This window comes from Cupriavidus sp. 10L43_2 (assembly GCF_056395265.1).
The window spans coordinates 1-42,210 of the sequence record NZ_JBFTJE010000030.1; the positions used below are offsets into that span (position 1 = coordinate 1).

General features: G+C 64.5%; 38 protein-coding genes and 1 tRNA gene. 15 read left to right on the plus strand and 24 right to left on the minus strand.

Translation table 11 applies throughout. The annotated features are described in order from the left end of the window. The 10 genes from AC1DEL_RS26925 to rpoC all read left to right on the plus strand — a co-directional run. Window positions 1-195: EF-Tu C-terminal domain-related protein (locus AC1DEL_RS26925; protein ID WP_477159227.1), on the plus strand; the 195-nt coding region annotated here is incomplete at its 5' end. 86 nt (window positions 196-281) lie between these two features. After that, window positions 282-357, plus strand: a tRNA-Trp gene (locus AC1DEL_RS26930). Window positions 358-416: 59 nt separating this feature from the next. Then, a complete protein-coding gene (gene secE / locus AC1DEL_RS26935) occupies window positions 417-797 on the plus strand; it encodes a preprotein translocase subunit SecE (protein WP_092301702.1) in 381 nt (126 codons plus the stop codon). Window positions 798-807: 10 nt separating this feature from the next. After that, the gene (gene nusG / locus AC1DEL_RS26940) at window positions 808-1,389 is read left to right on the plus strand and encodes a transcription termination/antitermination protein NusG (protein ID WP_017511590.1); all 582 of its coding nucleotides are present in this window, start codon (window positions 808-810) and stop codon (window positions 1,387-1,389) included. Between the two features lie 165 nt (window positions 1,390-1,554). Next, complete coding sequence (gene rplK, locus AC1DEL_RS26945; RefSeq protein WP_144200261.1) at window positions 1,555-1,986, plus strand: 50S ribosomal protein L11; 432 nt, start codon at window positions 1,555-1,557, stop codon at window positions 1,984-1,986. Continuing rightward, window positions 1,987-2,682 carry a 50S ribosomal protein L1 gene (gene rplA, locus AC1DEL_RS26950; protein WP_092301708.1) on the plus strand — a complete coding sequence of 232 codons (696 nt, stop codon included), beginning with the start codon at window positions 1,987-1,989 and terminating at the stop codon, window positions 2,680-2,682. It begins immediately after the preceding gene. A gap of 407 nt (window positions 2,683-3,089) precedes the next feature. Continuing rightward, on the plus strand, window positions 3,090-3,614 hold the full coding sequence (gene rplJ / locus AC1DEL_RS26955) for a 50S ribosomal protein L10 (RefSeq protein WP_092301711.1): 525 nt from the start codon (window positions 3,090-3,092) through the stop codon (window positions 3,612-3,614). Between the two features lie 69 nt (window positions 3,615-3,683). Further along, window positions 3,684-4,058 (plus strand): 50S ribosomal protein L7/L12, encoded by a 375-nt coding sequence (gene rplL / locus AC1DEL_RS26960; RefSeq protein WP_092301713.1) that lies wholly within the window; start codon window positions 3,684-3,686, stop codon window positions 4,056-4,058. A 434-nt stretch (window positions 4,059-4,492) separates the two neighbouring features. After that, the gene (gene rpoB / locus AC1DEL_RS26965; protein ID WP_477159228.1) at window positions 4,493-8,599 is read left to right on the plus strand and encodes a DNA-directed RNA polymerase subunit beta; all 4,107 of its coding nucleotides are present in this window, start codon (window positions 4,493-4,495) and stop codon (window positions 8,597-8,599) included. A 127-nt stretch (window positions 8,600-8,726) separates the two neighbouring features. After that, window positions 8,727-12,968 (plus strand): DNA-directed RNA polymerase subunit beta', encoded by a 4,242-nt coding sequence (gene rpoC / locus AC1DEL_RS26970; RefSeq protein WP_441593716.1) that lies wholly within the window; start codon window positions 8,727-8,729, stop codon window positions 12,966-12,968. Window positions 12,969-13,054: 86 nt separating this feature from the next. Here rpoC and fabD read toward each other — a convergent pair whose 3' ends face one another. The 24 genes from fabD to AC1DEL_RS27090 all read right to left on the minus strand — a co-directional run bounded on the left by fabD (window position 13,055) and on the right by AC1DEL_RS27090 (window position 36,383). Next, the gene (gene fabD / locus AC1DEL_RS26975; RefSeq protein WP_477126447.1) at window positions 13,055-13,993 is read right to left on the minus strand and encodes an ACP S-malonyltransferase; all 939 of its coding nucleotides are present in this window, start codon (window positions 13,991-13,993) and stop codon (window positions 13,055-13,057) included. Between the two features lie 13 nt (window positions 13,994-14,006). Then, window positions 14,007-14,453 (minus strand): hypothetical protein, encoded by a 447-nt coding sequence (locus AC1DEL_RS26980; RefSeq protein WP_477159229.1) that lies wholly within the window; start codon window positions 14,451-14,453, stop codon window positions 14,007-14,009. Window positions 14,454-14,487: 34 nt separating this feature from the next. Further along, window positions 14,488-15,594, minus strand: a complete 1,107-nt coding sequence (locus AC1DEL_RS26985) for a hypothetical protein (RefSeq protein WP_477126448.1) — start codon at window positions 15,592-15,594, stop codon at window positions 14,488-14,490. 64 nt (window positions 15,595-15,658) lie between these two features. After that, complete coding sequence (locus AC1DEL_RS26990) at window positions 15,659-16,456, minus strand: outer membrane lipoprotein-sorting protein (RefSeq protein WP_092301725.1); 798 nt, start codon at window positions 16,454-16,456, stop codon at window positions 15,659-15,661. A gap of 1 nt (window position 16,457) precedes the next feature. Further along, entirely contained in the window at window positions 16,458-18,743 is a 2,286-nt protein-coding gene (locus AC1DEL_RS26995) for an efflux RND transporter permease subunit (protein ID WP_477159230.1), read from the minus strand. Between the two features lie 79 nt (window positions 18,744-18,822). Continuing rightward, on the minus strand, window positions 18,823-21,435 hold the full coding sequence (locus AC1DEL_RS27000) for an aminotransferase class III-fold pyridoxal phosphate-dependent enzyme (protein ID WP_477126449.1): 2,613 nt from the start codon (window positions 21,433-21,435) through the stop codon (window positions 18,823-18,825). A gap of 14 nt (window positions 21,436-21,449) precedes the next feature. Continuing rightward, window positions 21,450-22,493 (minus strand): beta-ketoacyl-[acyl-carrier-protein] synthase family protein, encoded by a 1,044-nt coding sequence (locus AC1DEL_RS27005; protein ID WP_092301734.1) that lies wholly within the window; start codon window positions 22,491-22,493, stop codon window positions 21,450-21,452. Window positions 22,494-22,532: 39 nt separating this feature from the next. After that, entirely contained in the window at window positions 22,533-23,366 is an 834-nt protein-coding gene (locus tag AC1DEL_RS27010) for an ApeI family dehydratase (RefSeq protein ID WP_441593723.1), read from the minus strand. A gap of 2 nt (window positions 23,367-23,368) precedes the next feature. Then, window positions 23,369-23,785: a hypothetical protein gene (locus AC1DEL_RS27015; RefSeq protein ID WP_092301740.1), complete on the minus strand. Its 417-nt coding sequence runs from the start codon at window positions 23,783-23,785 to the stop codon at window positions 23,369-23,371. After that, complete coding sequence (locus tag AC1DEL_RS27020; protein ID WP_092301743.1) at window positions 23,782-24,201, minus strand: hypothetical protein; 420 nt, start codon at window positions 24,199-24,201, stop codon at window positions 23,782-23,784. The genes AC1DEL_RS27015 and AC1DEL_RS27020 overlap by 4 nt, the downstream gene beginning before the upstream one ends. Window position 24,202: 1 nt before the next feature. Then, the gene (locus AC1DEL_RS27025) at window positions 24,203-24,550 is read right to left on the minus strand and encodes a DsrE family protein (RefSeq protein ID WP_092301746.1); all 348 of its coding nucleotides are present in this window, start codon (window positions 24,548-24,550) and stop codon (window positions 24,203-24,205) included. An 11-nt stretch (window positions 24,551-24,561) separates the two neighbouring features. After that, on the minus strand, window positions 24,562-25,257 hold the full coding sequence (locus AC1DEL_RS27030; protein WP_441593724.1) for a 2-hydroxychromene-2-carboxylate isomerase: 696 nt from the start codon (window positions 25,255-25,257) through the stop codon (window positions 24,562-24,564). A gap of 10 nt (window positions 25,258-25,267) precedes the next feature. Continuing rightward, entirely contained in the window at window positions 25,268-26,263 is a 996-nt protein-coding gene (locus tag AC1DEL_RS27035; protein WP_092301751.1) for a hotdog family protein, read from the minus strand. Beyond that, entirely contained in the window at window positions 26,260-27,120 is an 861-nt protein-coding gene (locus AC1DEL_RS27040) for an alpha/beta fold hydrolase (protein WP_092301754.1), read from the minus strand. Before AC1DEL_RS27040 ends, AC1DEL_RS27035 begins: the two co-directional genes overlap by 4 nt. After that, the gene (locus AC1DEL_RS27045; protein WP_454757381.1) at window positions 27,117-28,136 is read right to left on the minus strand and encodes a beta-ketoacyl synthase N-terminal-like domain-containing protein; all 1,020 of its coding nucleotides are present in this window, start codon (window positions 28,134-28,136) and stop codon (window positions 27,117-27,119) included. Before AC1DEL_RS27045 ends, AC1DEL_RS27040 begins: the two co-directional genes overlap by 4 nt. Continuing rightward, window positions 28,133-29,272: a beta-ketoacyl-[acyl-carrier-protein] synthase family protein gene (locus AC1DEL_RS27050; RefSeq protein WP_477159231.1), complete on the minus strand. Its 1,140-nt coding sequence runs from the start codon at window positions 29,270-29,272 to the stop codon at window positions 28,133-28,135. The genes AC1DEL_RS27045 and AC1DEL_RS27050 overlap by 4 nt, the downstream gene beginning before the upstream one ends. Then, window positions 29,269-30,396, minus strand: coding sequence for a beta-ketoacyl synthase N-terminal-like domain-containing protein (locus AC1DEL_RS27055; protein ID WP_477159232.1), 1,128 nt, complete (start codon window positions 30,394-30,396; stop codon window positions 29,269-29,271). Before AC1DEL_RS27055 ends, AC1DEL_RS27050 begins: the two co-directional genes overlap by 4 nt. 10 nt (window positions 30,397-30,406) lie before the next feature. Beyond that, complete coding sequence (locus AC1DEL_RS27060; protein ID WP_454757379.1) at window positions 30,407-31,612, minus strand: beta-ketoacyl-[acyl-carrier-protein] synthase family protein; 1,206 nt, start codon at window positions 31,610-31,612, stop codon at window positions 30,407-30,409. 22 nt (window positions 31,613-31,634) lie between these two features. Beyond that, entirely contained in the window at window positions 31,635-31,886 is a 252-nt protein-coding gene (locus AC1DEL_RS27065; protein ID WP_477108334.1) for an acyl carrier protein, read from the minus strand. Between the two features lie 32 nt (window positions 31,887-31,918). Beyond that, a complete protein-coding gene (locus AC1DEL_RS27070; RefSeq protein WP_477126451.1) occupies window positions 31,919-32,809 on the minus strand; it encodes a beta-ketoacyl synthase N-terminal-like domain-containing protein in 891 nt (296 codons plus the stop codon). Then, the gene (locus tag AC1DEL_RS27075; RefSeq protein ID WP_477126452.1) at window positions 32,806-34,002 is read right to left on the minus strand and encodes a beta-ketoacyl synthase N-terminal-like domain-containing protein; all 1,197 of its coding nucleotides are present in this window, start codon (window positions 34,000-34,002) and stop codon (window positions 32,806-32,808) included. Before AC1DEL_RS27075 ends, AC1DEL_RS27070 begins: the two co-directional genes overlap by 4 nt. Then, the gene (locus AC1DEL_RS27080; protein ID WP_143093949.1) at window positions 33,999-34,913 is read right to left on the minus strand and encodes an ApeI family dehydratase; all 915 of its coding nucleotides are present in this window, start codon (window positions 34,911-34,913) and stop codon (window positions 33,999-34,001) included. Before AC1DEL_RS27080 ends, AC1DEL_RS27075 begins: the two co-directional genes overlap by 4 nt. A gap of 17 nt (window positions 34,914-34,930) precedes the next feature. Next, entirely contained in the window at window positions 34,931-35,686 is a 756-nt protein-coding gene (fabG, locus tag AC1DEL_RS27085; protein WP_218158060.1) for a 3-oxoacyl-[acyl-carrier-protein] reductase, read from the minus strand. 103 nt (window positions 35,687-35,789) lie between these two features. Continuing rightward, the gene (locus AC1DEL_RS27090; protein ID WP_092301781.1) at window positions 35,790-36,383 is read right to left on the minus strand and encodes a helix-turn-helix transcriptional regulator; all 594 of its coding nucleotides are present in this window, start codon (window positions 36,381-36,383) and stop codon (window positions 35,790-35,792) included. 120 nt (window positions 36,384-36,503) lie between these two features. Here AC1DEL_RS27090 and recQ point away from each other — a divergent pair, with 120 nt between their 5' ends. The 5 genes from recQ to AC1DEL_RS27115 form a co-directional block, all read left to right on the plus strand. Next, window positions 36,504-38,357 (plus strand): DNA helicase RecQ, encoded by a 1,854-nt coding sequence (gene recQ / locus AC1DEL_RS27095; RefSeq protein ID WP_092301784.1) that lies wholly within the window; start codon window positions 36,504-36,506, stop codon window positions 38,355-38,357. A gap of 333 nt (window positions 38,358-38,690) precedes the next feature. Beyond that, entirely contained in the window at window positions 38,691-39,068 is a 378-nt protein-coding gene (rpsL, locus tag AC1DEL_RS27100; protein WP_010810460.1) for a 30S ribosomal protein S12, read from the plus strand. A gap of 223 nt (window positions 39,069-39,291) precedes the next feature. Next, window positions 39,292-39,762 (plus strand): 30S ribosomal protein S7, encoded by a 471-nt coding sequence (gene rpsG / locus AC1DEL_RS27105; protein ID WP_092301786.1) that lies wholly within the window; start codon window positions 39,292-39,294, stop codon window positions 39,760-39,762. A 118-nt stretch (window positions 39,763-39,880) separates the two neighbouring features. Then, window positions 39,881-41,989 carry an elongation factor G gene (gene fusA / locus AC1DEL_RS27110; protein WP_092301789.1) on the plus strand — a complete coding sequence of 703 codons (2,109 nt, stop codon included), beginning with the start codon at window positions 39,881-39,883 and terminating at the stop codon, window positions 41,987-41,989. A gap of 77 nt (window positions 41,990-42,066) precedes the next feature. After that, a partial coding sequence (locus AC1DEL_RS27115) for a GTP-binding protein (RefSeq protein ID WP_477110923.1) occupies window positions 42,067-42,210 on the plus strand: 144 nt, incomplete at its 3' end.

Genomic DNA, 42,210 nt, shown 5'->3' on the forward strand with positions numbered 1-42,210 from the left:
TACTACTTCCGTACGACCGACGTGACCGGCTCGATCGAGCTGCCGGCGGACAAGGAAATGGTCATGCCGGGCGACAACGTGTCGATCACGGTCAAGCTGATCGCCCCGATCGCCATGGAAGAAGGTCTGCGCTTCGCTATCCGTGAAGGCGGCCGTACCGTCGGCGCCGGCGTCGTGGCAAAGATCCTCGACTAAGCAGTAATACTGGCGAACACGGCACCAACCGGCCGTGGTCGTCTGCCAGAGGGGTTGGCGGAATCGTCGACCCCGAAGTTGTTTTTAGGGGTATAGCTCAACTGGCAGAGCGTCGGTCTCCAAAACCGAAGGTTGGGGGTTCGATTCCCTCTGCCCCTGCCAAATCAATCAGCCGCGTCGCGAGAATGAATCGTGACGCGGCTTAGTCTCGTTTGCGAAACATGGCCAATCCCAATGTCGAAACCGTAGGCGCCTCGAGCGGCAAATGGCTGCTCGTCGTCGCGGGGCTCCTGGTGGTTGCGGGAGTGATCGGCTTCTACGTACTCGCGCAGCAGCCGTCGTACGTGCGTGGCGCGGCGCTGTTCGCCGGTCTCGCACTGGGCGTCGTCGTGGCGCTCGTGTCCGCCCCCGGCAAGGATTTCGTGGGGTTCGCCAAGGAATCGTATCGGGAAGTCAAAAAGGTCGTCTGGCCGACGCGCAAGGAAGCCGGTCAGATGACCGGGCTCGTGTTTGCCTTTGTAGTGATCATGGCGTTGTTCCTGTGGTCGGCCGACAAGCTCATCGAGTGGGTGATTTTCTCCCTCGTGCTGGGCTGGAAATAAGAGGTAACACATGACGGATAACGCTCAGCAGGAAACCACGGCAGCCGAATCGCCTTCGTCGAAGAAGCGCTGGTATGTGGTGCACGCCTACTCCGGCATGGAAAAGAGCGTGCAGCGCGCGCTGCAGGAGCGCATCGAGCGCGCCGAGATGCAGGACAAGTTCGGCCGCATTCTGGTGCCCTCCGAAGAAGTCGTGGAAATCAAGGGTGGTCACAAGTCCGTGACCGAACGCCGTTTCTTCCCGGGCTACGTGCTCGTGGAAATGGAAATGACCGACGAGACGTGGCATCTGGTGAAGAACACCAGCAAGGTCACCGGCTTCGTCGGGGGCGCGCGTAACCGCCCGAGCCCGATTTCGCAGCGCGAAGTCGACAAGATCATGACCCAGATGCAGGAAGGGGTCGAGAAGCCGCGTCCCAAGACGCTGTTCGAAGTGGGCGAAATGGTGCGCGTCAAGGACGGCCCGTTCACCGACTTCAACGGCAACGTCGAGGAAGTGAACTACGAGAAGTCGCGCCTGCGCGTCTCGGTCACGATCTTCGGTCGCGCAACGCCGGTCGAGCTCGAGTTCGGTCAGGTCGAGAAGGTTTAAGGATTTGACCGCCGCGGCGCGCGAGTGCCGGGGCGGACAGAGAGGGCAGGCTGAGAGGTCCGCCCAAAGAGGAGCGTGAGGCTGTGCCGACAGGCATGGCGATAGCGCGTTACGACTCAACAGGATCCGTTTTCCCGAGGAATCCGGATCTGGATTGGAGTAGAAATGGCCAAGAAGATCATTGGCTTTATCAAGCTGCAAATTCCGGCTGGTAAGGCAAATCCCTCCCCGCCCGTTGGTCCCGCACTGGGTCAGCGTGGTCTGAACATCATGGAGTTCTGCAAGGCGTTCAACGCCCAGACCCAGGGCATGGAACCTGGTCTGCCGGTGCCGGTGGTGATTACCGCCTTCGCCGACAAGAGCTTCACCTTCGTGATGAAGTCGCCGCCCGCGACCGTGCTGATCAAGAAGGCAGCTGGCATCACCAAGGGTTCGCCGAAGCCCCATACCGACAAGGTTGGCAAGATCACCCGCGCCCAGGCTGAAGACATCGCCAAGGCCAAGAACGCTGACCTGACCGCTGCCGATCTGGACGCCGCCGTGCGTACCATCGCCGGTTCGGCTCGTTCGATGGGCATCACCGTGGAGGGTCTGTAAATGGCTAAGGTTTCCAAGCGCGTCGCCGCCAACAAGGCGAAGATCGAGCGTACCAAGTTCTACCCGATCGACGAGGCCCTGGGCCTGGTGAAGAGCTGCGCTTCGGCGAAGTTCGACGAGTCGATCGACGTGGCCGTGCAACTGGGCATCGACGCCAAGAAGTCGGACCAAGTGGTGCGTGGTTCCGTGGTGCTGCCCGCCGGTACCGGCAAGTCGGTGCGCGTGGCCGTGTTCGCCCAGGGCGAAAAGGCCGAGGCCGCCAAGGCTGCTGGCGCTGACATCGTCGGCATGGAAGACCTGGCCGAGCAAGTGAAGGCCGGTAACCTGAATTTCGACGTCGTGATCGCTTCGCCGGACACGATGCGTATCGTCGGTACGCTGGGCCAGATCCTCGGCCCGCGTGGCCTGATGCCGAACCCGAAGGTTGGCACCGTGACGCCGGACGTGGCCCAGGCTGTGAAGAACGCCAAGGCTGGTCAGGTGCAATTCCGTGTCGACAAGGCCGGTATCATCCACGCCACCATCGGTCGCCGTTCGTTCGAAGACACCGCGCTGAAGAGCAACCTGTCCGCACTGCTGGACGCGCTGGTCAAGGCCAAGCCGGCCACCAGCAAGGGTGTGTACCTGCGCAAGATCGCCGTGTCGTCCACGATGGGCGTTGGCGTTCGCGTCGAACAGACTTCGCTGTCGGCCTAAGCCCGACGGCACTCACCTGACCGGTTCCCGATAACGCCGGCCAGGGCAGGAATGAAGGATCCCGGCATCGCCGGGGTCGGTTTCGGCGCCGAAGGGCGACGAAGCAAGGCTTTGGGCAGTGGTGCCCGCCAACCGCGCAGCGGCAACGCAGCGCGACGGCAGGTACCGCTGGTTATCAAAGACCGCTGGTGTTCATGCCGCAGCAATCAGGCAGCGTGGACTTAATCGGTCGGCACATGCGGGCATCGCCCGATGGCAGCCGTCCCGCCAGCGCAGATGGCGCACCCGAAGGGATTGATGAATCCGGGCATGTCCCGGGTGATTCGGGCCAATCGGACGCCGTTCGTTTGGACTGATGCGATTGCAGAGGAGATTTCCCGAGCACCGCATCGTTTTGGAGCTTAACCGTGCCACTCAATATTGAAGATAAGAAGGCCGTCGTTGCTGAGGTTTCGGCGCAAGTCGCCAAGGCCCAGACCATCGTCGTGGCCGAATATCGCGGCATTGCGGTTGGCGATCTGACCAAGCTGCGTGCCAACGCTCGTCAGCAAGGCGTGTACCTGCGCGTTCTGAAGAACACGCTGGCTCGCCGCGCCGTCGAAGGTACGCCGTTTGCAGGCCTCGCAGAGCAAATGACCGGTCCGCTGATCTACGGGATTTCCGAAGATGCAGTGGCCTCGGCCAAGGTTCTGAACGACTTTGCCAAGACCAACGACAAGCTGGTCCTGCGCGCTGGGTCGTATGACGGCAAGGTGCTCGATGCTGTGGCCGTCAAGGCACTGGCTTCGATCCCGGGCCGYGAAGAACTGATTGCTCAGCTGCTTGGCGTCATGCAGGCACCGGTTTCGGGCTTCGCCCGTCTGCTGGCCGCCCTGGCTGCCAAGAAGAGCGAAGGCGCTCCCGCGGAAGAAGCGGAAGCCCCTGCTGCTTAAGCTGTCGCAGGCCTCGCAAAGACAGATCGCATTACCGATACCGAATCACATCTAGTAGGAGTATTCCAAATGGCAATCACTAAAGACGACATCCTCGAAGCCGTAGGCTCGATGTCCGTGATGGAACTGAACGACCTGGTCAAGGCGTTCGAAGAGAAGTTCGGCGTGTCCGCCGCTGCTATGGCCGTGGCTGCTGCCCCGGGCGCTGGCGGTGCTGCTGCTGCTGAAGAGCAGACCGAATTCAACGTGATCCTGGCCGAAGTTGGCGCCAACAAGGTCGGCGTGATTAAGGCTGTTCGCGAAATCACCGGCCTGGGCCTGAAGGAAGCCAAGGATCTGGTTGACGGCGCTCCGAAGGCTGTCAAGGAAGGCGTGGACAAGGCTGCTGCTGCCGACGCCAAGAAGAAGCTGGAAGACGCAGGCGCAAAGGTCGACGTCAAGTAAGTGGTACCGCGCGTGCCCTCGTGGCACGCGGATGGGGCTGGCAAAGGGAAATCCCGGCGCCAGCCTTTTTGCGCTTCTGTGGGTGTGTTTGATTGGGCACCCGGCGGATCGAAGTACCGGCCAGGGCGCAAATAAAGTGATGGATAGACTGCTTGGCGAGCGAAATCATTCGCTGCCTTAGCAGAAGCCAAACATCAGTGGCACACTAAGTGGTTGCTGATGTTTGTCTTCTGAACCGACTGCAGAAGACAAGTTTGGTCGGGTGTCCCCCGGGCGAGTACAGGCATTGCGCCGTGCAATGACCACACCGCCCGCAGCGTGCGGACACCGTCAGCCAGAGGTTGGTAGCGGCCAACCGCCAAATCCCCTCCCAGTCGCTGAACACCTCAGGTGCCGGCCAGGTCCAGCCTGCCCTGCGATGATTCGGAGATCCCATGGCGTACAGCTTCACCGAAAAGAAGCGCATTCGCAAATCCTTTGCGAAGCGCGCGACGGTTCATCAGGTTCCATTCCTGCTTGCCACCCAGATTGAATCCTACACCCAGTTCTTGCAAGCGGAAACGCCGACCGCGCGTCGCAAAACAGAGGGTCTGCAGGCCGCTTTCAGCGCGATTTTCCCAATCTCCTCCCATAACGGGCTTGCCCGTATGGAGTTTGTCTCGTATCACCTGTCCAACCCGCCGTTCGACGTCAAGGAGTGCCAGCAGCGTGGCCTGACGTTCCACTCGGCGCTGCGTGCCAAGGTTCGCCTGATCATCAACGATCGCGAGAACCCGGGCAAGGTCAAGGAAGTGAAGGAGCAGGAAGTCTACATGGGCGAAATTCCGCTCATGACGTCGACCGGTTCTTTCGTGATTAACGGCACCGAGCGTGTCATCGTTAGCCAGCTGCACCGTTCGCCGGGCGTGTTCTTCGAGCACGACAAGGGCAAGACGCACAGCTCGGGCAAGCTGCTGTTCTCGGCACGGATTATTCCGTACCGTGGCTCGTGGCTGGACTTCGAATTCGATCCGAAGGACATCCTGTACTTCCGTGTGGACCGCCGCCGCAAGATGCCGGTGACGATCCTGCTGAAGTCGATCGGCCTGACGCCGGAGCAAATCCTGGCGCACTTCTTCGTGTTCGACAACTTCACGCTGCAGTCGGAAGGCGCGCAGCTGGAATTCGTGCCCGAGCGCCTGCGTGGCGAAGTGGCGCGTTTCGACATCGCGGACAAGAACGGTCGCGTGGTCGTGGAGAAGGACAAGCGGATCAACGCCAAGCACATCCGTGACCTGGACTCCGCCGGTACCAAGCTGATCAGCGTGCCGGAAGACTATCTGCTCGGCCGCGTGCTGGCCAAGAACATCATCGACCCGGACACGGGCGAGGTGATCGCCAACGCCAACGACGAGCTGACAGAGACGCTGCTGGAAAACCTGCGCGAAGCCGGTGTCAAGCAGATTCAGACGCTGTACACGAACGACCTGGACCAGGGCCCGTACATGTCGCAGACGCTGCGCGTGGACGAGACCGCCGACCAGACCGCCGCGCGTATCGCGATCTACCGCATGATGCGCCCGGGCGAGCCGCCCACCGAGGAAGCCGTGGAAGCGCTGTTCCAGCGCCTGTTCTACAGCGAAGAGTCGTACGATCTGTCGCGCGTTGGCCGCATGAAGGTCAACAGCCGTCTGTCGCGCCCGAGCGGCGAGGGCAGCATGGTGCTGCAGGACGAAGACATCCTCGAGACGATCAAGATCCTGGTGAACCTGCGTAACGGCAAGGGCGAGGTCGATGACATCGATCACCTGGGTAATCGTCGCGTGCGTTGCGTGGGCGAACTGGCGGAAAACCAATTCCGCGCCGGTCTGTCGCGCGTGGAGCGTGCCGTCAAGGAACGTCTGGGCCAGGCCGAGACCGAGAACCTGATGCCGCACGACCTGATCAACTCGAAGCCGATTTCGTCGGCGATTCGCGAGTTCTTCGGTTCGTCGCAGCTGTCGCAGTTCATGGACCAGACCAACCCGCTCTCGGAAATCACCCACAAGCGCCGTGTTTCCGCACTGGGCCCGGGTGGTCTGACGCGCGAGCGCGCCGGCTTTGAAGTCCGTGACGTGCACCCGACCCACTATGGCCGCGTGTGCCCGATCGAAACGCCGGAAGGCCCGAACATCGGCCTGATCAACTCGCTGGCACTGTACGCCCGCCTGAACGAATACGGCTTCCTGGAAACGCCGTACCGCAAGGTGGTGGACAGCAAGCTGACCGACCAGGTGGACTACCTGTCGGCCATCGAGGAAGGCAAGTACGTGGTGGCCCAGGCCAACGCGACCGTGGATGCCGATGGCACCCTGATCGATGAACTGGTCTCGTCCCGCGAAGGCTCCGAACGCGAAACCCGCATGGTGACTCCGGACCGCGTGCAGTACATCGACGTGGCGCCGTCGCAGATCGTGTCGGCCGCTGCCTCGCTGGTGCCGTTCCTGGAACACGATGACGCGAACCGTGCACTGATGGGCGCCAACATGCAGCGTCAGGCCGTGCCTTGCCTGCGTCCGGACAAGCCGCTCGTGGGTACCGGCATCGAACGTACCGTGGCCGTTGACTCGGGTACCGCCGTGCAGGCCATGCGTGGCGGCGTGGTGGACTACGTCGATGCCATGCGTATCGTGATCCGTGTGAACGACGACGAAGCCGTTGCTGGCGAAGTCGGCGTGGACATCTACAACCTGATCAAGTACACGCGTTCCAACCAGAACACCAACATCAACCAGCGTCCGATGGTGAAGGTTGGCGATATCGTCGCGCGTAACGACGTGATCGCCGACGGCGCCTCGACCGACCTGGGCGAACTGGCACTGGGCCAGAACATGCTGGTGGCGTTCATGCCGTGGAACGGCTACAACTTCGAAGATTCGATCCTGATCTCCGAACGCGTGGTGGCCGAAGACCGCTACACCTCGATCCACATCGAGGAACTGTCGGTCGTCGCCCGTGACACGAAGCTGGGACCGGAAGAAATCACGCGCGACATCTCGAACCTCGCCGAAGCGCAACTCGCGCGTCTGGACGAGTCCGGCATCACCTACATCGGTGCCGAAGTCGAGGCTGGCGACGTGCTGGTGGGCAAGGTCACGCCGAAGGGCGAGACCCAGCTGACCCCGGAAGAGAAGCTGCTGCGCGCCATCTTCGGCGAGAAGGCATCGGACGTGAAGGACACCTCGCTGCGCGTGCCGTCGGGCATGAGCGGCATCGTGATCGACGTCCAGGTCTTCACCCGCGAAGGCGTGACGCGCGACAAGCGTGCCCAGTCGATCATCGACGACGAACTGAAGCGCTACCGCCTGGACCTGAACGACCAGCTGCGTATCGTGGAAGGCGATGCATTCCAGCGTCTGGAACGCCTGCTGCTCGACAAGCCCGTCAACGGCGGTCCGAAGAAGCTGGCGAAGGGTGCCAAGCTGACCCGCGAGTACCTGGCCGATCTGGACAAGTACCACTGGTTCGACATCCGTCCGGCCGACGAAGAAGTGGCGGCCCAGCTCGAGGCAGTGAAGGAAGCCATCGAGCAGAAGCGTCACGAATTCGACCTGGCCTTCGAAGAGAAGCGCAAGAAGCTCACGCAGGGCGACGAACTGCCGCCGGGCGTGATCAAGATGGTCAAGGTGTACCTGGCCGTGAAGCGTCGCCTGCAGCCTGGCGACAAGATGGCAGGTCGTCACGGTAACAAGGGTGTGGTGTCGAAGATCGTGCCGATCGAAGACATGCCGTACATGGCGGACGGTACCCCGGCCGACATCGTGCTGAACCCGCTGGGCGTGCCGTCGCGGATGAACGTGGGCCAGATTCTGGAAACCCACCTGGGCTGGGCCGCGCGCGGTCTGGGCCAGCGCATCGGTGACATGCTCAAGGCGCAGACCAAGGCACAGGAGCTGCGCAAGCTGCTGGCCCAGGTCTACAACGAGAGCGGCAAGCCGGAAGACCTGGACAGCCTGACCGACGCCGAAGTGCTGGAACTGGCTTCGAACCTGAAGAAGGGCGTGCCGTTCGCAACGCCGGTGTTCGACGGTGCGCATGAGGATGAAATCCGCCGCATGCTGGACCTGGCCTACCCGGACGAGATCGCCAAGGAGAAGGGCCTGACCCCGTCGAAGCAGCAGGTCACGCTGTACGACGGCCGCACCGGCGAAGCGTTCGAGCGTCCGGTCACGCTGGGTGTGATGCACATGCTGAAGCTGCACCACTTGGTCGATGACAAGATGCACGCGCGCTCGACGGGTCCGTACTCGCTCGTGACGCAGCAGCCGCTGGGCGGTAAGCCCCAGTTCGGTGGCCAGCGTTTCGGTGAGATGGAAGTGTGGGCACTGGAAGCCTACGGCGCGTCGTACGTGCTGCAGGAAATGCTGACGGTCAAGTCCGATGACGTGAACGGCCGTACCAAGGTGTACGAAAACATCGTCAAGGGCGAGCACTCGATCGACGCCGGCATGCCGGAATCGTTCAACGTGCTGGTGAAGGAAATCCGCTCGTTGGGTATCGACATCGATCTCGATCGTTACTGATCGGCGCGATGACGGCGTCCCGCTGCGGCGGGCGCCGGCCCGGTAGACCCGGCAGAGAAGATTTCCCACAGGATGAATGCCGTGGCCCCGAACAGACTTCGGTGCCGCGGCGAAACAAGGAGTTGCAATGAAAGCATTGCTCGATCTCTTTAAGCAGGTTCAGCAGGAAGAGCAGTTCGACGCGATCAAGATCGGCCTCGCCTCGCCCGAGAAGATCCGTTCGTGGTCGTACGGTGAAGTGAAGAAGCCGGAAACGATCAACTACCGGACGTTCAAGCCGGAACGCGATGGCCTGTTCTGCGCCAAGATCTTTGGCCCGATCAAGGACTACGAGTGCCTGTGCGGCAAGTACAAGCGCCTGAAGCACCGTGGCGTGATCTGCGAGAAGTGCGGCGTCGAAGTCACGCTGGCCAAGGTGCGTCGCGAGCGCATGGGCCACATCGAACTGGCTGCGCCGACTGCGCACATCTGGTTCCTGAAGTCGCTGCCGTCGCGTCTGGGCATGGTCCTGGACATGACGCTGCGCGACATCGAACGCGTGCTGTATTTCGAGGCATTCGTGGTGCTGGAACCGGGCATGACCCCGCTCAAGAAGAGCCAGATCATGTCCGAGGACGACTACATCGCGAAGTGCGATGAGTACGGCGAGGGCGAGTTCGTCGCCATGATGGGCGCCGAAGGCATCCGTGAACTGCTGCGCGGCATCGACATCGAGAAGCAGATCGAACAGATCCGCGCCGAGCTGCAGGCCACCGGTTCCGAAGCCAAGATCAAGAAGTTCGCCAAGCGCCTGAAGGTGCTCGAGGCGTTCCAGCGTTCGGGCATCAAGCCCGAGTGGATGATCCTGGAAGTGCTGCCGGTGCTGCCGCCGGAACTGCGTCCGCTGGTACCGCTGGATGGCGGCCGTTTCGCCACCTCGGACCTGAACGACCTGTATCGTCGCGTCATCAACCGGAACAACCGCCTGAAGCGCCTGCTGGAACTGAAGGCGCCCGAGATCATCGTGCGCAACGAAAAGCGCATGCTGCAGGAAGCGGTGGATTCGCTGCTGGACAACGGCCGTCGCGGCAAGGCGATGACCGGCGCCAACAAGCGTCCGCTGAAGTCCCTGGCCGAGATGATCAAGGGTAAGGGCGGTCGTTTCCGTCAGAACCTGCTGGGCAAGCGCGTCGACTACTCGGGCCGTTCGGTCATCGTGGTGGGCCCGACGCTGAAGCTGCACCAGTGCGGCCTGCCCAAGCTGATGGCGCTCGAGCTGTTCAAGCCGTTCATCTTCCACAAGCTGGAAACGATGGGCATCGCCACCACGATCAAGGCGGCGAAGAAGGAAGTGGAAAGCCAGACGCCGGTGGTGTGGGACATCCTCGAAGAGGTGATCCGCGAGCACCCGGTGATGCTGAACCGTGCGCCGACGCTGCACCGCCTGGGGATCCAGGCGTTCGAGCCGGTGCTGATCGAAGGCAAGGCCATCCAGCTGCACCCGCTGGTCTGCGCGGCATTCAACGCCGACTTCGACGGTGACCAGATGGCTGTTCACGTGCCGCTGTCGCTGGAAGCACAGATGGAAGCCCGCACGCTGATGCTGGCCTCCAACAACGTGCTGTTCCCGGCCAACGGCGATCCGTCGATCGTCCCGTCGCAAGACGTGGTGCTGGGTCTGTACTACACGACCCGCGACAAGATCAACGGCAAGGGTGAAGGCATGACGTTCGCTGACATCAGCGAAGTTATCCGCGCCTACGAGAACAAGGAAGTCGAACTCGCTTCGCGCGTGAACGTGCGGATCACCGAGTACGTGCTCGTCGACAAGGACGCCGTGGGCGATGCCCGCTTCGCGCCCAAGATCACGCTGCAGGCCACCACGGTCGGCCGCGCGATCCTGTCCGAGATCCTGCCGAAGGGCCTGCCGTTCTCAGTGCTGAACAAGCCGCTGAAGAAGAAGGAAATCTCGCGCCTGATCAACACCGCATTCCGCAAGTGCGGTCTGCGCGAGACCGTGATCTTCGCCGACAAGCTGCTGCAGTCGGGCTTCCGCCTGGCGACGCGCGCCGGTATCTCGATTGCCATCGACGACATGCTGGTGCCGCCGCAGAAGGAGAAGATCATCTCCGACGCCGCTGCCAAGGTGAAGGAATACGACAAGCAGTACATGTCGGGTCTGGTGACGGACCAGGAGCGTTACAACAACGTCGTGGACATCTGGGGCGCCGCCGGCGACCAGGTGGGCAAGGCGATGATGGAGCAGCTCCAGCACGAAGACGTGGTCGACCGCGAAGGCAATACGGTCAAGCAGGAATCGTTCAACTCCATCTACATGATGGCCGACTCGGGCGCGCGGGGTTCCGCAGCGCAGATCCGCCAGCTGGCCGGTATGCGTGGCCTGATGGCCAAGCCGGATGGCTCGATCATTGAAACGCCGATTACGGCGAACTTCCGTGAAGGCCTGAACGTTCTGCAGTACTTCATCTCGACCCACGGCGCGCGTAAGGGCCTGGCCGATACGGCACTGAAGACCGCGAACTCGGGTTACCTGACCCGTCGTCTGGTCGACGTGACGCAGGATCTGGTCGTGGTCGAAGACGATTGCGGCACCACCAACGGCGTGGCCATGAAGGCCCTGGTCGAAGGCGGTGAAGTGATCGAAGCGCTGCGCGACCGTATCCTCGGCCGTGTGACCGTGTCTGACGTGGTGAACCCGGAAACGCAGGAAACGGCGATCGAGACCGGCACGCTGCTGGACGAAGACCTCGTCGACCTGATCGACAACCTCGGCGTGGACGAAGTCAAGGTCCGCACCCCGCTGGCGTGCGACACGCGTTACGGCCTGTGCGGCAAGTGCTACGGCCGCGACCTGGGCCGCGGCGTGCTGGTGAACTCCGGCGAAGCGGTGGGCGTGATTGCCGCGCAGTCGATCGGTGAGCCGGGTACGCAGCTGACCATGCGGACGTTCCACATCGGTGGTGCGGCATCGCGTGCGGCAGTGGCCTCGAGCGTGGAAGCCAAGGCGACCGGTACGGTCCGCTTCACGGCGACCATGCGCTACGTGACGAACGCCAAGGGCGAACTGATCGTGATCTCGCGTTCGGGCGAGACGCTGATCACGGACGACCACGGCCGCGAGCGCGAGCGCCACAAGATCCCGTACGGCGCCACGCTGCTGGTGCAGGACGGCCAGGCCATCAAGGCTGGTACGCAGCTGGCCACGTGGGATGCGCTGACGCGCCCGATCGTGTCGGAATACACCGGCATGACGAAGTTCGAGAACGTCGAAGAGGGCGTGACCGTCGCCAAGCAGATGGACGAAGTCACCGGCCTGTCGACCCTCGTGGTGATCGATGCCAAGCGCCGTACGGCTGCCACCAAGGGCCTGCGCCCGCAGGTGAAGCTGCTCGACGCGAACGGCCAGGAAGTCAAGATTCCGGGCACGGACCACTCCGTGACCATCGGCTTCCAGGTTGGCGCGCTGATTACCGTGAAGGACGGCCAGCAGGTGCATGTGGGTGAAGTGCTCGCACGTATCCCGACCGAATCGCAGAAGACTCGCGACATTACCGGTGGTCTGCCGCGTGTGGCTGAACTGTTCGAAGCGCGTTCGCCGAAGGACGCCGCCGTGCTGGCGGAAGTCACCGGTACGACATCGTTCGGTAAGGACACCAAGGGCAAGCAGCGCCTGGTTATCACGGACCTGGACGGCAACGCCCATGAGTTCCTGATCGCCAAGGAAAAGCAGGTGCTGGTGCACGATGGCCAGGTGGTGAACAAGGGCGAAATGATCGTGGAAGGTCCGGCGGACCCGCACGACATCCTGCGCCTGAAGGGCATCGAGGAACTGGCGCACTACATCGTGGACGAAGTGCAGGACGTGTACCGTCTGCAGGGCGTGAAGATCAACGACAAGCACATCGAAGTGATTGTTCGTCAGATGCTGCGCCGCGTGCAGATCCAGGACGTGGGCGACACCCGGTTCATCCCGGGCGAGCAGGTGGAGCGTTCGGAACTGCTGGACGAAAACGACCGCATGATTGCGGACGGCAAGCGTCCGGCCACGCACGAGAACCTGCTGCTGGGTATCACGAAGGCGTCGCTGTCCACGGACAGCTTCATCTCGGCGGCATCGTTCCAGGAAACGACGCGCGTGCTGACCGAGGCCGCGATCATGGGCAAGACCGACGACCTGCGTGGTCTGAAGGAAAACGTGATCGTGGGTCGTCTGATCCCCGCCGGTACCGGCCTGGCCTACCACCGTGCCCGCAAGGCACGCGAGGCGGCCGAGCGCGAACGCGCCCAGGCGATCTCGGACGAAGAGCAATCGCTCTTCATCGAGCCGCCCGTGGTGCAGGCGACCGAAGGCGACGGCGACGCGGTCTGATCGCGATCGTTGCTGCACTGGAAGTGAAAAACCCGGCTTTCGAGCCGGGTTTTTTTTCGTCTGCGCGATCCGCAGCCATTGACTGCTCACGACAGGGCCAGCACGGCGGCCTCCATGCCTTGGGGCAGATGCAGGGGTAGTACGGACAACGCGGGAGCGACGCGCCGGCACAGATTCGTCAATGCCTCCCCGGGTCCTGATTCCACGATGTGCGTGACGCCGTCGGCCTCGAGGTGCCGAACCATTGCCGTCCAGCGCACCGGGGCAGTCAGTTGCGCCACCAGCGCCGGCTTGATCGACGCCTCCGTGGCGACTTCAAGGCTATTGCCGTGCAGCACGCGCAACGAAGGGGCCGTGACGCGGATGTCGTCGAGGCACCGGGCGAGCGCCTCCGCCGCTGGCTGCATCAGCGAGCTATGGAACGGGCCACTGACTGGCAGCACGAACACCATCTTTGCGCCGGCCTCCCGGGCGGCCATCTTGAGACGCTCGATGGCCGGCATATGGCCGGCCACCACCACTTGCCCGGGCGCATTGAAATTCACCGGCTCAAGTACGCCGCCACCTCCGGCGAAGGCGGAACAGAGTCGTTCCACTGTCAGGTCATCGAGACCGATGACCGCTGCCATGCCCCCAACCCCGGGCGCCACCGCCGCCATCATCGCCAGCGCCCGTTGGCGCGCGATGTGCAGGGCATCCGGCAGCGCCAGGGCACCGGCGGCAACCAGCGCTGAAATTTCCCCAACACTGTGTCCGATCGCCCATGGCACGGCTACTGGAGACTGGGCCTGCCAGGTGCGATAGATCGCGATCGACGCCGCCACCACCAATGGCTGCGTGTTGACCGTGCGGGCGAGTTCCGCTGGATCGGCATGCTGGCTAAGGTGCCAGAGGTCCAGATCAAGCACATCCGAGGCTTCGTCGATCGTCTCGACGAACACACGCTCACCCCGCCACGCGGAAAGCATGCCGACGGATTGCGACCCCTGACCAGGAAACACGCAGGCGGGAACGATGCGAATCATTGCCGACGCCCCTTTAGCGCRCCGTCTCGACAGCATCGGTCGCTGCGAGCCAGCACCAGGCGGCCGCGCAGTGAAGGAGCCCGATAGCCAGAGATGCGAACGAGGATTGGATGTCGAACGTGGACAGGGGTTGCCGGAGCACCCATCCCACTACGATGAGGCCGCCCCGCAGCGTATAGATTGCTGCAATGCCGATCACCGCAATGCGCATCTGGGGGAGCGTCGGCAGCAACCCGGCCGCCGCCGCATAGTAGGCAGCAAAGACGAAGAACACCCCCGTGATGCCCGCTGTCAGCAATCCCGGCACCCAGGAGCCGCGCTCCGCCATGCCTGCGAGGGCCTCGCCGGCGCCGAAGGCACGGTACGCCTGCGGCCCTTTGGCGATGATGTAGATATGCAGGAAGGCGACAAGCGCGCTGCAAGCTGCGGCGGAAGTGGCGAGAATTGGCGTGATCATCATGACCTCGGATAGGGTTGGGATCAAAAGCGTAGGGCTAAAAGTTGTGGGTCAGATTGACCTGCAACATGCTGTCGCGACACAGCGCCTCAAAAACGCTGTCGCCGTTGCAACTCGCCTTACGGGCTACCAGACGCAGCCGCGCGGATTTGCCGAACCGACGGCTGAACTCGAGTTTGTGCATCAGGATGCGGGTCGCACGGTCGTGCAGCACGCCGTATTGCAGTTCCGCATCACCGGACTCGTTGAGGCGAATACGCACGCCGGCGAAGGGGCCGTGTGTGAACGGCGTGAACGGCGCGCTGGCGTCGCGGTGGTCGCGCAGGTATTCGAACAGCAGTGAAAGGTCGCCGTCGGGCCTGGCGAATGTGTATTCCGCACCGACGATGTAGGCACCGAACGGCGCACCCTGCCCCCAACGAAAGATCGCCTCGCCCTTCCACAGCATGCTGCCAGCGGGCAACACACCGGTCACCCCCAACTGTCGGATGCGCTGGTAAGCCGTCGTCAAGTCGGGGGCGATGGTGGGCTCGCGTGACAAGCCATCGAAGTAGTAGGCACCGACGTCGGCATCCGCGATGGTCCCCGACCAGCGTACGGCGATATCGTTGGTCCGCTGCCAGGGCGCCAGGCCGTGGGAGGGGGCCTCCGGTGCCAGCGGCCCCATGCGTTGCCGGCTTCGAAGGCCCAGTTGGGGGCGGGGCCGGAACCACGGCATCCAGTACACGGCGAGACGTCCGTACGCCTCGCTGAAGCGGGTGTAAGACAGCATCGGCTGGCCGAGCTTGGCCTCCAGATCGATGTCCGCGCGGGTATCGATCTGGTTGATGATGTTGACCGGATGGCGTGACTCCATCACGCTCCAGTCCAATGTCTCCATCCCGGCTTGCCAGAGGTTGTCGCCGCGCTCGGCACGGACGGTGGCTTCGCGAAAATCGAAGTAACGCATGTCCGGATCGGAAACGTCCAGGCGGACGTAAGGGGTCAGCCGGCCGGTGACGCCCGGGTACATGGGGTGTGTGACAATCCAGCCGAGATTGAGGACCAAGGCCGCGGCATGTTGGTGCTGTGCCTGAAATGCGGGGGGGCGATTGAACAGCCAGACTTCCGGACCGATACTCCCGCTTGTCTCGACGACTGGCATCGCGTGGCCAGTGCCCGCATGCCAGACGAGACACAGGGTAGCGAGCCAACGGACGCATCCCCGTTTAGCGAACATACTCCAGCCGCTGCGGCTCGAAATCCCGCTTGTCGACGCCGCCATCCCGGAACTTGTAGCCGGACATACTGATGCGGGTCGACTTGCCGGTCTGATGGTTCACCATGTTCATCCACCCTGGCTTTAGCAACTGCTGTCCGTAGGCGGCAAAGTCGCCGCTCTCCAGCGTCTTCTGCAAGGCCCCGCGACGGTCGTACAGTTCCGCTTTCAATGTCACGTACCGCTCGCGGTCGATCCACAGCACCTGCTTCGTATAGCCGGAGCCCTCGTAGCGGGGCGTGCGCTCGACCTTGAAGCACGGTGTCCCGCCGGTGTCTTCGTCGCCCAGATAGCGGTGGCTGAACTTGCGCGGCAACTGCGAGGTCAGGTCTTCGAACGAGAACTCGCTGCCCATGAACGAGCCCGACTTGCTGTCCGAGGCGATGCGCCGCGTGCGCTTCAGGGCCGGCAGGTATAGCCACTGATCGTCGGGCTTATCGGCATGCGCAAAACTCAGGAAAGCCGTGTGCCGGATGTCGGCCGGAGACTCGAACAGCATCAGGTGCTTGTCACCGTCGCCGTCCGTCTCGAGCACGGCGCCACGCATCTTGCGCACGCTTTGCTGGCCATGCCGGTCACGCAGGATCATTTCCATATCCATGCGATAGCTGCTGAACCCGCGTTCGCGCGCGTACATCTCCGCGACGATGGCTTCGCCGCGGGTGGCGTCTTCCGCCGCCGCAGCCACGGGCGATACCGCGATCAGACAGAACACAAGCGCCACAAGGCGCATCCGGAGCTTCATCATGTCAAATGCCTTTCAACGGTTGGGAGTGGGGGGCGGAAGCCGGCTTCGGGGTGTCCCGGTCGATGGCAAATAGCAATGGCGGCAGCAGCACAAGGTCCACGATGGCGGCAATCGCGATCGTCAGCACGGACATGATTCCCATGTCGGCGTTCAGGTCGAAGTGCGAGAAGATCAGTACGCCGAAGCCGGCCACCAGGACCGAAGTGGTGAACAGCACCGCCATGCCGGAAATGCTGTACGCGTTCTCCACCGCCGCCCGGGGTGACAGACCCAGCACCGTGCGGGCGCGGTGGTACTTGAAGACGCTGTGAATCGTGTCGTCGACGATGATCCCGTAGGTCAGCACCCCCACCACCGCCACCGACAGGCCGACTTGCCCGACAAACGCTCCCCAAAGCCCGAAAGCCATCAAGGACGGCAGGACGTTCGGAAGCAGGCTGGCGAAGCCCAGTCGGACACTGCGCAACACCAGCCCGATGACGACGGAAACGAGCAGGATCTGCAGCACATACCCCTGCAGCGTACCGGCGACATTCATCTCGCCGATATGCGAGAACATGATGGACGGCCCAGCGCCAGACGCCTGCATGCCGGCCGGCAGGTTTGCGCGCATCCACGCCTGCACGCGCTGGTCGAAGGCCACCAATGCCGTGGACGTGATGTCGCGCAGGACCACGGTCAGCTTGCTGGCCGAGCGGTCGATCCGAATCTGATCGTTCAGATCCAGCCCGGGTGGCAGGGACAGCTCGTACACGAGTAATACCTGGGCCGCCGCCATGTCATCATCAGGCACGCGATATGCGGTCGACGCATCGCCATGCAGCGTGCGGTGAACGCGCTTGACCACGTCGGCGAGCGAGCTGACCTGGAAGACTTCGGGCTGCGCGCGTAGCCAGTCGGCAAGCCTGTCCAGATCCCGCAGGTACGCGGCCGAACCCACCGTACCCCCGACACCTGACGGCACCGCGTAGTACACGGTATGGACGCCGGATAGATGCGACTGGATGAAGTCCGTATCGCGGCGGAACTCGACGGCCGGACTGAAATAGTCGACGAAATTGTCCTCGAGTTGATTGCGCGTGACGAACCAGGCGGCAGCGAGGTTGAGCAGCGCCACCCCGATGAACACCGGCTTTCGCCACGCCACCAGGGCGCCCGCCATACGGCCGATGGCATGCCCCTGCCGCAGCATCCGCTGCTGCCCGGAGATCGGCAGCACGGCCAGGCACGCCGGGAGGAACGACGCTGACAACAGCAGCACCACGATGGCACCAATGCCCAGCATCACGCCGAAGTTGGCGACCGGTGGAACGTCCGACAGGCACATGCTGAAGAAGCCGAGCGCGTCCGTGCCACAGGCCACCAGCATGATGGGGGCGTTTGCTGCCACGGCATCCCGTACGGCCTCATGCCGTGACGCGCCGGCCCCCATCCGCCGGATCGTGTAGACAATTACGTGCAAGCAATTCGCGACGGCGATGGTGGTGAGGATGGTCGGCGTGGAGACGGAGATGGCCGTGAGCTTGACGCCAAGCCAGCCGACCATGCCGAGCGCGGCGAAGATCGCCAACGTCATCGTCAGCAACGCAGCCGCCACGCCGCACGCACTGCGCAACGCCACGAACATGACGACGAGAATCAGCGCGTACATCAGTGGCGTCAGCGTGGCCAGGTCGGCCTTCGCTTCCTCGTCGAAGGCGTTGTCGAGCAATATGCCGCCCGTGGCCATAACGCGGATATCGGGGTCCAGCGCGCGCGCCTGATCCATCAGGGCGCGCAGTGCATGCACGGCCTCCGGCAAGGCTGTCTCCGTTGGCGCGGGGAGTGTGAAGCTGATACTGATTCCCGCCACAGACCCATCGGGCGAGACCAACCGCTTTACCAATAGCGGCTCGCTGAGTGCGATGGCGCGGATGGCCGCGATCRCTTCGGGTGTCTGGCCCGTCCCCGGCTGGTATAGGGGGCGCACCCGGAGGTCATCGTCGTGGGCTTCGGCATGCTGATGGTTCGTGAGACTGTCCACGCGTCGCACATGGGGCAGCTGCCATGCCAGTTCGGTGAAGCGCGCCATTGCGTCCAGCGCGCGAGGCGTAAACACCGTCCCGTCTCGGGGGACAAAGGCCACCAGCGCCTGGTTGTCGTCTGCATAGGCGTCTTGGAGTGCCTGATTGGCGAGCAGTTGCGGATCGTCCGAACGGAAGAAATCGCGATAGTCACTGCTGAAGGCGATGCGCTCGAGTCCCGCACTGGCCGCCACGCAAAGTAGCACCGTCGCGACGATCACCATCCATCGCCGCCTGACCAGCCATGCTGCATAGCGTATGGCCAAGGCGTGATGGGACGCGTCCGGGTCGCGCAGGCGGGGTTCAGTCGACGAAGAAGCCATCGCGTTTCATCTCGGTGAGTGATTGGCGGAACGCCTCGCAGACCTGTTCCAGATCGGCGGGCATGTGGGCGTCGCTCAGGGCGAGAAAGTGCAGCTCCGGCATATAGACGCCATGCGTGCGCATGTAATAGGCCAGTGCGATGCTGGCCTTGTAGTCGCTGCCGCCCTGGATCTCGCGATAGAAGCGCGTTTCCCGATGCGAAAAGCTCACCGTGAAGATCGAGCGCATGGACTTGATGCGGGCCGGCACTTGCAGCGCGCGGGCGATGCTTGTCAGCTGCTCGAGCAGCCATTCACTCTTCGCATGCAGCGTCCGATAGACCTCGGGATGGTCGCGGAGATATGTCAGCATCGCGGCGCCAGACGCGGCGCTCAATGAGTTGCCGCTCATGGTGCCGCCCAGGAAGACCCGCGTCTCGTAGTCGCGGAAGGGGTCGGCAGTACTGCGGGCGATCTCCATCAGCTTCCGGCTCCCCACCACGGCGCCGCACGGCATGCCGCCGCCAATGATCTTGCCCAGTACCGTCAGGTCCGGCGTGACGTTCGCCAGGGTTTGGGCGCCGCCGTAGCAGACGCGGAAGCCGCTCACGACCTCATCGAACACCAGCGGGATGTCGAGCTCGGAGCAGGCCGCACGCAATTGCTGGAGGAATTCGGTGTCGAGCCTCCCCACGGAAAACGGCAGGGGTTCGAGAATGACGCAGTCGATTTCCTCGGCACGCTCGCGCAGCACGCGCAGACTTTCTGGATGGCCGTACTGGAGGACAACGGTGTTGTTCACCGTTCCGTCCGGGGTGCCGGGACAGCCTGCCACCGGCTCGGGCCGCTCTACCGGCCCGCGTTGCTGAAACCACGAGCTGACCATGGCCTGGTCGGAGAAGCCGTGGTACTGGCCCTCGCATTTCGCCACCTTTCCGCGTTGCCGGTAGGCGCGGCAAATGCGCAGCGCCTGGATGACGGCCTCCGTTCCCGAATTCGAGAGGCAGGCGTAACCGCTACCCGGGAACGCATCCACCAGCAGCCGGGTAAGTTCAACCTCCGACGGGTTGCCGACAGCGTTCAGGCAACCGTCCGCCATGGCCGCCTGCTGTGCGGCGACAATTGCCGGATGCGCGTAGCCGAGGATGTGCGGCCCGTAGCCACCGGTGAGATCGATATAGCGATTGCCGTCGACGTCTTCGATCTGGCATCCCTGGGCCCGGCGCGCGAACATCGGATAGGTGCAGGGGAAGAAGTAACGGTTCATGTGGATGGACGCGATCATGAACCGCTGCGCGTCGTCACGCATCGCCAGTGTCTTTGGCGTTGCCCGGTGGAAATGGCCGTCGAAGCGCTGGCGCACATCGTCATTCATGTAGGGCGAGTATTTGTCCGAGAACCGTCGGGAATTGGCCCAGACGTCGATGTCCGGATCGATCTGCTTGCCGAAGCCCTCGCAGGTGGTTAACGTCAATTCGACCTTGGTGAAGTTCGGGGTGTAGTTGGCACCGTGGCGGCGCAGTGCCTGGCTGATGTCCCAGAAGAACTCGTCGGTCTTCCACTGATCCGCGATCTCGTAGAAGTGCCGCAGGATCACCGCCTTGACGTCCTCGAAGAACTGGCGATGGTCACGCACAGCCTCCTTGTCTACGACGAAGTGACTCAGGAAGCGGGTGGTGGCGAGGTCCCATTCATGCCGGATCGACGCGAAGAAGAACGACGCCAATCCCCATTTCTCTGCCTCCGTCACGTAGACCGTGATGCCGAAGTCGAGAAAGATGATCTTGCCGTCCGCCGTGAAACGCACGTTGCCGGGATGGGGGTCGCCATGGGCGACGCCATGCATGTAGAGCATGGTGTAGATGGCATCCTGGAAGCGGCGCGCCAGTTGCGCCCGGGGGATGCCCACTCGTTCGAAGTCCCGGCCCGGAATGCCCTCCATATATTCCATGGTCAGCACGCTCCGGCGGGTCAGTGCGGTGTGCACCCGTGGGATGATGACAAAGGGGTGATTGGCGAAATTCCGCGCGAGCGCCGTCATGTTGCGCGCCTCCACCTCCATGTCGACCTGTGGCAGCAGTAACTCGCGCAACTCGGCCACGCGTACCGGCATGTTGAAATGGCGCAACGAGGGCACCATGGCATGTGCCAGTGCCGCGAGCCGGGCAATCGATCGCAGGCTCTTGCGCAGGCGGCGCGAGACGCCAGGCTTGACCAGCTTCACCGCCGCGCGCTCGCCACCCTCGAGCCGCACTTCATGGACTTGCGCAATGGACGCGCTGGCAAGCGGAACATAGTTGAAGGATTCGAAGACGGATTCATACCCGCTGCCGAACGCCTCGGCGAGGAGCTTTCGCACGGCCGGCTCGTCAGCTGCCGGGACATCGTCCTGCAGCCGTTGCAGCGCGGCGATGGTGTCAGGCCCGAACAGGTCGGAGCGGGTCGAGAGGATCTGCCCGATCTTGATGTACAGCGGGCCCGAGGCGATGCAGAAGCGGGCGATGCATTCGCCAAGCAGGCTGGCCCGGTCGGCGGGAGGGCGGCGTGCGGCGCGAAGCCGGTACGAGGCGGCGAACCAGGCCATCGAAGGCAGCAGGGTCATGGCGTAGAGCATGGTCGGGCTCCGATCTAGTAGATGAACGTCGAGGATGCGAATGACATGCCGGCGCTGCCGATCCAGAATCCGATCCGGTCGCCGCGTGCCAGCGACCCATCGCCCGCGTGCAGGGCAATGGCGGCGGGAATGGAGCACGCGCCCACGTTGCCGTAGTCCGGAAAGATGTGGCGGATGCAGTGCCCGAACCCGGCCTCGTCCGCCCAGCCCTGGAATGCGGGGACAGAGCCGCCGGTATGCGGAAAAAGCAGGCGGATGCTGTCGCGATAGGGCGCAAGCAGTTTCAGCGAGTCCGTCATGTGCTGGCTATAGCCGAAGACCAGCGAACTGAAGGATGTGAAGGCGCCAAGGCCATTGAGGCCGATGCGCTCGCTGGGCCGGGCGCGCCCGAGGTGGCCCGGCAGCGGAATGGTGCAGAGATCGACGCCCCGCTTCGTCGACAGGTAGTGAAAGACCCAGGGTTGTTCTGTATCGGCGCGCAGCAGCGTGGCGGTTGCCCCGTCCCCCCCGCAGTAAGCGGAGAAACAGTGCGCGATGTCGCGCAGGGAACCCAGCGTGAAGTTGCTCGGATACGAGACGCCGCCCGGTACGTAGTACGACTCGGCATTGACGATTAGTGCGGTGCGGTAACGGCCGGACAGGAAATGGCTCTGCGCCACGTCGCACGCGCGCGTCCACGCCATGCAGGCGTCGACGATGTCGAAGCAGTCCACGCTGTCCATGCCCAGCGCGTCCGCAACGAAGTACGCATCGCCGGGCTCGATGAAGCCCCGGGTGTTGCCCGCGTAGATCAGCAGATCCACGTCATCCGGGCCGCAGCCGGCCTGCGCCATCGCCTGTTCGGCGGCACGGACCATGTGGTCCAGCGGCCGCTCGCCCTCGTCGAACCAGTAGCGCGTCTTCACCTGCGTCTCATTGAGCTTCCAGCGGATGTAGGTAAGCGCGTGCTCGACGTTGCCGTCGAATCCGGGTGTGCTGTGACGGCGGATCTCATCCAGCACGGCCTCGTTGTCCATCCTGCGGGATGCCGGAAGAAAGGAAATGCCATCGATGCGCATGGTTGGGGCCTCCTGGTGAGCGCGGTCGGGAAAAGGGGGTCATGTCGGCGCGTGACGCGGGTCGATCATCGCGACCAGGCTGCCGACGCGAATCACCGGCGTGGGGCCAATACGGACTTCACCACCGAACACCACCGCATTGGGCAGTAGCCGGTCTATCCGGGCGTCCAGCGTCAGCACGGAGTCGAAGGGCACGTCGTGGATCAGTTCGATGCCGGTCATGGCGCCGAGTACCACCTCCCTCGGTGCCCCGCCGGCCTGGCCAAGGAAGAAGAGCGCGATGCCGGCTTGCCCGAGGGATTCGATAGCCAACCCCGCCGGGTACACGGCCGGTGCCTGTGCGGCGAACAGCGGTGATTGGCGGGTAGCGAGTTTGCACGCGCAGATCTGGGCGCCGGCGGTGTAGCTCTGGACCGCATCGACCAACAGGAAGGGGTAGCGATGCGGCAGCAGTGCCGCGACCTGGCGGTGTGTCAGGACCGGTGGCGCCTGAGACGGCGCCACGGCAGGATGTTCGATGGCGGCACACGGCGCGCCACAGGCGAAGCTGGCCCGCGCACAAGGCTTGCCGCGAACACTCGCGGTGGCTGCCAGGGAGAGTCCGTCCGGCCCGGACGTCCGGACAGTTGCCTCGAGGTTGACGACGTCACCGGGCAGGATCGCGTCGAGGTACTGCACCCGCGCCATCGTCCGGACGCGCATGGGATGCCCCGCCGTGCGCGTGGCGAGGCGTTCCGCCAGGACGAGCAACTGGTCCAGCAGCAGGACGCCGGGATAGATCGGGGCACCGGGATAGTGCCCCAGCGCGAAAAGGTCCGTGCCGCTGACCAGCAGCGCTTCGCCCAGTGTGGCGGAAGGGGAGGAGGGTGGCATCGTCACCAGTACCAGACGTTGTTGAAGTGATGAATGAGGGTCGGCATGTCCGCCTCGTCGACGGACTCGACGCCGTCGATGAGGTCCGCAGGAGAAAGACGCAGGCGGTGCAGGTCGGGTCGCCATGCGTACACCGGGACGTTGGCGGCGACCAACGCGGCGACGCCGGACTCGTGGTGGGAAAGTCCGTCTATCGTCAGGCCACCCAACGTCAACAACGGCGCCGGCTGGTCGCGTCGCGCGAACAACACGGTATCGGCCTTGAGCAGGAGGGCATGGTCGGCCCCCATCTGCCGCATGACCCGGCTCAGCCATACGATGTGCCCGTACTGCTCCTCCAGACTGCCGCGATAGGCTTGCTCGACAATGGCGAGTGAACTGCGGGAGCGGCGCCTGCCCCGGCCGGCGGTGGCCGTCATGACTTGACTCCGAGGACCATCGCGCTGTCTGCAGCGCTGAGGTAGTGCTGGAAGCTGAAGGGAATCTTCACCATCGCCTCGGGGATCTGCTGGGTGTTGCCGCGCTCTTCCATGCAATAGCGGCATACCAGCCACTCAAGCTGGTCGCCGTAGCGACGCTTCAGCGTCTGGACCAATGTGGCGGTTGTCGTGCCCGCCGGTGCGTCCGGCGCGAAGAGGTCCGGTGGGCGGCACAGCGAGATCTGCGACAGCCCGGTTGCGTGGCCGCAGTTCCACACAGTGACGTGACGGCCCTGCCGCAAGGCCGCATCCACCATCCGGAACAGGGAGGTCACGGTCTCGGACCGGAACGGTGTGCCCATCATGCCGAAGAAGACGGAACCCGGCGCGGCGTCCGGGGGGAGAGATGCGGTCATGTCAGGAGTGCCAGATGGTCTTGGTCGACGGCTCGCAGATAGCGCGCACGAGGGTGTCTGCATCGATGACGGTGGCAACGCCACGGCTGACCGTCGCCGCCACGCCGCGCAGGGCCAGCGAGACATCGTCCACCGTGATGCGCAATTGCCCGCCATGCCGGCGGCTGAGTGTGCGGATCGTGTCCGGGTCCTGCTGCAGCCAGGTCGCGCCGTCCTGCATCAGGTGCAACTGCACCGAATCGCCGGCTTTCAGCAGCGCCTCGGCCAGGCGGATGCACTCCGTGCCGCCGGGGTTTGCGGGGGAGTGCGTCTCGATGAGCAGGACGGTAACGGTAGGGGTTGCTTCCATGACGAATGCTCCTAGCCGCAGCCGCCGGCATGGTCGAGGATTGCCGCCGGCGGGCTGTCCTCGCTGCACAACGGGTCGGACAGATCGATGGCAGGCATGCCCGTGGCGGCGGCCATGAAGTCCCGGAGGCGATCGACGCCCCAGAACTTCTCCCTGCCGACAGTGAAGAACGGCACGCCGAACACGCCCGTGTGGATGCAGTCCTGCAGCCGGGTCAGTCCGACCTCCCGGACGGCTGCATCCGTGTGGGCCGACGAGAGCGCGTTGGGGTCCAGCCCCAGCGCACTGCCCAGCCGTGCGATGACGTCGGGATCGCAGATGTCCGCGCCTTCCTGCCAGCGCGCCAGCGTGACCCGCTCGAGGAAGGCCAGCCCCTGCCCGTGCATGTCGGCGACGATCCATGCGAGGTGCGGCACCTCCCAGCGCGGCGCGCGATCCAGTGGCCACACCGGCCGGAGCCCGCGCCGCGCCGCAAGGCGCCGCACATCGGCGAGGATGTAGAGATGCTTCTCGCGCGACATCGGGTGATACAGGAACGTGCTGCCGACCATGCTCAGTTGCGCCTGGTAGTCCGCGTCCGGCTCCCAGAAAGGCACCAGTTGGACGGCGGCGAGAAGATCGGGCCGTGTCTGCCTGAGATCGTGCAAGGCCAGCCACGAGTAGGGGCTGCGCAGCGAGAAATAGAAGACGGGATGTGCTGCCTGCATGCCGCCTCCTTCAGTCCGCGCACTGCCTGCCGCGCAGGGCGGCCGAGACCTCGGCGTCGAAGGTCACGAGCGACCAGTCACGGCGGTTCTCGACCACCGCGTAGCCGTGGGTGATCAGGCCAGTCGCCGTATGAACCAGTCCGCCATGCCGTTCGACATAGCAATCCATGCGCGACCGATAGGTGGTGTCCTTGAAAATATCCTCGACGGTGAAGACGGTGTGGATGGTCTCCTCCATCATCGCTTCGTCGAGGATCTGGAGGCTCGCCTGCGGTACGACGGGAATCCACTTCTTGTTCTCCAGCAATGTGCGGATGGAGATTCCACGCTCGGCGACAAAGAGATCCAGCACCTCCTCCATCAGTCTCAGGTAGCCCGAATGCTGGAGGCGATCGTTGAAGTGGCAGTAGAAATAGGGCACCCGCCATTGCCAGACGAAGCGGTTGCCTTCATCGGCAGCCAGCGCGCGACGCACGTCCAGCGGCGGGTTACCGGCCTGGCGCGCCGTGGCCAGGCCGGCATCGGGAATGGAGCGCTGCGGCCCTCGCCGGATCCGGGTACAGGTGTATGGCGCGAGGCGCGGCTCCCCGCTGGCTGGCTGTGGGGTTACGACGCTGTCGTCCAGGCGGAACAGCACGTCCACGTAACCGGTGACGGCCTTCAATGGTTTGCCGTCGCGCGGCACCGTCAGTGTCACGGCGACGCGCAGCACCCCGTCCGGTGCCTTCGGCGACGGCACGACCTCGATATCTACCGTATCGTCAATGTGAAGCGCATGGAGGATCCGTACGCTCGAATCGACGATCTCGAGACAGAGACCTTTCTGCTCATAGAGTTCGCGCGGTCCGAAGCCGTGCGCGCGGAAATGATCGACAACGGCTTCCTCGATGCAATACATGACGTGCTTGAAGCCGATCCAGGTGCAGATGTTGCAGCCTTCGAAGCGGGGCCGGACCTTGGTGTGGGTGCGGTCGAAGCCAGTCGTGTCGGAGTGATGCAAGGTCATGGCGTGGATTCCGTGGAGTGGAAGGAAGGGGTGGCGCCAGCACAAGTCTGGCGAGGCGTGGCCGGCATTGGATCGCCGCGCACCTGCAGGAACTGCGCGATGGCGCCGACAGCGTCGTGCCGGAGATCGTTCAGCAGAAAATGGCCGGCATCGCGAAAGACACGGAGCCGGCCTGCCGGCAGGGTGTCGACCATCGCGCGGACGTCGGGCAATCGCGCAAACTGGTCATCGCCGCCGGCCAACACGAGAAGTGGCTGGCGCACCTCGTGCAGGGGAAGGAAGGGCATCCCGGAGTACAGGCGCCAGAACTCGGTCCAGACGTAGCAACCGAAGTGCTCGCAGGCAGTGCGTGTCATGCGCTGCAGGACGTCCGGCGCCAGCGGGCGCGCGGTGCGGGCGCGGATGCTCTGTTGGACAAAATCCGGGAATGCGTTGACGTGCTGCTGGAACAGGGACCAGGTCACCTCCCGGTGTAACGCCTTGTAGAACGGCGAGACCAGCGCGGCGGGCGCGGTGGCCCCGGGTGTGGCCGGGTGCTGGGCAAGCAGCGTCAGCACGGTGTTGGCGCCGAACGAGTGGGCAATCCAGACGTCCGGGCACAGTTGAAAGCGCTCAAGCGCAGCGGATAACCACCGCTCGGGTGGCAGCACCCGGCCCCAGAGGCCAGACTGCAACCCGTTCCAGGGCAGGTCCAGCACGACGCACCGATGCGTGGCGGCCAGGCGCGGCAGCAGCGGTTCCCAGACGCTRCCTGCTTCCATCATCCCGTGGACCAGCACGGCCAGCGGGGCGCCGACGGGCCCACACACCCGCGCCTGAAGCGTGTAGCCGCCCAGTGATGCCAGCAGCGTCGTCATTGCCCGACGCCGCCCGCTTCAATGACGATGGCTCCGGCGCGGCGGTCCCCCCAGCTGCCACCGCCGAGGACGACCGCCCCGCGAGCCGACTCCGGCTCCGCGGCGCGTGCCTGTTCGCAATGATGGATCAGCGCATACAGCGTGCCGGCCCCATAGGCCGGGCCGGACAATATGCCGAGATCGCGCTGCGCGCCCTCGCGCTGATGGAGTGCGGTGACCGCGTGGGCGGCAAAGCTGTCGCCGGCGACGTAACAAGGCTTGCTCGCATGATCGGTCAGCAGGGCGTCCAGGGCGGGCGAACGTGCCGCATCGGCATGGCAATAGGCGTAGCCGGCCAGGGCACCATGGTGGCGTGCGCCACGGGCGTTGGCATCATCGGTCCGCTCGAGCACCAAGGCGCCTGCGCCTTCCAGCAAGGCGGGCAGCCCGCCGCCTTCGGCAAGCCGGCGGCCGGCCAGCAGGCTGCGCGCCGCCGGGCCATCCACTTCCACCGCGACAACCACCATGCGCCGGGCGCGGCCGTTGCGGATGGCATTGGCGGCCAGCACGATGGCATCGAGCGACGACGAAGCCCCGGTACAGACGGTGAGGTTGAGCGCACGCAGTCCGAAGCGAATGGCGATGGCGGCCGAGACGACATTGCTGGAGGCGTTGGGTAGATCCATTGCGCTGGTGGCATTGACGTGCTGGCGATGGATGGTCTCCGCTGCCTGGCAGACCGTATCCAGATTGCACGTGTTGGTAGCGACCACCACACCGAACCCGTCATCGTGCAAGGACACGGTGTCCGCCTTCACGAAGCCGGCGTCGGCCAGCGCCTTGGATGCTGCGCAGAGGGCCAGCAACGTGGAGCGCTCCTTGTAGCGAAGCCCCTTCCTGCCCAGCAGTCGCTCGGGCGTGAAATGCGGCGCGGCGGGACCGGCCCGCAACCCCTCCGCGAGGCTGTCGTGGGCGGAGAAGGCCGGGATCTCCCAGCCATGACCCGAGATGAGGATGGCCTGCGTGCGGGGATTCATGATTCGCACTCCAGGATGGCCACGGCATTGACGCCGCCGAAGCCGAACGCATTCACCTGGGCCAGCCGCGCATTGACCGGGGTGGCCTCGTTGACGATATTCATGGCGCGCGCCTCCGGCATCAGGTGCTCGAGCCCGACGGTGGGCGGCAGCATGCCCCACTCGATGGCTTCGATCGCCGTGACCACGCCAACCAGCCCCGACGCCCCCGAGGTATGCCCAGTCATCGATTTCATCGCACAGATGCGTGGATGCGAGACGTGTTGCCGCATCACGCGCTGCATGGCCTCGGCCTCGGCCTTGTCGTTGAGCGGCGTACCGGTGCCGTGGGCCATGATGATGTCGATGTCCTCCGGCGCCAGGCCGGCGCGTTGGTAGGCATCCTCGATGGCACGGGCGATGCCCGCCGGATCTGGGGCCGTCTCGTGCGCCGCATCGCAGCTCGTGCCGACGGCCCGCAACGTTGCCAGCACCGGCGCGCCGCGCGCGTTGGCGCTCGCGCGGGATTCCAGTACGACGGCGGCGGCGCCATCGCCCATCAGTACGCCGCGCCGGTCTCGATCGAATGGCCGGACTGCGTCGGGGTGCGAGGGATTCACGCGATCCAGCAAGCCGAACATGCTCTTCGTGATGGTGTCGCAGCCGCCGACGATCGCGAAGTCGAAGGCGCCGTCGCGCAGGAAGTCCTCGGCAACCGCGAGTGCGAAGCTGGAGGCGGAGCAGGCATTGGCGAGCGTGATGACCGGAAAGCTGGTGTGCAGCCTTCGGTTCAGTGCGCGCTCGAAATGCAACTGGTCGATCGTCATCGGCGTGCCGACCGTCCAGAACAGTTCCAGCGTGCGTAGCTCCCGCAGGCCGGTTCCCACCACGACGACGCAACGGGCGTCCGGCGGCAGTGCGGCCTCCCGCACGGCGGCCTGTACCGCATCGCAGAGCAGTTCGGTGGCGCGCAGCGCCCGGTCGATGCCGCCGGGGCGGTCGTCAATCTCATAGGCGTTGCGCACGTTGAAATGGTCGGCGGTAAATGCTTGCAGGCGCTTGCGGCCGGAGTGCCCTGAGCACAGGCTCTCGAAACACGTGCATTTGTCTTCGCCGAGGCTGGTCTTCATGGCCGAGCCGGTGATCGCATATGTCATGGAAGTTCCTTAGCCGCAGGCGCGCGGCGCACGATGAGGCAGCCCGCGTGCCCGTCGTCGGTGGTGGCCAGGACCATGCCCGCCGCACCGGCGGGGGCCTGTTCGAGACAGGCAAGCAGATGGCAGAGCGCGAGCACGAAGGTGGCGCTGTAGGTGTCGCCGAACCGATCGACGAGCGCCGTCTGGTGGACGGTCATGCTGGCGCCGGGCAGCCGCGCGATGGCGCGCCGTTCGATGTCGGCAATGCGAGGCTCGGCCGCGCCGCACAGGCAACAAGCGACCACCTCGGACGCATCGAGGCCGGCTTGCGTCAGGGCTTCGCCGATGCAGGCCAGTGCGCCCTCCACCGCGTGGTCCAGCGCCAGATCCCCGGCCGGGCCGTCGACGGGTTCGCTGTAGCGCCCGTAACGCAAGGCCAGGATGGCCACCCCTTCATGCTGCAGCGTGGTGCGCTCGAGCGAGAACATCGCGCAGCCTTCGCCCAGGGGCACGGCTTGCCGCTTGCCCAGCTGGATCAGGCCGCGATGTGCCCAGGCCGTCTGCACGCAAAGCTCCTCGACGGCACCTGTCAGAAGCCGGTCCGCATAGCCCCGGCGCAGCATCTGCGAGGYGTACTGCAGCGCGAGCAGTCCGGACAGCCGCCCTCCCGAGATGGTTGCGTTCACCGCGCGCGCCTTGAAGCGAATGGCGCACTGGCCCGCCGCGCAGTTCATCACGGTGTTCGGGAAGTGGGCGGGATTGACCAGGAATGGCCGCTCCTGGACCAGCGAGTCGCGCGTGAAATCGCTGGTGCTGCGGATACTGCCGGTACTGGTGCCCAGCACGAACCCGGTTCGTTCGGCTTGCTCCCCTTCATAAGGCGGCTGGTCGCCATGCAGCAGGCGCGCCGTGCAAAGCGCGAGCGCCGTGGTGCGGTCGATGGAACGGGTTCCCTTGGCGCCAATCAGTGCGGAGACGTCGAAGTGTGCCGGGCGATAGGCGACGTCCTGCGGATACGGGTCGGTCGATTGCGGCAGTTCAGTCACCGGGGGTGCCGTTGGGTCGGCCGTGCGCAACGCATCCGCCCCCACCCCCAGGGCCGATATCGCCTGCCAGCCAACAATCGAGATGCCATGGGCGGTCATGCGCTGCTCCTCATTGGGGGTACCTCGCGTACACGGTGATGGCGTTGTTGCCGCCGAAGGCAAAGCCGTTGTTCTGCACCACGCGCAGGTCGGCGGCGCGCGAGTGGTTGGGTACGCAATCGAGCGGGCAGCGGGGGTCCGTCTCACCATGGTTGATGGTCGGCGGCAGGAATCCGTCCCGGACGGCCACCGCGCAGGCGATGCTGGCCAGTGCGCTGGCGGCGCCCATGGTGTGTCCGATCATCGACTTGATGGAGGAAACCGGCGGCTTGGTGGCGCCGAACACCTCGGCGATGGCACCGGATTCCGTGATGTCGTTGGCGATGGTGCCGGTGCCGTGGGCGCAGATGTACTGGATCTGCGCCGCGCTGACGCCCGCGTTACGGTGTGCGAGCCGGATGCAGCGCACGATGCTGTCCCGATTCGGCGCCACCATGTGGTCCGCGTCGCAGGTCAGTCCGTAGCCCAGGACCTCGGCGTAGATCCGCGCGCCACGGGCCAGGGCGCTGTCGAGCGACTCGAGCAGAAGCAGACCGGCCCCTTCGCCCGTCAGGATGCCCTTGCGGTCCTTGTCGAATGGCTGGCAGACCTGCGGCGCGATGGTGCCCAGCCGGTAGAAGCCGGCGAATGTCTTGCGGCATACCGAGTCCGCGCCGCCGCACAGCATGGCGTCCGCATCCCCGAGCCCGATGCAGTCATAGGCATAGCCGATGGCGTAGTTGCCGGCCGAGCATGCCGTGGGGAGGGTGATGGCGCCGCCGCGCAAGCCCAGCGCGCGCGCCACCGCGAATGAGATGTGGTGCGAAGGCACCTGCTGGAGCAGTGCGGGGTCAATGCCGGCATAGCCATGGCGTACCGCCTGCTCGGTGAGCTGGTCGATCACCTGCGATTCGCCGTCGGTCGTCCCGATGGACACGCCGCAGCGGGCCTGTTTGAGCTGGGCTGTATCGATCCCGCTGTCACGTATCGCCATGCCGGCCGCCGCGACCGCGAACTGTGCACTGCGGCCCAGTGTGCTCGGATCGATCCCGGCGATCCAGGTGGCGGGGTCGAAATTCCGGACTTCGCATCCGCGATGGCTGGCGAAGCCCGACGTGTCGAAGGAGCGAATCTCGGACACGCCGCACGCCCCGGCACGGAGCGCGTCGGTGAACGCCTTCACGCCAAGACCTATGCTGCTCACGGCACCAATGCCGGTCACGACGACACGTCGCATGATGATGGCTCCGGTGCGTGACTCAGGACTTGATCGAGGCGGCTTCATCCACCACCTGGCAGACGCCCTCCAGGTTCACCATGCGAGCCAGCCCGTCCTGCGAGATGGTCACGCCGAAAGCCTTCTCCAGGCTGGCGAGGATTTCGATGGCGCGCAGCGAATCCGCGTCATGGTCTTCCTTGAAGCGGCTGGTCATGGTCATGTCGGTCGGCTCGATCTCAAGGATTTCGGAAACGATCTGCTTGATGGCGACGATGCGGTCGGGGGAAGTCATGATGGATGTGCTCCTTCTTGGGTGGAAAGCGGTCAGCATTGGGAAACAAATGCCATGTAGCGGTGCTCGTGTATGGCGACGAGGATGAAGGGGTGGTCGTCACGCAGCGTCGGCAGGGCGCACAGCAGGGGTGCCAGGGCGCCTGCGTCGTCGCACGTGAGGATGTCTGGGGGCGGAAGGCCTTTGGGCCAGCTGAGCGGCGTGCGGGCCGGGACAACAAGCCGCGTCGGTCCGGGAAACCCGGAGGCGGTGCGCGTCAGCGCGTGGACCAGCCGCCGCGGCAGTTGTCCGGTCGTTTCGACCCGGCCCCAACCGAGGGGCCGCAGGCAATGACCGTTCTCCGTCGCGCGCCTGCCCAGCCGGAGCGCGACGGCGCCCGGCAGGATGGCTGCGCCGGCACCCTCGGGGATCGCCTCTTCGGCGGCAATGACCAGCGATTGGTCGGCGCGACCGGCCTGGATCGCCTGGATGCCCAGCATCAGGGCTTCGAAGCCGGCCAGGAACGGCGACGTGACGGTGCTGCATAGCGCGCGGGCCTGACAGTCGATGGCGACGTGGGCGGCGGCAATATTGGCCGAGATATTGGGTGCGCTGACGGTGCTGACGGCATCCAGTCCGCCGTGGGCCACGGCCTGATCGAACAGGTGCCGGACTGAGACATCCGCGACACTTGTACCGAAACAAAGCGCGAGCCGCTCAGGGGCGACGCGGCCATCCGTGCATGGATCGGGACACCGGCGCGCCGCGGCCAGCGCGTAGCGCGTGGTGTCGTTGAGGTAGCGGTGCCGCGTACCCGGCAGCCACAGGGCCGGATCGAACCAGTCCGGGTCGACGATCGCAAGCGTGCCAGGCGAGCACGGGAGAAGATCTTCCCCGATGCCGGGCGCCACGGCCGCGCAGGTCAGGAGATTGACGGCGCTCATGGCGTCCCTTCCTGCAAGACCAGGGACACGTTGTTCCCACCGAATCCACAGGCATTGATGAGTGCCCGAAGCGGCCGTCTTGCCCGCAGTGGCGTTTCACGGCTGGGCAGCCGGATGCGCGTGGCCGGATCAGGGCGCTCGCAGTAGCCTGCCGGCACCTTCCGATGTGCCAGTGCAAGCGCGGCCGCGAGCAGGGAGAACATGCCGGACGCGCCTGCGGTGTGTCCGATATGCGCCTTGGCGGACAGCACCGGTGGCATGACGACGCTTGGGCCAAGCACTGCCGCCAGAATGTTGCCTTCGATGCGGTCGTTGGGGGGCGTGCCGGTGCCGTGTGGCACGATGACGTCGATGCCGTCGATGCCGTCGATGCCGACATTCGCATCGCGCAGCGCCTCGCGCAAGGCCCGGGAGATGTCCCGGCCGCCGGGTTCTGGGGCGGTCGGGTGGAAGGCGTCGCAGCTCACGCCGATGCCTCGGATGCGTCCGGCGGATCCGGCGTGCGCGGCAGCTTCGCTGTCGGCCACGAGTACCAGCGCGGCGGCGCCTTCGCCCAGCACGGTGCCCAGGCGGCGGACGTCGAAGGGCATGCACCGCTGCGGATCGAGCGCCGTCATGCGTTGAAAGCCCGCTTGGGTGACGTGGGAAAGCAGGTCGGCGCCGATCACGATCATCGCGTCGGCCATGCCGGCCCGGATGATGTCCACCGCATGGACCAGGGCATGAAGGCCAGCCGAGCAGGCGTTGGCGGCGACGAAAGCCGGTCCGGACACCTGAATGGGCAGCACGTGCGGCAGCGTGTCGATGGCGCGGTACGGGTGGCTCGCGGCATACGGCGCCACGGCGCCTTCTAGGCGGTGCCGTTCGGCACGGCGGCTGTCCCCGGCCGCCGTGCCAAGCACCAGACCGGTGTGCAGGGTGTCGAGTGCATGGCCGCGTCTGCGGGCGTCATCGAGGGCTTGCAGGGCAACATCTGCGATCAGGCTGTCGAAGTCGGCATGCACATGAGAGGCCGACGCGGGCAGGCAATGGCCATGGCGCCACGTCCGCCCATCGGTACTCCGCGGGACGATGGCGTTCGGTGACGGCGCCTCGGGTGCGCGTTGCAGGGCACGCCAGAAGGCTTCGACATCCGGACCTGCGGCGGAGCAGGCGCCGAATCCGGCCAGCAGGACATCGCGCCGCTGTGTCATCGCTGGCCTCCAGCGGCGCCGAGTGTCGTCGCGCCAATGGAGAAGGCCATCAGATCGTCGAACAGGGCGACAGTGCGTCCCCCGACGCTGGTCTGTCCCGCCAGGTGGGCCACGTTGCGCCCACATTCCAGGAGATGGACGTCGTGGCGAAGCTGGTCCCCCGGCAGGGCTCGGCCAAGCAGATGGATGCCGCGAAACTCGCCGAACACGGTCAGCGAGGCGGCGCCGCCAGCGTCCGCAAAGAAGCCGCGCCGGGATAGCAGCAGCCCCGCGCCCTGGGCGAAGGACTCCACCAGCAGCGCCAACGGATATGCCAGTTGCGCCTCGTCCATGCCGCGATGCGCGGCGCCGAAGCAAGGCTCATTGAGCGTGATGTTCTTGTAGGCGACTGCGCGAGCAGTGCCATCCAGCGCCACACGATCGATCAGCCGCATGGGATGACCATGCGGTAGCACCTTGAGGGCGACGGTCGGATCGCGCGGCAAATCCGCCGCGGATACTTCCGGGGCGCCTGCATGGCGTGGCACCGGGCCAGTGCCGAGGATGCCGTGGGCCACCGCGCTACCAGGCTTGGTAAAGCGGATCTGCACCGCATCGAGGTCATCCCAGGCAACCTGCAATGTGCAGGTGTCCCCCGGCAGGACCGGGTTCTGGAAGCGCAGGCGCGTCACACTGGTGACGCGGCGCCCCGTCTGGCCGCTCTGCGCGAGCGCATGGTTGGCGGCATGCTGCGCCATCTCCAGCAGGAATGCCCCGGGCAGGATGGGGTACGTCGGAAAGTGGCCCTGAAAGCTGTCGTCGTCGTCCGCAAAACGCCAGTCGAATTCCCATTCGCGGAGGCCGGGCCGGCGACAGTCCGAGAAGCCCCGGACGCTGCGGGCCATGATGAGAGGCGGGAGGATGTCGTCCACGATATCGCCCTGGCGCCTTAGAGGACGAGCCCGCCGTCGATCTGAAAGACCTGGCCCGTGACGTAGGCCGCGTCGGCGGAGGCCAGGAAGCGGACCAACGCCGCGACTTCCTCGGGCCTGCCAAAGCGGCGCAGCGGCACGCGGGCCAGTGCGGCCGACGCGACGCTGTCGGAAAGGCCTGCCGTCATGTCGGATTCGATGAAACCCGGCGCCACGGCATTGACGCGCACGCCGTAGGGCGCAACCTCCTTGGCCAGCGCCCGGGTGAAGCCGATCATGCCGGCCTTCGATGCCGAATAGTTGGTCTGGGTAGCGTTACCGTAGACGCCCGCAATGGACGCCACGTTGACGATGACGCCGGTGCGCCGCTTCATGAAGTGGAAGGCGGCGGACCGGCTCAAGTGGAAGGTGCCGGTGAGATTGGTGTCGATGACCGCGGCCCATGCATCGGGTCGCATTGTCGCCAGCGGCGCATCGCGGGTGATGCCGGCGTTGTTCACCAGCACGTCGACCTGGCCGAGATGTTCGATGGTCTCGGCAAAGAAGCGCTCGCAGGCGCCCGCGTCGGCAACGTTGCATTGCAGGGCCAGCGAGGGGATGCCTGCGGCGCGCAGCTGGGCGAGTGTCTCGAGGCCGGCATCGCCTGATGCGTGATGGCAGTAGGAGATTGCGTAGCCAGCGTCGGCCAATGCCAGGCATATCGCCCGGCCGATCCCGCGTGAGCCGCCGCTGACCAGTGCAACCGGGCGCTGCGGCGATGCCATCGATGTCATCTGCCATTCCTCGCAATGTCGATGGCGCATTGCAACAGACATGGCGAAGTGCAGTAACTACCAAATCTGATAGGCGCGTGGGCTACGTTTGCGCCAAGTCAACTCACCCGTTGAGCCACCCCTGCAAGGCAGCGCACACGGCTGCCGCCGTCTTGTTCCTGGCCTGCAGCTTGAGCATTGCATTGCGAATGTGGAAGTTGACGGTGTTGCCGGAGACCATCAGCAATGCGGCGATTTCCGACGAGGTCTTGCCCTGGGCAGTCAGTTTCAGGACTTCGAGCTCGCGCTCGGTCAGGGGCGACTGTCCTTGCCCGGTGGGGCGCGCCATGCGTTGCTGGTCCAGCACGAGATGAACCACGAAGGCGAACCAGCGCATGCGAATTTCGCGACGGCCAAGCTTGCCGTTGACCGGCGGGGTTGGCGACGGGGCGGAGGGTAGGGGCCCACCGCGCATGGCCAGGGTGAAGTCTTCCTCCGACAGACCGTGGCACAGGCCCAGCAGCCTTGCCTCGCTCCACAGCTGGCTCGCCGAGAATGTCATGCTGCGGTTCCCCATATCGAAGCCGAGCATCGCGGCGGTCGTCTCGATGCTCTCGAGTACTTCACGCTCCGAGGCTGCCGGCTTGCTGATGCGATTGAGTCGATCCTGCCAATTGCCCATTGCATCGCCCCTTGTTGAGAGTCTGGCAATGCCCATGGAACTCTGCAACCGTCGAGAACGCAATCGCCGTTATCCGAAATAGCGATCTCGGCAGCATCGGCGCCGAGCCCGGGCGCCTTAGTGGTAAGGTTACGGCTTTCCCGAATTCCGCTGTCCATGTCGCGCGCACTGGCGATCCTCAAAGAAGTCTTCGGCTACCACGCCTTTCGCGGCCGGCAGGCAGAGATCATCGACCATGTGGCCGAGGGCGGCGATTGCCTGGTGCTTATGCCCACGGGCGGCGGGAAGTCGCTCTGCTACCAGATACCGGCGCTGCTGCGCCAGCAGGCGGGGCAGGGGGTCGGTATCGTCGTCTCGCCGCTGATTGCGCTGATGCAGGATCAGGTGGCGGCGCTGACCGAGGCTGGTGTGCGCGCCGCGGTGCTTAATTCCACGCTGACCAGCAGCGAAGCCTCCGCCGTGGAGCGCGACCTGCTCGCGGGGCGGCTGGAAATCCTCTATGTGGCGCCCGAGCGGCTGATGACGCCGCGCTTCCTCGACCTGCTCGAACGTACCCGCGTCGGGCTGTTCGCGATCGACGAGGCGCATTGTGTGTCGCAATGGGGCCACGACTTCCGGCCCGAGTACATCCAGCTGTCGGTGCTGCACGAGCGCTTCCCGCAGGTGCCGCGTATTGCACTCACGGCCACGGCGGACACGCAGACGCGCGAAGAGATCGTCGAGCGGCTGGCGCTGGACGACGCGCGCGTGTTCATCTCCAGCTTCGACCGGCCGAACATCCGCTACCGCATCGTCGAGAAAGACAATGCGCGCAACCAGCTGCTCGCCTTTATCAAGGCCGAACACATGAATGGCCACGGCGGGCACGACAGCGGCATCATCTATTGCCTGTCGCGCAAGAAGGTCGAGGATACCGCCGCCTGGCTGGCCGGCCACGGCATCCAGGCGCTGGGGTATCACGCCGGCATGGATGCCCAAGTGCGGCAGCGTCACCAGGCACGCTTCCGGGAAGAGGAGGGCATCGTGATGGTGGCGACAATTGCCTTCGGCATGGGCATTGACAAGCCGGACGTCCGGTTCGTCGCCCATATGGACCTGCCCAAGAGCATGGAAGGCTATTACCAGGAAACCGGTCGCGCTGGCCGCGACGGCCTGCCCGCCAATGCCTGGATGGCCTACGGCCTGGGCGACGTGGTGCAGCAGAAGCGGATGATCGACGAGTCCGAAGCGGACGATGCCCACAAGCGCGTGTCGTCCTCCAAGCTCGACGCCCTGCTGGGTTTGTGCGAGACGGCCGGCTGCCGGCGCGTGCGCATCCTGGCGTATTTCGACGAAAACGCTGAGCCGTGCGGCAATTGCGACACTTGCCTTGAGCCGCCAGCGACCTGGGACGGCACGCGCGAGGCGCAGATGGCCCTGTCCTGCGTCTACCGCACGGCCCAGGCGAGCCGCGTCCACTTCGGCGCGACCCATCTGATCGATATCCTGCGCGGCAACGCCAACGAGAAGATCCGGCAGTGGGGCCATGACAAGGTCTCGACCTTCGGCATCGGCAAGGACCGGTCGGTCTCGGAGTGGCATGCGATCTTCCGCCAGCTGATTGCCCACGGGCTGCTGGTGATCGACCATGGCGGCCATGGCGCGTTGCTGCTGGGCGAGTCGGCCCGGGCCGTGCTCAAGGGCGAGCAGCCGATCACGCTGCGCCGGCAGGTCAGCAAACCGGCCAAGTCCGGCGACCGCGCCGCACGTGGCACGCGTACCGACCATACCGCGACGATGGACCCCGACGCGCTGGCCCACTGGGAGGCGCTGCGCAGTTGGCGCACGGCGGCGGCGCGCGAGCACGGCGTGCCGGCCTACGTCATCTTCCATGACGCGACGCTGGCCGAACTGGCCCGCAGCGCGCCCGAATCGCTCGGCGAACTGGCTGAAGTGCCCGGTATCGGTGCATCGAAGCTCGAGCGCTACGGCGAGGAAATCCTCGAGACGCTGCGCGCGGTCCGAGTCTGACCGGGGCGCCCACCCAAGGCGTATACAGAGCGGGTATACCGCTTGACCATTGTCAACACCCCTGCTAGGATGCCAGATTCGAGTTTTTGGCTTTGGATTTCGCTCGTCCGTCGGACGCGCGCCCGCGGAGTGATCCTTGCGGCGCAGCCGGCAGGATAGCCAAGCGGGATCCGGGCGAGCTCGCGCTCTTTGGCAAGTCTGTCACTTCACAGCCCTTCCTTTCGAGCGCCCGCTCTCCATTCCCGTCCGAAACCCGTAGTTGCCCCTCAGGCCGAATTCATTGATATGGAGCCGGCGGAGGGGTGTTTTTGTAAAACCAAGCTGGATTGAACAATGCCAACTATCAACCAACTGGTTCGCAAGCCGCGTGTCTCTGAAGTCGTCAAGAGCAAGAGCCCTGCGCTTGAGAACTGCCCGCAGCGTCGCGGCGTGTGCACCCGTGTGTACACCACGACGCCGAAGAAGCCGAACTCGGCACTGCGTAAGGTCGCCAAGGTGCGCCTGACCAACGGTTTCGAGGTCATCTCGTACATCGGCGGTGAAGGCCACAACCTGCAGGAACACTCGGTCGTGCTGATCCGCGGCGGCCGTGTGAAGGATCTGCCGGGTGTGCGTTACCACATCGTCCGTGGCTCGCTCGACTTGCAAGGCGTGAAGGACCGCAAGCAAGCTCGTTCGAAGTACGGCGCGAAGCGTCCGAAGGCTGCCTGATCGTTTTCAGGGCAGCTGGGCAAGCGATTGCCCGCAGCAGCAACAAGAAGATGGCCTGTGGCGCGAGTCATGGTGCTGTCACCAGGCGGCGGTACAACGGAGAGTTATGCGCCGTGCCGTCGAGTAAGTGGTCACCCGGCGAATTTGCCATGCAGGCAAGCTAGTTGGTGGCCGGAGAGTCGCGATAAGTAACGCGCTCTCAACTGAATCTAAAGGAAAGAAGATGCCACGTCGTCGTGAAGTCCCCAAGCGGGAAGTTCTGCCTGATCCGAAGTTCGGTAACGTTGAAGTTGCCAAGTTCATGAACGTGCTGATGCTGGACGGCAAGAAGTCGGTTGCCGAACGCATTGTGTACGGCGCGTTCGACCAGATCGAAAAGAAGGCAGGCAAGGCCCCCATCGAAGTGTTTTCCGTTGCCATCAACAACGTGAAGCCGGTGGTGGAAGTGAAGAGCCGTCGCGTGGGCGGCGCTAACTATCAGGTTCCGGTCGAAGTCCGTCCGTCGCGTCGTTTGGCATTGGCGATGCGTTGGCTGCGCGAGGCCGCGAAGAAACGCAGCGAGAAGTCGATGGCGCTGCGCCTGGCAGGTGAGCTGCTGGAAGCATCGGAAGGCCGTGGCGGCGCGATGAAGAAGCGCGATGAAGTGCACCGCATGGCCGAAGCCAACAAGGCGTTCTCGCACTTCCGCTTCTAAAGCGAGCGAGACACGTTGTTGGTTGCCGGGCGGGCTGTGTTGCTACACATCTCGCCCGTTTGTGTTAGGGGCGCGGGCGATGAGATGCCGGCGCCTCACGGACGAATAGAGGATTAAAGTGGCTCGTAAGACTCCCATTGAGCGCTACCGCAATATCGGTATTTCGGCTCACATTGACGCGGGTAAAACCACCACGACCGAGCGGATCCTGTTCTACACCGGTGTGAACCACAAGATCGGTGAAGTGCACGATGGCGCGGCCACCATGGACTGGATGGAGCAGGAGCAGGAGCGTGGCATCACGATCACCTCCGCTGCCACCACCGCTTTCTGGAAGGGCATGGCCGGGAACTATCCCGAGCACCGCTTCAACATCATCGACACCCCGGGACACGTGGACTTCACCATCGAGGTGGAGCGCTCCATGCGCGTGCTGGACGGTGCCTGCATGGTCTACTGCGCAGTGGGTGGCGTGCAGCCCCAGTCGGAAACCGTGTGGCGCCAGGCTAACAAGTACGGCGTGCCGCGTCTGGCCTTCGTGAACAAGATGGACCGTACCGGCGCCAACTTCTTCAAGGTCTACGACCAGCTGAAGAACCGCCTGAAGGCCAACCCGGTGCCCGTCGTGGTGCCGATCGGCGCTGAAGACGGCTTCCAGGGCGTCGTCGATCTGCTGGAAATGAAGGCGATCATTTGGGACGAAGCCAGCCAGGGCGTGAAGTTCGAATACCAGGACATCCCGGCCGAGCTGCAAGCTATCGCTGAAGAATGGCGCGAGAAGATGGTCGAGTCCGCCGCCGAAGCCAGCGAAGAGCTGATGGAAAAGTACCTGGGCGGCGAAGAGCTGACCCGTGCCGAGATCGTCAAGGCGCTGCGTGACCGTACCATCGCCTGCGAAATCCAGCCGATGCTGTGCGGCACCGCGTTCAAGAACAAGGGTGTGCAGCGTATGCTGGACGCCGTGATCGACTTCCTGCCGTCGCCGGTCGATATTCCGCCGGTCACCGGCGTGGACGAACGCGACGACGAAAAGAAGCTGGAGCGCAAGGCTGACGACAGCGAGAAGTTCTCGGCGCTGGCGTTCAAGATCATGACCGACCCGTTCGTTGGCCAGCTGATCTTCTTCCGCGTGTACTCGGGCAAGATCAATTCGGGCGACACCGTGTACAACCCGGTGAAGCAGAAGAAGGAGCGTCTGGGCCGTATTCTGCAGATGCACGCGAACCAGCGCGAAGAAATCAAGGAAGTGCTGGCCGGCGACATCGCCGCTGCGGTGGGCCTGAAGGACGCCACCACGGGCGATACGCTGTGCGATCCGGCTGCCCCGATCGTGCTCGAGCGCATGATCTTCCCGGAGCCGGTGATCTCGCAGGCTGTCGAGCCGAAGACCAAGGCTGACCAGGAAAAGATGGGCATCGCCCTGAACCGCCTGGCCGCTGAAGATCCGTCGTTCCGCGTGCGTACCGATGAAGAATCGGGCCAGACCATCATTTCGGGCATGGGCGAGCTCCACCTGGAAATTCTGGTCGACCGCATGAAGCGCGAATTCGGCGTGGAAGCAAACATCGGCGCGCCGCAGGTGGCTTACCGCGAAACCATTCGCAAGAAGGCCGAAGACGTCGAAGGCAAGTTCGTCAAGCAGTCGGGCGGCCGYGGCCAGTACGGTCACGCCGTGATCACGCTGGAACCGCAAGAGCCGGGCAAGGGCTTCGAGTTCATCGACGCCATCAAGGGCGGTGTGATTCCTCGCGAATACATCCCGGCAGTCGAGAAGGGTATCGTCGACACGCTGTCGGCCGGTATTCTGGCTGGCTTCCCGGTGGTGGACGTGAAGGTTACGCTGACGTTCGGTTCGTACCACGATGTGGACTCGAACGAAAACGCGTTCCGCATGGCCGGCTCGATGGCTTTCAAGGAAGCCATGCGCAAGGCCAGCCCGGTTCTGCTCGAGCCGATGATGGCCGTGGAAGTGGAAACGCCGGAAGACTACACGGGTACGGTGATGGGCGATCTGTCGTCCCGTCGCGGCATCGTGCAGGGCATGGACGACATGATTGGCGGCGGCAAGATCATCAAGGCCGAAGTCCCGCTGTCGGAAATGTTCGGTTATTCCACGTCGCTGCGCTCGGCCACGCAAGGTCGCGCCACGTACACCATGGAATTCAAGCATTACGCCGAGGCACCCAAGAACATCGCCGAAGCCGTGATCACGGCCAAGGGCAAGTAATTGGAAGTTTGCCGCCGCGCCTGCCGGTGCGGCGGCGCGATGAAACAACAAGATTGCATTCCATTAGGAGCTGAAAAATGGCAAAGGAAAAGTTCGAGCGGACCAAGCCGCACGTGAACGTAGGTACGATTGGTCACGTTGACCACGGCAAGACGACGCTGACGGCAGCAATCGCCACGGTGCTGGCTGCGAAGTTTGGCGGCTCGGCCAAGAAGTACGAC

Bases quoted from the DNA above. Each gene is read 5' to 3' on its own strand.
- secE (WP_092301702.1), top strand. From the start codon at position 417: ATGGCCAATCCCAATGTCGAAACCGTAGGCGCCTCGAGCGGCAAATGG.
- nusG (WP_017511590.1), top strand. From the start codon at position 808: ATGACGGATAACGCTCAGCAGGAAACCACGGCAGCCGAATCGCCTTCG.
- rplK (WP_144200261.1), top strand. From the start codon at position 1,555: ATGGCCAAGAAGATCATTGGCTTTATCAAGCTGCAAATTCCGGCTGGT.
- rplA (WP_092301708.1), top strand. From the start codon at position 1,987: ATGGCTAAGGTTTCCAAGCGCGTCGCCGCCAACAAGGCGAAGATCGAG.
- rplL (WP_092301713.1), top strand. From the start codon at position 3,684: ATGGCAATCACTAAAGACGACATCCTCGAAGCCGTAGGCTCGATGTCC.
- rpoB (WP_477159228.1), top strand. From the start codon at position 4,493: ATGGCGTACAGCTTCACCGAAAAGAAGCGCATTCGCAAATCCTTTGCG.
- rpoC (WP_441593716.1), top strand. From the start codon at position 8,727: ATGAAAGCATTGCTCGATCTCTTTAAGCAGGTTCAGCAGGAAGAGCAG.
- fabD (WP_477126447.1), bottom strand. From the start codon at position 13,993: ATGATTCGCATCGTTCCCGCCTGCGTGTTTCCTGGTCAGGGGTCGCAA.
- AC1DEL_RS26985 (WP_477126448.1), bottom strand. From the start codon at position 15,594: ATGCCAGTCGTCGAGACAAGCGGGAGTATCGGTCCGGAAGTCTGGCTG.
- AC1DEL_RS26990 (WP_092301725.1), bottom strand. From the start codon at position 16,456: ATGATGAAGCTCCGGATGCGCCTTGTGGCGCTTGTGTTCTGTCTGATC.
- AC1DEL_RS27000 (WP_477126449.1), bottom strand. From the start codon at position 21,435: ATGCTCTACGCCATGACCCTGCTGCCTTCGATGGCCTGGTTCGCCGCC.
- AC1DEL_RS27005 (WP_092301734.1), bottom strand. From the start codon at position 22,493: ATGCGCATCGATGGCATTTCCTTTCTTCCGGCATCCCGCAGGATGGAC.
- AC1DEL_RS27010 (WP_441593723.1), bottom strand. From the start codon at position 23,366: ATGCCACCCTCCTCCCCTTCCGCCACACTGGGCGAAGCGCTGCTGGTC.
- AC1DEL_RS27015 (WP_092301740.1), bottom strand. From the start codon at position 23,785: ATGACGGCCACCGCCGGCCGGGGCAGGCGCCGCTCCCGCAGTTCACTC.
- AC1DEL_RS27020 (WP_092301743.1), bottom strand. From the start codon at position 24,201: ATGACCGCATCTCTCCCCCCGGACGCCGCGCCGGGTTCCGTCTTCTTC.
- AC1DEL_RS27025 (WP_092301746.1), bottom strand. From the start codon at position 24,550: ATGGAAGCAACCCCTACCGTTACCGTCCTGCTCATCGAGACGCACTCC.
- AC1DEL_RS27030 (WP_441593724.1), bottom strand. From the start codon at position 25,257: ATGCAGGCAGCACATCCCGTCTTCTATTTCTCGCTGCGCAGCCCCTAC.
- AC1DEL_RS27035 (WP_092301751.1), bottom strand. From the start codon at position 26,263: ATGACCTTGCATCACTCCGACACGACTGGCTTCGACCGCACCCACACC.
- AC1DEL_RS27045 (WP_454757381.1), bottom strand. From the start codon at position 28,136: ATGAATCCCCGCACGCAGGCCATCCTCATCTCGGGTCATGGCTGGGAG.
- AC1DEL_RS27050 (WP_477159231.1), bottom strand. From the start codon at position 29,272: ATGACATATGCGATCACCGGCTCGGCCATGAAGACCAGCCTCGGCGAA.
- AC1DEL_RS27060 (WP_454757379.1), bottom strand. From the start codon at position 31,612: ATGCGACGTGTCGTCGTGACCGGCATTGGTGCCGTGAGCAGCATAGGT.
- AC1DEL_RS27065 (WP_477108334.1), bottom strand. From the start codon at position 31,886: ATGACTTCCCCCGACCGCATCGTCGCCATCAAGCAGATCGTTTCCGAA.
- AC1DEL_RS27070 (WP_477126451.1), bottom strand. From the start codon at position 32,809: ATGAGCGCCGTCAATCTCCTGACCTGCGCGGCCGTGGCGCCCGGCATC.
- AC1DEL_RS27075 (WP_477126452.1), bottom strand. From the start codon at position 34,002: ATGACACAGCGGCGCGATGTCCTGCTGGCCGGATTCGGCGCCTGCTCC.
- fabG (WP_218158060.1), bottom strand. From the start codon at position 35,686: ATGACATCGATGGCATCGCCGCAGCGCCCGGTTGCACTGGTCAGCGGC.
- AC1DEL_RS27090 (WP_092301781.1), bottom strand. From the start codon at position 36,383: ATGGGCATTGCCAGACTCTCAACAAGGGGCGATGCAATGGGCAATTGG.
- recQ (WP_092301784.1), top strand. From the start codon at position 36,504: ATGTCGCGCGCACTGGCGATCCTCAAAGAAGTCTTCGGCTACCACGCC.
- rpsL (WP_010810460.1), top strand. From the start codon at position 38,691: ATGCCAACTATCAACCAACTGGTTCGCAAGCCGCGTGTCTCTGAAGTC.
- rpsG (WP_092301786.1), top strand. From the start codon at position 39,292: ATGCCACGTCGTCGTGAAGTCCCCAAGCGGGAAGTTCTGCCTGATCCG.